A 57,373-nucleotide genomic window follows, 5' to 3' on the forward strand; every position below is an offset into this window, starting at 1 on the left:
CCCTCGATCCCGGCACCCAAGCCCTGCTCACGCTCGCCTACCTGCGCAAGGGCGAGACACTGCGCGATCTCGCGGCCGGCTTCGGCATCTGGGCCGCCACCGCGTGGCGACGTACCCGCGAGACCATCGGACTGCTCGCCGCCCTGGCCCCGGGCATCCGCGACGCCCTGCGCCACGCCAATCGGTCGGGCGCAGCCTTCGTGATGCTCGACGGCACCCTGGTCCGGATCGACCGCAACCGAATCGACCGGCCCTGCTACTCCGGCAAGCACCAGCGACATGGAATGAACCTCAGGCCATCGCCGATGCGCGCGGGAACCTGCTGTGGATCTCCGGTGCGATCCGCGGCTCGATCCACGACACCAAAGCCGCCTGGATCTGGCGAATCCCCTGGCTGCTGGCCGAGCACGATTTGTTCGCCCTGGGCGACAGAGGCTATGACGGTCTCGACCACGATTTGGTGGTCACGCCGATCAAAGGCAAGAACAAGCCCGCGTGGCAAACGGAGTACCACCGGCTCCACGCCCGGCTCCGCGGCCCCGGCGAGCGCATGTTCGCCCAGCTCAAGACCTGGTCGATTCTCGACCAGATCCGCTGCGACCCGCACCAGGTTACCCAGATCGCCAAAGCCGTCCAGGTCCTCAACAGCTACGAACACCACTCAGCTTGAAACAGACTCACGGACTATGCTCACCGCAGTGTCCGCTGCGTCTTGATTTTGTTGGTACACACCAGGAATCATCGACCGTTGGCCGCGTCGTTTTCTGGCCGAAGCCCTTGCGTCCCATAGAGTCGGATCCGAGCCTCAACCATCACCGACTGTCACACAACAAACTTCCGCCGCAGTATTGGTTGCCGAACAATTCAGCAATCCGACAAACCTACTTACGGTAGTCAAGCTAAGTGACATCCTGATATCATGGTACCGAATACACCATGAAAGGATGTTCGGCAATGAATCCGCTGGAATTTTTAATTCTGGTATCGTCTCTGATACTTGCAACTATTATCACTCTGGCGCTTGTCGTATTCATGATCTGGCGGTTCCCGACCAAGAGACGACTAGATAATGATCTTAATGAAGCACGGAATCTGCTCGTTATGAACTTTGATGTTGGGCGCTGGATCCAGAAGAATCTCAACCGACGTGAACGCAAGTTCGGTAGACATAGTGGGGAAACCTTGGCTGCCCGCGGTCTCTTGGCTGACGCATGGCTTCGCCGCGGGTCCCCAACGAATGCAATAGCGCTTTACGAGCTCAATTACGAGATAGTTATTGCCAACAAGAATCATGATGGTAAGAGCTTCTTCTCTTTGCTCAATGCCTGGCCGTTGGCTAGGTTGTATACGAGGGTCCACGACTTGGATAAGGCCGTTAAACTGTACATGGAGTGCCTCAAACGGTCACCACTAGCTCCTTCCAACAGACGAATCATGTTGGACGAGCTTGCCGAAGTATACGAACGATTGGGGACTCCGGAGAATGCGATTCCCTTGCGCGAGGAACAGCACGAGCTATCGAAAAATGATCGGTACCAGCTCCTGAAATCGATCGGAGATAGTACTAGGACATTCGTGGCCTGCGGCGTTCCTCACCGTGCCATTGACTTGTGTTACAAATATCTCCAAGCAGGTGGACTTGATCGAGAGTCGACAGAAATAGTAATGCGAAATTGCGCTTTTGCCTACATGAAATCCGGACTTCCCGAGCGTGCTATTCCACTATATGAGCTCCGTGGACATATTGTCGCCGAACACGAGGAAACCGGCCCCAACACCTGGTCGAAAATTGGATTGAAAGGCGTGCGACCTCTTGTTGAAGCTTACCTAGAAGCTGGATATGGAACCGTGGCAGAACATCTCATCGATTGGATCCGTATGAGAGAAGAATTTGAGAGGAAGCAAGAGGAAAAAGAAAGAAGGGAGAGAGAACGGTCCATGTCTATGTGGGATCACGGTTACGCGGGCGGAGGCTAGTTGGCTTAATAATAGGCCCCCGGAGCCGCCCTGCGGGGAGGCTTCAAACCGCCGCACAGTACGGGAGCGGTGACGTGACCGTGGTGAGCGATGTGGAAAAGGCAGCGTTCGAGCTATTATATATGGGTAATTCATTGTTGTCTGCTTCGTTCTTCAGGGCGTGGCGATTGGGCTCAGCCCGATGAAGGTGCTTTCGCGTGAGGCGAGGGAGGAGCTGCTGATCAGCGGAGTCGCGGCGAATCTGGATCACGGCCTGCCCCAGGCGTTGGCGGCCGAGTCGTTCTGAACGACCGAGCGCAGCGCCTCCCGTTGGGTGGCAACGTTTCGCTGGCACGGACGCCGGGGCCTGAAATCCGGTGTCCTTGGGCAGCGCCCGGAGGTACCAAAGCGCCTGGACAAACGCCGACAGTGAACCTCTTGCATCCTGAGCGAGTGTTGTTGCGCTGCAGCTACTTTTGGGGTAACCGCCTGATGGGAACGGAAGAAGCACCTGGTAGAACGGCAGGTGCTACCTCTACCGCGACCTCCACCAGGAGCTCCGGTTGCTGGTGCGACACGAGGTCGCACTCTTCCAGTGGCTGAGTTCTGAATGAGAGGAGTAATGCCTGGACGAGGCCCTGACCAGTGTTCAAGGTCGGTCCCCGTGTTCACGTGCGTTGCTGGTAACGGCGGGGTGCGGAGCTGAACGTGAAGCCCAAGGCCCTCTGAGCCATCCAGGGGACACAGGCGAGGGGAAGACGACGATGGGCGAACGCGATTGAACTTCTGATGACGTCTCGTTAGAAGCACGGTCAGCCGGTGGTTTTGTGTCTGGCCGATAGCCCCTCCGGCGTTGGAAGGCGTCGAGCGGCCCCGGGTAGCAGCATGCCCGGGGTGGGAACACCGCTGGGTCCGGGATTAAGGAAGCGCCCTGCGTCGTCGCAGCTGGCGAGTGTGGAACGTGGCAACCCCGATGCGGTCTGCCGCGGGCAGTAGGTGACCTGTAAGGGCAGCCGATGCCGCAGCGGGAACAGGAAGACCCAAGAAGCGGACGCCGGCAGCCGAAAGGCGAGAGGAAACCCCAGATCTGGTGCTCTCTGCCAGGTGGGCATAACTCGCCGGATAGGGCCTTTGGCCTGGCCTGCAAGGGCGCTGACGTGGGTCTGGTGGAATCTTGAAGTGATGATGGGAAGGACCCCTCACTGATGGGCAAGTTGGACGCCGCTCCGATGCGAGCGGTGAACGGACCTGAGGGCAGTCCCTCGCTCGACTGGCAACGTATTGACTGGTCGGTCGAGGAAGGGAATGTTCGGCGACTTCGCCAACGGATCTTCAAGGCGTCGCAGGAGGGGGACCTCAAGCGGGTCCGCAGCCTGCAAAAGCTCATGCTGCGCTCGCGGAGCAACGCTCTGGTGAGCGCGCGACGGGTGACGCAGCAGAGCACCGGTCGCAAGACCGCCGGGATCGACGGCAAGGTGGCCCTGACTCCTGCCGGGCGGGCGCGCCTGGCAGCACAGGTCCTCAACGAGCCGACGGCCAAGCCCCGGCCGGTCAAGCGGGTGTATATCCCCAAACGCAATGGGAAACAGCGTCCGCTTGGGATTCGGGTGATCCTCGACCGCGTCTGCCAGGCGCGGGCGAAGAACGCGCTGGAGCCGGAGTGGGAAGCGAGGTTCGAGCCCAAGTCCTACGGGTTTCGGCCCGGACGCGGCTACCATGACGCGATCGAGGCGATCCGCTGACCGTGCGAGGCAAGACCGCTCGACGACTGTGGGTCCTCGATGCCGACCTGTCGGCAGCGTTCGACCGGATCGGTCACGATCGGCTCATGGCCGCGGTCGGTCAATTCCCGGGTCGGGACATGATCCGAGGATGGCTGAAAGCCGGAGTGATGGAAGAGGGCCGATGGTCGCCGACCGAGGAGGGAACTCCCCAGGGCGGGGTCATCAGTCCGCTGCTGTTGAACATCGCGCTGCATGGGATGGAACAGGCCGCCGGAGTGACCTACCAGCCAGGACCGGGCGACCGGCCCAAGCTGGCACGGGACACTCCAGCGCTGGTTCGGTACGCCGACGACTTCGCCGTCTTCGCTCACACGAAGCACGAGGCCGAAGCGGTGAAACAGCGGTTGGCTGCGTGGCTGGAGCCGCGCGGGCTTCGGTTCAACGAGGACAAGACCCGGATCGTGCATCTGGATGAGGAATTCGACTTTCTCGGGTTCAACATCCGCCGATACGAACGGGGCCGCTGCTTCATCAAACCGAGCCGCGAAGCGGTCGGGGAGGCTCGGGCGAGACTGCGGGAGGAGTTCCGGCTCCTTCGCGGCACCAACGCCGAGGCGGTGTTGATCCGGATCGCGCCGATCGTGCGCGGCTGGGCGACCTACTACCGGCACGCGGTCGCCAAGAAGGTGTTCGCCGATCTCGACCAGCACCTGTGGAAACTGGCCTGCACATGGGCCAAACGTACTCACCCGAGAAAATCGAAGACCTGGGTCTACCGCAGGTACTTCGGACAGTTCAACAAGACCAGGCAGGACAAGTGGGTGTTCGGCGACCCAAACACCGGCGCCTACCTGCCCAAATTCGCCTGGACCCCGATCATCCGACACACCATCGTGCGAGGCCCGTTCTCTCCGGACGACCCCGCACTGCGGGACTACTGGGACCGGCGGCGACGCACCACGCCGCTGCCGGTCATGAACAACGCCAACGCGAGACTGGCGTTCCAGCAGAAGGGACTGTGTCCCCTGTGCGGGCAGACGCTGATCGTCGGAGCCGAGTTCCAACCCCAGTTCGCTCGTGAATGGATCGAATGGTTCAAGACCGCCTCCCGCATGGTCAACCGGCACCACCTGACCTACCAGCGTGACAGCGGCGGGGACGAACTGACCAACCTCCAACTCGTTCACGGTGACTGTCACCGGCAGCACCACGCAGCCGAGGACAAAGCGACCGGACGAAAACGCAAGACGCCCAAGGATTCTGCTTGAGCCGTGTGCGCGGAAACACGCACGCACGGTTCTGAGGGGGCGATGGCGTGGCAACACGCCACCGCTACCCGACTTCTACCCTGCGGCGCTGCCGTTGTCGACAGCCACCCTGAGGCGCGTGTCGACCCTCATCCGCGCCCACCGCAAGACCATCCGTTCCCGATGGCGCCGCCTCGCACCAGGTGACCAGGCACTGCTCACCTTGGCCTACCTGCATAAAGGCGAGCGACTGCGGCACTTGGCGGCTGGCTTCGGGATCTCGGAGGCGACCGCCTGGCGCCGGGTCCGCGAGACCATCGGCCTGCTCGCGGCCAAGGCGACCGGGCTGCGCCAGGCACTGCGGTGGGCGAAGCGCGCCGGCTGGGCGTTTGTGATCCTCGACGGCACGCTCATCCGCACGCAGCGCCACCGGATCGACCGGCCCTTCTTCTCCGGCAAGCACCGCCACCACGGTATGAATCTCCAGGCCGTCGCCTCGCCGACCGGGGAACTGCTATGGGTTTCGGGGGCCATACGCGGATCGATCCACGACACCGCCGCCGCCCGGATCTGGCTGTTGCCCCGATTCATCAAGGAGGCAGGCCTGTTCGCCCTGGGCGACAAGGGCTACCGCGGCCTTGATGAGAAACTGGTGGTCACGCCGTTCTGGGGCCGGGGCAGACCAGCCTGGCAGAAAGAGCACAACCGGCTCCACGCACGACTGCGCGGACCAGGCGAGCGCGCGTTCGCGCAGCTCAAACAGTGGGGTGTGTTCGACCGAGTCCGCTGCGACCCACACCAGATCACTCAGATCACCAAGGCCGTCGGCGTACTCATCGAATACGACCGCCGATCACGATGAAAGAAGTTCAGTATCTCATCCGCCGCGCGGTGCGTACCGGCCGACTTATCGGCCTCAGCCACTATATTCGCTATGCGAGGCTCACCGAGGTGAGATTGAGGGGAGTCGGGGTGGAGCGTGTGGTGCTGCTGAGGTACGCCGGGGCCAGCATGACCACCATGGCCCACCATCTGGCCGCGGTCCTGGATCCGCCCGTGGCGCACCTCGATGAACTGCGCTACGACCCCGGCTGGAACGAAACCGAACCGGCCGTCTTCGCCGCTGCCGAGCGGAACCTGCTCGGGCAGCGGCGATTGGTCTGCGACGGCAACTACCTCTCGACCCTGTCCGAACACCTGTCATGGGCCGACACTGTGATCTGGCACGACTACGGACTGATCCGGTACCTGTGGCGAGTCCTGGCCCGTTACCGCTGGCACGGGCCCGGCCAGCACGGAAGCGGAGTGTTCGTCCGTATCACCTGGCCGTTCTAGCGGTACGTCGCCATCTACCGCCGCCGACACGCACCGCGCGTCCGGGAAGTGCTTATCGACCATGGCCAGGACTGCGAGGTGATCATTGTGCACCGCCCTCGCGAAACCACCGCACTGTTGGACCGCTTCCGCCGGCCCGCTACCGGCCCAGCGGACCAGTGACCAGCGCTGCGGTGGGCGCGCCGGTTACCAGGCCGCGAGCATCGAGTAGTCACCGCCGCCGGAAGCGAGGGTAGCCGGTTATCCTCCCGCGGCTGGGGCCGGCTCAACTCCGTCAACTTCGTGTACCGCGAAGCTGACCTCCGGCAGCTCGCTACCGGCACCGACCAGACCATCAAGGACGTCTTCGCCGACGCCATCGCCGAGATGCGGCGCGAACGCGACAACATCGCGACCGAGAAGCTCCGGACTCTGACGGCCTTCTACGGCCGCAGTCGGCACCCGCGCTTCTGGCAGACGGTCGTGATCGAACGGTCCGCCTCCCAGTACCGCTGGGCCTCGCCCAACGGTATCGAGGAAGCCGTCGCCAAATCACCCGACGGCATGGACGCCCTGGGTTTCTTGTCACTAGCGCTGCCTGAGCTGCTCGCCGACCTCCTCCAAGACTCCGCGAACGGAGGCACGTGAGCGGCCAGCACCGCCTCGCGAGCGCCGATGCGGACTGCGCATCGGCGCTCGCCACTGCCCAGCAACGAGATCGAAAAGGAGACGATCGCATGAACTTCGAAGGCACGCCCATTCCGAGCATGGTCTGCGGAACCTGCTCGCGGCCGTTGTGGCGAACCCTGCCCAAGGACGACTCCGGTGCGCTCACCGGCGAGATCATCTACCACCATCCGCTGCACATCGAGGCAGATCACGAACCGGTCCCGCAGCCCCGAGCCGAGCACTACGAGGACCAGATCAACCAGGTCTGCGACTTCTGCACCTCGAGGTCGGTCAAGTGGCGTTACCGGGCCCCGGGCATCCAGATCCACGCGCTCGACCACGACGACCAGCCCATCCAGGAACAGCAGCCCACCGACGAGTGGAACGCATGCGAGGTGTGCGCGAAGTACATCCAGCACCGCAACTCCGAGGGTCTGCTCCGCCGCGCCTTGCCAGCATTTGGGCCCGACCCGGACGAATTCCTCATCGCGATGGTCCGCGGCCTGCACCAGGCGTTCTTCCATGCACTGCAGCCCGGACGCACCCGCGTGACCGGGGACCGAACCTGACTCAGAGATGCCTGGGGGCTCGCGCGGCCACGCGGGCCCCCAGGCCGGCAACACGAATCCACCTACGACACAGCAATCGAGAAGGAGCGCTGCCGTGAACAGCACACCACACCCTCCCGACAAGGAGCACACCCAGCCCGCCGACCAGACCAGCGACTACTGGCTCACCGAGTACCCGGAGTCGGGACTCGAACGCAACTGGGCAGAACTGCGCCGCCCGTATACGGCCGAGATGGTCGACCGCAAACGCATCGCTGCGGCGATCGACAATGTCCGCTGGCACCGCCTGAACGCGGCCGTCGCAATCAGCCCGGGCCTGATCCTGCGGGCCATCATCCCCGAAGCCCAGCGTGCAGGGTTCCAGCCCCTGGCGATGGGCATCGGAGCCGACCCGATCGACTACCCCGAACCGCACCTGCTCGACCAGCCGCGGCGGGAGGTCCATCCAGACTACTTCGAGACCGGCTACCTCCTCGGTCTACGGCGACTCGTCCGACGCACCGTCTTCAGCGCCTATTTTCTCGTCCTCACCGATGAGGCAGGACTGGTCGTCTTCGACAGAGACGACCGCCCCATTCCCGAAGGGCTCCTGACCAACGCGTGCGCCGCCCGCCTGCACGAGTTGTGCAAGGGAACGGTCGACGGATCCCCGTGCGAATGCCCCTGCAGGCAACCCGAACCGAAAGCCAGTTAGCAGTCGGCCCGGACTGCCCAACCCGCCACAAGAGGATAGCGATGAAGGACAACGCTCACACCGACCACCAGGGCCACACCTGGCAGACGATGCTCACCGAACTGCCATACGCGGCCGAAGCGATCCGCTCCCGGATACCGATCCTCGACACACGCCGACGCACTGAAGCGCTCACTGACGGCGACCGCGTCGGTTTCATCGTCCGCGACGAGATCGACTACCACATCGAGATCGACACGGCCGAACTCGACCAAGCGGCACCCGGCTGGAGAGACGCACTCACCGATCCGGCGAATACCGAAGCCGAAGGCCACTGGGAACTCATCGGCGCCGTGCAAGAGTACATGACCGAATGCAACGAGAGCGCCACCGCGCAATGGATCGCGCTCATCCCCATCGCCGAGGCTCCGGACGACTGAGCAGCAACGAGTTGATCAGATGGGCCGGATCGAGGTCTGGCCCACCGCGCTCCGCATGACGGGTGCCTCTTTTTATACACTGTAAGTCCACAATAGATAACATCTGCGATGTCCTCAGGAGATCACCGCTAGAACCACGGCGGCCCAGCACCCGACCAGCAACCACGGCCCCAGTGGTACATACTCCACCGGCACACGAGCCCGCCAGCGCGCCACACCGGCCGCCGAGGCGGCCAAGACAAACCCCAGGGTGACCCCGCCCCACGCCGCCGCCCACGACCACCAGCCGGTGAAAGCCGCGATTACCGCCAGCAAGGCCACGTCGCCGAGCCCTACGCCGCCATCGAAGATTCGCCACCAAATCAGCGCCAAGGCTCCGACGGCCAACGCGGACCACATCGCCCGCTCCAACGGCCCCGATCCGCCAGACCATGCAGTATCCCAGCCGAAGCAAGCAATCACTGCGGCTCCAAGGAGGCCGCTAAGGACGAACGGCAGCCGGTGCGTGACCGCGTCGATCACGGCAAGACCAGGAGAGAGGGCCGCGAACAGCGCAAACGCGACCGCAGCGGGACGCTCTGGCAGAACGCCCACCACCACAGTCGCACCTGCGGACCCGCCGACCACTGTGGTGACCATCGCGCCACGATGCCACCCGAGAGATAGTTCCGCAGCCCCCCGTCCACGCGCGTCGGGGACGAGCGCGAGTGTGAACCGCCAGATCAGCACCGCGACAGCCAGTCCACCGAACCCGGCCGCCAACATCCACATGAAGTGAGTCTAGAGAGCGAGCTCGGCGGGCCTCAGCCGAATCGGGACAAGGCCAATTCATACGACCACCCTTTGACGCTCCCGCGCATGCGCCCTGAAGGCGTAGACGACTCACGACTCAGTCCGTGTGCGGCAGAGTGCTGAGAAGAGTCCGGGGAGGCGCGGGTCGGCGCCTCGGCGGGTATGTCGAGCGAGCCCGCGACGTTGCCGGAGCGCTCGTCGACACCGGTTCATGGCAGGATCCAGAGGTTGGTGGCGATCGCCCAGCAGATGGCGAAGACGACCAAGTATATCAGGGTCAGGGTCTTGCGTCGTCGGCTCCACTGCCGCCAAGGAATGCGTCGCCAACGCCAGTACCGTTCGACGACCCCGATGATCGGCCCTGGCCGGTGCGGTCGGCGGCTCATCGCGGCACCGGCGCGGTGCCGGTCGGGTGCCAGCCGTCGTCGACATCGGTGTACTTGCTGTGGTTAAGCGCCTGCATCAGATCCGATGCCCTAGTCATCAGCTCCCCATCGAGTTGCACGATCTTCCAGAGAAAGGTCAGGAAGAACGAAATGATGGCGCCGATCGCGGCTCCGGCTATAGCGCCGGGCGGTCCACCAGCAAAGGATCCGGCCGCCGCACCGCCTGCCAAGCCGACCGCTGCGGCGACGCCGGCCTCGGCGACCGCGGTGCCGACTGCGGTCCAGGCGTTGTACTTGTCGGCGAATCCGACGATGTGTTCGATGCAGAACTCGTAGAGCTCGTCGCATGCGTTGTCGAGGAGGTCGGCCAGGTCGGTGAAGGCCGAGGTGGTGTCGTCGCATTGTTTGCGGACCTGGGCGAGGTCGCTATCGAGGCCCTCGGGCCCTTCGATGTACTCGGCGAAGGCGTCGGCGTCGGACCCGGTCCAGTCCTCGTCGACCAGGCTCGCGTACCCGCGTTCGGCCGCGATCGCGGTGAAGGGGCCATCGGTCTCGCCGGCACCGGTGCCGAGCAGGTCGGCCTTTTCACGCAGGGTTTCGGTGTCGACCTGGGAGAACAGTTGAATGATCGTGCTGGGCTTGAGGTCGGATTTGAACTGCTCGTGCCGACCCCAGCCGCCATAGTCGGCCCAGGCGCGGTCGACCGCCTCGAGATCGTCGAGGTATTCGGGGGTGCACAGAAACTGTCCGAGTGGCCAATAGGTCACGTTGTGACCTCCTTCCAGTTCACGGCCTCGACTGGGGTTACCAGTCCTGGTAGAACTCACCGGCTGCGTGTTCGGCAAGGGAGGCGCCGGTGTCGTTGAAGTCGGCCTCGCTCTGACCGTCGGCTTCGAACCAGACCGCGGCCACGTGGAGCAGGTTGAGGTCGGTCTTGTCGACAGCCTCGCCGACCGCGTCGCAGTCGACGATGCGGTAGCCGACGATGCTGTTCCAGGTCTCGGCCAAGGGCCCCGCCCACGGGGCCTCGTCGCCCCCGAACGGCGTGGTACTCACCTCCGCATCGATCAGATCGTCGCGGTAGGCATCGATCTGGTCGTGGCGGGCGCGGACGCGTTGGGCGAATTGTTCGACCTGATCGGGGTCAACTGAAGGCATCTCAGACCTCCCTGTCGGCGAGCCGGGCCACCGGGTCGGAGGCGGTGAGCTGGCGGGACATGCGGCGGACTGCCGAGTTGTAGGTGAGTCGGATTCGTTCGGCCTATTCGTCGGCGTCGGACTCGCGGGGGCGCAGCCGAACCCGGCAATCGCCGTTGATGCGCGTCCGCACCCAAACCGTGCCGTCATGGGAGACGGCCGTGCCTTCGGTGCCGCGGGTGAACCTGCCGAGCTGTCGCTCCAGGGCGGTGATGGCGCTTTTGGCGGCTTCGCGGCGATCGGCGGTCGAGTCAGTCATCCTCGCCTCCCAGCACCGCGGCCATTTCGTCGGCCAAGTCCAGGACGGTGGCCGCGACCGCGCGATGGAGGGCCGAAGCCATGAGGGAAAAGACTGTTTCGACCGCCAGCGCGGCCGATTCGGTCTCGACCGGGCCCGGCAGATAGACCTCGGCAAGCGTGAAATCCAAGGCCATGGTCATCCGAACCCCGGAGTCGGGGTGGTACTTGGTCAGAGTCAGCCGGTGGAGGCGGCGGTTGAGCGCGGCCACGCGGTGCGGCAGGTCGCCGGTACGGTCGATGCTGGCGAACGCCTCCCTCGCTTGGCTGCGGACGGCCGCCACGTCGACCGTGGTGGACTCGACCGGGCCGGTCACCTCATGGGCCGGGCGCTGATCGACTGCGGGCGCTACTTTGATGGGTCGGGCCATAGCACATCCTCGATGGTGATCGAACGTAACGTGCGATACATCGAAAATGACACAATGTGATGATCATTGTGGGCACCGACTGGCCCATGTCCGGTTTCTTACATCAACCGTGTGATGCCGGATCGGATTCGGAAGCGGTGGACTCGACGCTGCAAGGCGCATGCAATGAGGGCGAAAGCACGATTCCCAAGCAGGGAACCAACACCCATTGGAACCACTGGCCGGGGCGCAGTGATAGGAGGTCGAAATCGGGGCCTCGGCCGTTGACGGCTCCCAAGGGCCGCGTGTGTGGCTTTCGAGCGAATAGTCCTAGTCAGGCTACCTGTCGGAGTTGCCGAAGGCGGCGTATGGGGTCCAGGGTGTGCTGGTGTCGCCGGTCATGACCGTGGCGAGGCGGAGCTTGAACTCTTCGGCTACTCCGGGTGTGCTGGCCATGAGGGGGACTCCGCCAACTACGAAGGTGAGTTCGCGGGCTTGGCGGAGGACCGGCCAGGCTGGGTCCGTGGTGATGTCGTGGCCGTAGGAGGCGGCGAGACGGGCGTGCTCTCCGGAGTCGGTGAACCAGATCGCGGCGGCGGCGACGGCGGCGAGATCGACACCCGAGGGGCCCAGGCAGGTCGAGTCGAAATCGCAGAGGACAACGCGGCCATCGGGGCGGCGGAGTAGGTTCCCGACATGAGCGTCGCCGTGGATGAGCGAGCCCTCCGACTCCGTGACGAGAGCGTCCACCTCGGGCTCTAGTCGATCGCACCAGTCCAGCAACGATGCGCGGTCGGTGTCTTCCAGCGCCTCGGCGTCGGCGATTCGCTTGCGGGCGGTGCCGACCGGGTCCCATCTCGGCAGGTCGAAGTCAGGGGCCGGGAGACTGTGGAACTCTTTGAGGACCTTCCCCAAGTCTTCGGGGCTGGGTGTCGGTGCGGGTGGGATGTAGTCCCAGACGGTGGCGAGAAGGTCTTCAATAGTCAGCGGCTGGGGAATGGCGCCCGTGAGACGAATGGTCGGGGCATCGACCTCGGCGAACCAGGATCCCAGCCGGGCGCCCTTTCGGATGCGCTCGTGGAGCTTGGTCGAACGGGTGATCCTGACAACGATGCTGGCTCCGGGGAGAGCGTAGACCGCGTTGTTGGCCATGTGCAGCACCTGGGCGTCGTCGTCGACGACTCCGAGTCGAGCTGCGATGTCGCTGAGCGCTGCGCGCATCCGATCGTCGGTGAACCGTCCGGTCGTCAATCCGTGCTCCTTATCGTGGGGTGATCATGGCGATGAAGTCGTCGACGTCCGAACGGCCTGCGCACAGGCCCGCGTCGCGGCTCACGTTCGCGACCCGCTCCCGTACCCGCTGCGAGAGGACCTGACCGTCGCCTGCGACGATCTCCGCGCCGACCTCCAAGGCTGTGTCCGGTTCGCCCGCGAGGAACCAGGCTGAGCATAGTCCGACCTGGTTGAGGACGCTACTGCGCTGCATCCCCTCGTCGAACCCGTCGATGGCCTTTCGGGTCCATTCGGCGGCCTCATCAGCGAATCGACGGTCCTGGCGGGCGAAGTCGCGGTAGACCCTGCCGAACTGGGCATCCAGTTCGGCACGATCGATCCATCTGATCCACGGAGGCTCCTGGCTGGCATCAATACGGCCGAAGTCGTCATCAGCGTGACGCAATGCCTGGACGGCAGCCTCCCGGTCGCCGAGAGCAGCGAACGACGTTGCGATAGTCGCGTTGAGCACCGCCTGCGTGCCAGCAGTCGCTCCCGTTCCTACCCGGTCCGATGCAAGTCGGAGGACTTCGACGGCATCACGGTTGTGCCGTAGGTGCTGGAACTGGCGGGCCTGGCAGTAATGGACGAAGACAGCGAGGCTCATGTTCTCTGTGGTCGCTGCGAGTCGTTCGGCCGCTGCGAAGTGCCGTTGGCCGGTCCAGTGGTCGCACATGTCGAATGCCGTCCAGCCGGCCAATAGACGGAGATTCGCGACCGTTGTGTACAGCTCGTTTCGAAGTTGGTCGGGATGGGTGCTGTCCAGCAGGACCGCGGCAGCATCGGCGACGCGGTTCATACTCTGATGGACTAGGCCGCCACCGTACTGGTAATCGAGCGACTGGTAGAGGTCGTGGACGGCGTTCAATCTCGTCAGGTCTGCCCGGCCGATCCGCCGCCTGCTTCCCATTCGGATGCAGGCGGTCGTGATCTGATCCATCTGCGCCATGAGATCGAGTTGGGGATCTTCGACGGTGCTAGTGCCATCAGCGAGGACGGCCCCGGCTGCGAACCCGACGCCTGCCGCGAGGAACCTTCGTCGATCCACGGACTCTCCTCGAGCGGTTGAGAAATGCGAGTCCAGCATGTCCCTGACGACCGGGTCTGCGTCAACATTCTGGCCGAGAATCCTGTCATTGTCCGCTTCGGAAAGCCGTTCGTCCGCTTGAGATTCGACCAAACGCCAGGCGCGAGTCAGCACGCCTCCGGTCTTCAGCTCTCGATCGAGGGTTTCTGCGAGTTCGACTGAGCACCCGCGCTGGGCCTTCTCGATCTTGCCAATCTTTGAACCGGATGTGTAAACCCGCTGGCCAAGCTCATCTTGGGACAGGCCGCTGAGTTTTCGGTGGTGGCGCAGCTCAGCACCGAACCACTCAAGCAGGCCCTTCTCGGGCTCGAGCTGCTTTTCCGGGTAAGGCATGACCGTCTCCTCGCCTGAAGCGGACAAAGCCCGTAACCGTTTGGTGTCTGCTTCAGATGCTTGTCCGGCGCGGTGTCGTAATTCAGGCTACATACATGGCAACCGATCATGCACCCACCGTGGCCCGATGGCGTCGGCGATGGACCCGAATCACGGTCCCAGATTCTAGCCTCATCCCTGATGGGGGCGATCCGGTCGGCGGGATGTCCGTCGACCAGGCCAGGGCCGAACTCATCCGGCACCTGCTCGACTGCGTGCACTGCCGGAAGGCGGCTGGGCGTGCATCCTCAAGAGGTTGCGCCGTTGGGCTTCGGCTCCGGGGCCGTGTCGACGGGTGCCTGGCGACGACGGCCGCGGAAGGCGGGACGTCATGAATGACTTCGCAAGCGCCGTCAGCTGGGGCGAATTTGAAGCGCTTCTGCCGTTCGTCGTTCCGTTCTCGTCCGTCGCGGTGGGAAGCGACGGAGCCGGGGAAGCCGGCCGCCTGCGTCGCTGCAGGGCCGAGGCTTCCCACGATCCAGCGGCTGCGGCGGTGACCACCGTCGTTCCTCCCGTTCCCGCCGCAGCCGCTGGTGTGTTCAACGATGATCGCGGCCAGCGAGCCGTGGACTGCCACGACCTCAAATCGGATGCCGAGCAGGCGTCGGAGCGGGTGGGCGCTCCGAGGGCCGTCTCGGTGTCCTGCTGCCTCGCCCGGCAAGGTTGGAGGTCTCCTTTATGGGCTACGGGGACCTGGTGCGCCGAGTAGAGGCGGCCGGTTGGAGCTATGTGCCGGGCCGTCGCTTCGACGACCGAGCGTGGTGCGTTCAGTGCCGACACGATGCCGGGAGTGCGGCCGGATGACCACTCGGCAGGGTTGCCTCCAACCGGCTGGGCCGACCGCGCGCTGGCCTGATTCTGCGCGGTCGGCCCGTTCTCAGACCTCAGATGACCCCGAACCGTGCCGCAACCAAGAAGTGGTCGCCGAGATGCAGCAGATTCTTCGCACGCAGATCGGTGCGCGCCGGTTCCCGGCGGTCGCCAGATCCGCCGGGAAGGTGGGGAAAGAGCTCGGGGATGCGATCTGCCGATTCGCTCGCGGCCCTCGGCGACTCCAGCAGGCTCCCGGCTCCGTTGTCGAGGTGAGACGGGGTCGGGCCGGGCTCCACCCGATCGGGGACCTAGGGATCGGTGCGGGTGGAGGGACGCCGGTTCATTCCTGCCGGCGGGCCCGGTCGGTTGGTCCCCGCCAGGCCGGCCGGGCTACCTCCCCTCCAGGACAACGACGGACAACCGAACGCGCATCAGGGTTGGGAGCAGGTTTTCGGTCCTGACACGGATTGGATCAGCCGATGAACATCGCGATTGAGGAGGCATACATGTCGAGCACCGAGACCGATTCGACAGCAGCGGGCGCGCACAGCGACGGCGCCGAGGCATCGGGGCTGCTGGAGGCGATGCTCGCCGAGCTTCGCGAGCTGGGCGCCTTGCGGTCGGCGCCGGTGGAGGCAGCGTTCAGGGCCGTGCCGCGCTATCGGTTCGCTCCCGGCGCGCCGCTGGAGGAGGTCTACGCGGCGCGGGAGGCGGTGGTCACCAAGCGCGATGCGCACGGCGTGGCGGTGTCGTCGGTGTCAGCGCCGGAGGTTCAGGCGTTCATGCTCGAGCAGGCCGTGATCGAGCCGGGGATGCGGGTGCTCGAGATCGGCTCGGGCGGGTTCAACGCGGCGCTGATCGCCGAGCTGGTCGGTCCCTCTGGGCAGGTGACGACCGTCGATATCGACCGCGATGTGACGTCTCGGGCGGCCGAGCTACTCGGGGCTACCGGCTATGCGCAGGTCGAGGTGGCCTGTGCCGACGCCTCGGAGTCGCTGCCCGGCGATGGTGATTGGGATCGGGTCATCGTGACCGTCGGCGCTTGGGACCTGCCACCGGTCTGGACCGATCGGCTCGCTCCAGGCGGCCGGTTGGTCGTGCCGCTGCGGATGCGGGGGATCACCCGCTCGCTCGCGCTCGAACTTGTCGGCGCACACCTGGAGGCCGTCTCGTCCGAGGTCTGCGGGTTCGTGCAGTTGCAAGGGGTCCTCGGCCATGAGGAGCGGCTGTTCCTGCTGCGCGGTAAGGACCTCGGCCTGCGATTCGACGATGCGAACGCGCCGGCCGATATGCGACCGCTGGACGGGGCCATTGCCGCCCAACGCCAGGTCGTGTGGACGGGAGTGACTACGGCTGCCGGGGAGTCGTTCGCCTCGCTGGAGTGGTACCTGGCCGCCGTATTGCCGCACTTCTGCCTGCTTGCGGCAGCGCCGGGGGCCGCCGCCGAGGCGGGCCTGGCCGGCGAGGGGGAGCGGCAATTCCGGCCCGCCCATGTCGACGGCGACGCTTTCGCCTATCTGCTGGCGCGAAAGTGCGAGGACGGCCGGTTCGAGTTCGGCGCCGCCGCCTACGGCGGTACTGCCGATCAGGCGGCCACCCGGATGGCCGACCAAATCCGAGCCTGGGACGACCTGCGTCCCGACCGTGAGATCCCGGCAGTCAGCATCTGGCCCCGCGAGACCGAAGAGCTTCCGGCGGGCTTCGTCGTGGACAAGCGCCACCGGAGGATCGTCCTCTCCTGGACGGAGCGGACCTGACCCGCGGCCGAGCCGGAAAGCTCGGCCGAATCCCTGAAGGAAGGAGCGCCAGCATGCTCACGCCTCTGGCCGAACCCGAAACATCGAACGCAGTGATCGAAGACGACGACTTCGCGCTGGACCTGCGCATCGTCGAGAGCCACGAGCCGATCGCGCAACTGCGCTGCGACACCGACGACGGGTGCGGCAACACCTGCCAGGGCAGCGCCTGCGCCTCGTTCACCAACAATCCGGTCTAACCCCCGGTAGGGCCCGCCCCAATCGCACGGGGCGGGCCCGGCGGCGGCCCCCGTCATCCAGTCCGTTTCGGCTCGCCTACCAGGAGACCCGTCATGTCCGGTAGCTACACCTTCAGCGGCTTCGCCTACGCTCGTACCTCCACGCTGGACCGGCCTTGGCCGCGCCCGGCCTTCGACTTCGCCGACCACGACGCCATCCTCGCTCGCGCCGGCCTCCGCTGGCTGCGGCAACTGTGGGACCGAGACGACATCCGCCAGGCCCTGGCCGTCGCCTCCCCGGACCTGGCCAGGCGCATCGAGGAAGTCCTCGACGGCACCCCGCAACGGCCCAAGCGCATTCGGAGCCTGTTGGGATCGGTCTATGCCTATCTGGCCCGCTGGGAGCGGCGACCCACACCTTTCGGGCTGTTCGCTGGAGTCGCGCCAGTCCGCATCGGGGACCAGACGAAGGCCCGCTTCGGCACCGACCACGCCCCCTACCGGCGCCCCGATGCCGCCGAACTCCACGCCCGTGCGGCCGAGCGCGAGGCCGACCTGGAGACACTTACGAGACTCACGCTGCGCGCGAACGACTTCGCTCAGATGCGGGGCAATCGCCTCGCGGTCCCCTCCCCGATGAGTGAGGCACAGGCCGCCAGCGGTCTGGTCGCTGAGGCGTCGGTGCGCGCCTCAGCGCCGGTGCGGGCGGCTATGGCGCTGGCGGCCGAGCCGATCGGCTTCGACGACCTGGCCGCTCTGCTCCATGACCGGTTCCCCGGCACGGCTCCGAGCCGGTGTCGGACGCTGCTGGCCCAGATGGTCCAGGCCGGGGCGTTGGTCAGTAGTGCCCGACCAGCCATGACCGCACTCGGCGCCACCGCATCGGCCACGACCGCCGACGGCGAAGTACCGACAGGGGACAGGGCGGTACATCTGGGCCTCGACGCCGAGTTCTGCCTGCCCACGTCCGTGGTCGCCGAGGCCGAGTCCGCCGCCGAGACACTGCTGCGGCTCTCGGCCCACCCGTACGGCACGCCGCCGTGGCGGGACTATCTCCAGCGATTCTTGGAACGCTACGGCCCGGGCGTGATGGTGCCGGTCCGCGACCTGGTCAGCGACGCTGGACTCGGTTACCCCACCGGCTACCTCGGTGCCGCTTGCCCCAAAGGGCCGCGCCCGTTGACCGACCGGGACGCGACGGCGATCGAACTGATCCAGGCCGCCCAGGCCGACGGCGCTGACGAGATCGCCCTCACCGAACCGGTCGTCCAGCGCCTCCAAGTCGGCGACGGCACCGACCGGGTGCCGCCGCCCCGGGTCGAGCTGATGTTCCGGCTCGACGCAGCGGCACCCGAGGCGCTCGATCGCGGGCGGTTCAGGCTGTGGCTGACCGGCATCCCGCGCCCGGAGTCGTCGCTGGCCGGCCGTTTCGCGCCGTTGCTGGGCCCGGCCGAGGCCGATCGTCTCGCCGCTTCGTTCACCGCGCCGGGTCGTGCCGTCGCACAGTTGTCCTTTCCGCCCCGCCGGGCCCGCAACGGCAACGTCGCCGCCGTCCCGCCCCTCCTGCCGCACCTGATCGTGCTCGGCGAGCACCCGCCCGCCGAAGAAACCGACCTGATCGGGCTCGACCAACTCGCCGTCACCGCCGACCCGACCCAGCTCCACCTCATCCGCACCACCAGCGGCGAAGTCGTGGAGGCACATGCGCTGCACGCGCTCGACGCGACCGTCCACACCCCGCCGTTGGCGCGTTTTCTCGCCGAAGTCTCCGGGGCCGGTCGGACCTGGTGGGGGCCGGTCGACCTGGGCATCGCCCGCACCCTGCCCTACCTGCCCCGGCTCCGCGCCGGCCGCACGGTCCTGGCACCGGCGCGCTGGCTCCTGGACGCCGCGAACCTCCCCGGCCCCAAGGCCCCGGCCTCCGAATGGGACGGCGCTTTCGATGAGTGGCGGGACCGATGGTGGATGCCCGACTCGGTCGAAATCGCCACCGGCGACTCCCGCCTCCCGCTGGACCTGCGCGACCGGCTCGACCGCCACCTGCTGCGCACCCGACTCGCCAGTGCCGGCAAGCTCGAAGTCGCCGAACACGAGTCCCGACCCGGCTGGGCCGGGCGGGCCTGCGAGGTCGCCGTAGCCTTGCGCGCGGTCGAGTCGCCGCCTGCACCGGTTCGCACTCCGGTCCCGGCCGCCGACCTCGAACTCCCGGCCGGGCGGCTGGTCGGCGCCACCCTGTGGGCCCATCCGCGTCGGTTCGACCAGATCCTGACCGGCCACCTGTCCGAACTGTTCCACGCCGCCGCGCCATGGACCGAGACCCGGTGGTACACCCGCTTCCACGACCAGGCCCGCCCGGACGGCGACCACCGCCTTCAATTGCGTCTGCGTGCAGTCGACGAGGCCGCCGCCCGCGACGTCACCGCCGCCCTGCGGGACTGGGCGTCGCGGCTGCACGGCCAGGCCCTGATCGCCGAATACCACCTGACCGGCTACCGGCACCACCCCGGCCGCTGGGGCGACGAGGCCGCCGCCGCAGAGCGGGTGTTCACCGCCGACAGCGCCGCCGCGCTGGCGGAACTGACCGCAGCCGACACCGCCTCGATCCAGGCACTCGCCGTCGCATCGGCGGTCGACTTGGCCGCCGCGCTCGCCCCTGACAAGGAGACCGGCTGGCGCTGGGTGACCACAGTGCTCCCGCATGAGGAGGTCCACACCGACCGGCAGATACGCGAGGCCGCCTTCGAAATCACCGACCGACATGGCAGCGGCCGCTCGATCGCCGAGGCATGGACCGCCCGCCGGGAGGCGCTCGCCGACTACCACCACTCACTCAGCCCGACCTGGGACGCCCAGCGGGTCCTGCGCTCCTTGATCCACGACCTGATCGTTCGCCGCCTCGGCGTCGACTCCGAGCGGGAGCGTGCCATGAACCGGATCATCCGCGCCGTCGCGGCCCGAAACCTCCACACCGGAGTACGGCCATGACCGCCGCCGTCCACGATCCGATCCTCAACGGCCTCGTCGAGTCCCTCGCCGATGATCAGGGATACCCGGACGGCGAGGTCACGGCGGGCAGGGCCCAATCGCTCGGCCAAGGTGCCGCCGGCATCGCCCTGCTGCATCTGGAGCGCGCCGCGACCGGCGCGGGCGACCCGGCCCGGGCGCACGCCTGGATCCGGGCCGCCGCGAGCGAACCGGTCAGCGCCAGCACTCGCGCCGGACTCTACGTCGGAGCTCCGGAATTGGCGTTCGTCCTCGATATCGCCGAGCGAACCCTTCCCGGCCGCTACGCCCACCACCGGGACCGCCTTCTCGATCTGGTCGTTCGAGCCGTCCACCAACGCCTCGACGCCACCCAGGACCGACTCCGGGCCGGCCGACCCGCGCACTTCGGCGAGTACGACCTCATCAGCGGCCTGACCGGCCTCGGACGCCTGCTCTTGCGCGCTCGCCCCGACGGGGCCGCGCTCGGCCGGATCCTGGAACACCTCGTGGCGCTGACCGACCCCATCGGGCACGGTTCCGATCGTCGCCCGGGCTGGTGGGTCGACCACGACCCCGACCCGCAGCTCCCCACACCCGGCGGCCACGCCAACTTCGGTCTCGCCCACGGCATCAGCGGCCCGCTCGCCCTCCTGTCCATCGCTCACAACGCTGGGCACACGGTCGAAGGCCAACTCGACGCCATCGCCACGATCACCGAGCACCTGCGGAGCATCGCCCAGGCCGGCCCGGCCGGGACCTGGTGGCCCCAATGGATCGCCGCCACCGGCCACCCCCACGGCCATCCGCCTCGACCCTCATGGTGCTACGGCACACCCGGCATCGCCAGAGCCATCCAATTGGCCGCCATTGCCACCGGCGACACCACGTTGCAGCACGTCGCCGAAGACGCCCTCGCCGTCAGCCTCATCCACCCGACCCACCGCGACCAGCTCGCCGAGCCCGGCTTGTGCCACGGCTGGGCCGGAACCTGCCTCACCGCCTGGCACGCCACCCGCGACACCGCCGACCCCGACCTGGCACGGCTCCTTCCCACGGCCACCGCCCCCTTCGCCGCCGCAGCGACGCAAGCCACCGCCGACCAGAGCCTCCTCGGCGGGGCCGCAGGCATCGCCCTGGTCGCGAACCTGCTCGCCACCGATGCCGCCTCGACCACTGGATGGGACCAATGCCTACTCCTGAACTGAGAACCGGACGCCACGCAGCCCCCGCGCAGTCGACCAAGCGCCTGGTCGAGGCCATCGCCCAGATCGACCACGGCGCCGACCCGGACCAGATCGCGGCCGACTACGGCCTTGCGACCACAACCCTGCTCGATGCGGCCCAGACCTACCACGAAGCCGGACGCGCCGCCGTCGACACCGCCGCCACAGAGACCTGGCTGCAAACCCACATCGCCTTCGCCGACTGGACCCAGGCCCACCAGAACGCCGCCGACGACCTGGCCCCGAAACTCGACGACCTGTGCGGGGCCGGGCTCGCCTTGCGCTGGTGGTTCATCCGCAAGCACCCCCGTTGGCGCCTCCGGATTCAGGCCACCACCCCACAGCACCGGTCCGAACTCGCCGCCCGGCTCGACCTGATCGGATCCGGCTTGACCGGCAACGGCGCGATCGCTTCATGGCAGCCCACCATCTACGAACCCGAGACGTTCGCCTTCGGCGGCCACAGCGGCATGCACATCGCCCACCGACTCTTCAGCGCCGACAGCCGATGCGCCCTCGACTATCTGGTCAGTACCGACCCCCCGCTGGGCGTCCGCGAAACCTCGCTCCTGCTGTGCACCAGGCTCGTCCACTCCGCAGGACTGGAGTGGCTCGAAATCGGCGACCTCTGGCACCGCATCGCGGACTTCCGCCCTCCGCCTGTCTCGCCTCCACCAGACCGGCTTGCAGCGATCGCGACGGACATCAAGTCGCTCCTGGGCATCGGCACCGGGCCGCACATCGAGCTCTTCGCCGACCACAGCCCGCTTCGTCGATACGAGGGCTGGGCCCAGGCTTTTGCCGAAGCCGGGAAGCAGCTTAGAACGCTCGCCGATACCGGCGCTCTCCAGCGCGGACTCCGGTCCGTCCTGGCCTACCACATCATCTTCCACTGGAACCGGATCGGGCTCAGCGCCGAACAGCAGGCACTCATTGCCCATGCGGCGAAAGCGGCGATCCTCACATGAGACCGCCTGCGACGAGCGCATCCGCAATCCCTGGGGCTGTGTGGTTGCCGGTGTCCGCCAGCGCCACGGTCCGCGGGCCCGCTGGAATCGATCCCCACGACTGAAGAAAGCGCTATGGAACTCAAACCTCCTGTCTCCGGTGGCCCTGCTCGGCTGGTCTATGACGCCGTATGGCTGGCCGGCTATGGCGATATTTGGAAACCGCCGGTGGCCGACTATGCGGCGGGGCTGGGCATCGGCGCCGCGCTACTGGCCGAGCTGATCCCCTCGGGACGCATCGCCGTGGTCGCATCCGGGGACGACCAGGGCCATCTGGTGATGGTGAATCTGGACCCGCGAGCGCGGCCGTCCGATGTACTCAGGCGCGGCCTGTGGGAGCAGATCCGTGCCGAACCGCAGCCGCTGCCGGTGCGGGCCTGGCTCGATTTCCTAACCGTCGACGGCGTCTTTGTGAAGGCCGCCGATCACATGGTCTCCGCCGGGCTGATGGAACGGCACGAACTGGCCACCCGCGGCCGGTGGCGCCGCCGCACCGAGACGGCGTACTGGCCGGTCGAGCCGCTCGTCGCAGCCGCACCGTTCCACCGGTTGCGGCGCTGGCTCGACGGCCGGGAGGCATCGCTGCCGGTCACCGACGTGTTCCTGCTGGGGTTGACCGAGGCGGTGGGGCTGCATCGACACCTGTTCTGCCACCGCACCGGCCAGGCCCGCAAGCGCGCGGTCGAGGCGCAGCGGCACCTGCCGCGCCAACTCCGGGCCCTGCTCGCCCATCTGGGCGATGCGGTCAGTTCGGCGGCCACGGCCCGGACGTTCTAACCGCCCACCAATCCACTTCCGGTCCCCATCACATCGCAACAGAGAGAAGGAGTTCCTGCATCATGTCCACCCCTGCTTCGCGTGAGTCGAGCACGGTCGGTGACCGGTTGGCCCAGGGCCGGCTCGGCACCCGCCGGGTACTGCACTTTTCGTTGACCGCGGCCACGCCGTTGACGGTCATCGCCGGGGGCGTCCCGGTCATGTACGCCCTGGCCGGGCAGATCGGCATCGCCGTCGCTTACCTGGCCATGGCCCTGGTCTTGGGACTGTTCGCAGTCGGCTATATCGCCATGGCCCGGCACATCACCAACGCCGGGGCGATGTACGCCTTTGTCGCCCGCGGGCTGGGCCGCCTGCCGGGGGTCGGGGCGGCCTGGATCGCCGCGACCGCCTACAGTGCCCTCCAGATCTCGCTGTACGGGCTGCTGGGCCTGCAGGCGGCGAGTCTGCTCGACCGGTTCTTCAGCCTCGCGGTGCCCTGGTGGGCCGCGGCCCTGGCCGCCTGGGCGCTGATCGCACTGCTGGGCACCCACGCAGTCGGCCTCAACGCCGGTGTCCTGGCGGTCCTGCTGGTCGTCGAGATCGCCATCGTGCTGGTCTTCACCGGCTCGAACTTCCTGCACCCGGTCGGCGGGTCGGTCTCGTTCGCCGCGCTCGATCCGACCCGGCTGATCGGCCCCGGCACCGCGGCCGGGGCCGTACTCGCGCTCGCCTACGTCGGCTACATCGGATTCGAATCGCCCACGGTCTACGCCGAAGAGGCCCGCAACCCCCGCCGCACCGTCCCGAGAGCGACCGGCCTGACCATCCTCATCCTGGCCCTGATCTACGTCCTGGCCTCCTGGTCGATGCCGGTCGCCGCCGGGGACGAGCGGATCATCGGCCTAGCGACCGCCGATCCGGACATCATGTTCACCCTCGCCGGGCAGCAGCTCGGCCAGACATGGGCCGCAGTCGGGCAGGTGCTGTTGTTCACCTCCATCACCGCCGCCGCGCTGTCATTCCACAACACCACCAGCCGGTACCTGTTCGCGCTCGGCCGCGAGCAAGTGCTGCCGGCCTGGCTGGGACGCACCTCCCCGCGCACGCTTGCCCCGGCCGCGGCCTCGCTGACCCAAAGCGTCCTCGCCCTGGCCGTGATCGCCCTGTGGGCCGTGACCGGCCTCGATCCGTTGGTCCACCTGTTCTATTACATGGGCACCTCGGCGGGCCTGGCGCTGATCACCCTGGTCACGGTCTGCGCGGTCGCGGTCGCGGTCTTTTTCTGGCGCGACCGCCGCGGCGAGTCGGCCTGGACCGCCCGCCTCGCCCCGGCCGGAGCCGTGGCCGCCCTGAGCGGCGTCTGGTATCTGAGCACGGTCCACTTCCACACCCTGCTCGGCGTCGCCGACGAGGCGCTCTTGCCGCGCCTGGTCCAAGCCGCGATCCTCGCGCTGGCCCTCCTCGGCCTGGCCTGGGGCCTGTACCTCAAGCACGCCCGGCCCGAGGTGTACAGCGGTATCGGGCACGGCGCCAAGGCCGCCCTGGCCCAGACCACCGCACCCGCCTCGGCTCCCGTGGGGGCGACCGATGCCCGATAAGGCACGGGCTGACCGCGCCGCGGCCGGGCTCCTGGCCGCCGCCTTCGATGAACTGCCGACCGCCCGATGGCTGGTGCCCGACCCGGCCGCCCGTGGCCGGGCCGTGGCCGGGCAGTTCGAGCTGCTGATCGAGCACGCCCGAGCCTGCGGCGGTCTGGCCACCGCCGGCGCGGGCGAGGCCCCGGACGGAGCGCTGGTGTGGTTCGACTACACCGGCCCGGTCCCCCCGATCAGCGACTACCGGGCCCGGCTGGCCGCGGCCTGCGGGGCCTACACCGACCGGTTCCTCGACCTCGATGCGGCCATGGACGCCCATCACCCGAGCGAGCCGCACCACTACATCGCCCTGATCGGTGTGCGGCCGGACCGACGCGGCCAGGGGATCGCCACCGCCCTGCTCGACCCGATCCACCGGCGACTCGACCGGGCCGCCGTGCCGGCCTACCTGGAGGCGGTCTCAGTAGCGACCATGCGGCTGTACCGGCGGCTCGGCTACCGACCGCACGGGCGCCCCTACCCCATCGGGCCCGGCGGCCCGCCCCTGTACCCGATGTGGCGCGAACCGAACCGGCACTGAGGGCACGCCCGACCCACGGCGGTCCCGGCCCACACGGGGCCGGGACCGCCCCCGATCCTGAAAGTTCTGTACCGAGAAAGCACGCTCGATGACCACACCCACCCCGACGACCGACCCCGACCCACCACGAGCCAAAACCGTAGCCCCCTCCGGCCCCAGCCATGCCGCACCGGAGCCGACTCGATGAGCACCAGAATCCGCACCAGATCCCAGCGGCATCGGGGGACGAAGGGCAAACTGCGCACCATCATCGCCGCACTGGTGGGCCTGTTCGTATTCGCCGCGCTCGTCGACAGCGCCGATACCGGCATCAGGGTCGACGCCAGCGCGATACTCACGTTGGCCGGCCATGGACTGCAAACGGTGCTGCTGTGGGCGGCCGTGATCGCTTGCGGCCCCTATCTGCTCTACCTGGCCGCCGTGAAGCTGTTCCCGCAGATGCGCAAGGACCACGACGAACGAGCCTCGAAACGAATCCGGAAATGGGGCCTGATCGGCGCGGCCGCCCTCACCGCACTCGCCTATGCGCTCTACTTCCTCCCCATCCTCATCGGCCGGGCCCTCGCCTGGGCCGGTGCGAGGACCAGCGAGGCCGCCTCGGGCCTGGACGGCGCGGCGCACGCGGTCGCCGCGCGGCTGCCGGTGATCCTGTTCACGGTGGCGGTAGCGGCCTACCTCCTGGCCGGATACTTGTGGGCCGTACGCGGCCGGTCCAAAGGCGAGCAACTCGCTCGCGGTGGCCTGGTCTACGGCCCGCTGGCCGTCCTCACCCTCGCCCTGGAACAGGCCGGGGTGATCGGATGACCAGCCGTATCACGACCGAGCTGTACCGCGTCCGCGGCCGACTCGAAGGCCGCCTCGGTCGGCCGTGGTGGCTCGAGATCATCCGCATCGCCACCGTCGCGGCGCTGATCGGGACCGCGCTGATGCTCCTGGCGGTAGGAGGCCCATGACCCCCCACCGGCAGGCACCGCACCGAACCGCACCCGGACCACCCGCACCTGGTCGCCAGCCCGGCCGACCGGCCGAACTCGTCGGCCCCGCAGCCCGAAGGCAGGAGCCTGACGTGAGCGAGGAACTCGACGACTACCTGGTCACCACCGACCCGAGCCTCCTGGCCGACCTCCACGCCCAGAGCAGCCGCCTGGACACCTTCGGGCTGGCCGACTACGCCATGCGCCTGGGGCTCTTTCCACCCGGATACCGGGAAGGCGACTGCCACAGCATCGCGCGGTACTGGCCCCAAGGCCACCACGGACCCCCGTACCTGGTCTGGGACGCCGGCCCGCCAGGCCGGCCCGGACCCGATGACCTCGCCGAAGACGACGAACACGACGACTTCGACACCTGGGGCGACCTCGTGGCCGACCCGCGCCCGCCCGAGGCAGCGCACGAACCATGACCGAACACCCCGGCACCGGCACCGCCCCCGGTCGGCCCGCAGGTCCGCAACCCCGAGCCGCCCCTGGAAAACCAGACAACAGCTACGGCCGGATGGCCTCGACCACCGCCGTCGAGAACCCGGCGGCCCCGGTCGAGCGCGGCGATACCTTCGAGCCGGGGCCCGGCCCACGACCGGTCATCGGTCGGGTTCGGTGCCGGGAACCCGCTGGTAATCGGCCAGCAACGGCGCCTCAGGGCCGAGCACCTCCCCAGGCCGTCGCACAGCCCGCAGAATGGTCACAGCCACCGTCTCGACCACCTCGGCCAAGTCCCGCCCGGCATCCTGGGCGTCCCGGTCGCTCCAGATGGGCCGGTCCTCGGCCGCGCGACTGGCCAGTTCCCCAAGGGCGGCTACCGGCAGGACCAGCAGGGCCGCACCGGGCGTGGCGACGTCGGCCAGCATCGGTCGTATGGCGGCGACGAGATCGCCGCTGACGGCCCGGCGCCAGTCCTGCTTGGTGCGGACCTCGCCGAGAGCGTCGCTGATGCGCGCGAGCCGCCAGGCCACGGTATCGGCCAGGTCGACCCACGCATCGCCAGTCGGGCCGGGCGGACTCGACCCGCAGGTGGTGGTGACATCGTCAGCAGGTTGAAGCGACATGCGCTCATAATCATACAGGTGTTCGATAGCCGCAAGGCCGACTCGTAGACCTAATCGGCTGAATGGTGTTGCGGCGCTCTGTGCGCGTGGCTGCTACCGTCAGCCGGTGACTGATTCTCCCCAGTTCGAGCAGGGCAAGTCGATCGGCTCGGCTGAGCACACCAGGACCATCCCGACCAAGCGAACCGCCGCGACAGTCGTCTTCACCGATGACCAAGACCGTGTGCTGTTGTGCCAGCCGGTCTACAAGGAGGTCGCTGAGGCACCGGGCGGTGCCGGTGATTGCGACGAGTCGCCATGGGACACCGCTGTGCGCGAGATCAAAGAGGAGCTTGGGCTTGTGGTCAAGCCCAGTCGCCTGGTCGCTGTTGATTACGTTCTCCCGAGCGGCTCGGGTAGAGAAAGACGCACCGAGGGCCTCATCTTCGTTTTCGATGGCGGCCGCCTGACCACCGAGCAGACCGACAGGATCGCCCTCGATCAGGCAGAACTTGCCTCCTGGTCTTGGTGCACGGTCACCGAAGTCCACGAGCGGATGCGGCCGCTCGTCGCCCGACGGATCGAAGCCGCGCTCGGCGCGATCGTCTCCGGTACAACCCTGTACATGGAGAACGGCTACCCGGTCGGGACCAAGCCCGCCGAGTAGCCGTCTTTGGTGTCTCTCAGTCTGCGCGTCCCCATGCACGCTTTTACCCTTGGCCTCGACCAGGACCAGTCAGCCGTCACCACCGTGGCGATCCCTCCCGTTCCACAGCGCCCGAACCGAGGGTGTCAACACCAAGACCAAGCAGCTCATGAGACAGATGTGGGCCAGGTCGGGTTCGAGCTACTGCGCCAGCGAATATTGCTCGGAGCCGCTCACTGACCGCTACCCCCGAAAGTGCGACAGAGCAAGGAACCAGATACCCCCTCCCTGGTTTGAGCTGTAGCAAGGATTTTGGACACGGATCTGGTCACGGTTGGGTTTCAAGCGGCCTGAGTGTAGAACTCGGCCAGGGTCTCGGCGGGGGTCTTGTAGCCGAGGGTCGAGTGTAGACGCTTGCGGTTGTAGAACACTTCGATGTAGTCGGCGACCGCAAGCCTGGCCTCGGCCCGGGTTGCGAAACTGCGTTGGTGGTAGCACTCGTTCTTCAAGCTCGCGAAGAACGACTCGGCGGCGGCGTTGTCCCAGCACACGCCGGTGCGTCCCATCGAGCGGGCGACGCCGTTGACTTGGCACCAGGCGGCGAAGGCCGCCGAGGTGTACTGGGTGCCGCGATCGGAGTGGAACACGGCACCGTCGTCGAGGTAGCCGGCCTCCTTCGCGGCGGCCAGGGCATCGACAACCAGGCTGGTCCGCATGTGGTCGGCCAGCTGCCAGCCGATGACCATGCGCGTCTGCAGGTCGATGACGGTCGCGAGGTAGAGCCAGCCTTCACCGGTCTTGAGGTAGGTGATGTCCCCGACCGTCACCCGTCCGGGCGCTTCAGCGGTGAACGCCCGCTCGAGGTGGTCGGCGACCTCTTCGGCGACCTCGCCGGGGACCGTGGTCTTCTTCCAGGCCCGCGGCTGCACCGCTTCCAGTCCCAGCTCGCGCATCAGGTCAGCGACCAGCCCGACTGAGCAGGCGATGCCCTCCCGGTTCAGCTGCGCGGTGACCCGGCGGCACCCGTAGGTCTTCCGGGAGTCCTCGAAAACCCGGTTGACCTCGACAGCCAGGTAGCGGCGCCGCGCTTCGGTCGCGGTCTCGGCCCGGCCCCGCCAGTAGTAGAAGGTCGAGCGCGGCACGCCCAGCAGCGCGCACATCCAGTTGATCGCGTAGTTGGCCTTCTCCGCTTCGATCAGGGCGCAGCGCTCGGCTACCCCTGCTCCCTCGCGAAGAAGGCCGCGGCTTTTTCAGGAACTCGTTCTCCATGCGCAGCCGTGCGACTTCGGCCTCCAGCTCACAGATGCGGGATCGGTCCACCGGTGATTCCTCTGGTGATGTCTCGGGGTGTTCGGTCTTCCAGTTGTTCACCCAGTTGCCCAGGGTCGTCGAGTTGATCCCCAGGTCACGGGCGACCTCGGCGACCGTACGGCCACTCTGGACGACCATCTGCACAGCCTCGGCCTTGTACTGCGGGCTGAACTTCCGGCGCTTCGCGGGCATGGACAGAATCCTCTCAGATCAGGATCCCTGTCCAACATCATTGGTACACCTCAGACAGACCTAATCCATCGTCTTCAACGAGGGAACCGTTGCTCCAGTTTGCGGCGCTGGCCAGCACAAACATCAACTCGAGCTGACTTTCGTTACGCCCTGAAGTCTTCATGGTGCTGCATAGGCAATCCCCGCCGCGGGCGCACCTCCACTCCATTAGACTCCTTCAGAGGTCGAAGTCCGCGCCCCGGCCTCTGCCCGGCAATCCCTCTGAGCGTTATGGGGTAGGCTGATGTCGATTGTAGGAAAAGTCGTCGCCTGGATATTGGGCCTGGCCGGGGTGCCCGCCACCTGGCTGCTGATCCAGCAGAACCTCGCCCAACCTTGGCTCGCAGCAATCCTCTTCTTCCTCTTCGAAGCCGTCATTGGCCTCGGCGCCATGGTCGTTTCCGTCGCCCATCAAACGATCCGGCGGCGCCTCGAACAGATCGCTAACGTCACCGACCTCGCTCTCGGCCGCAGCGTTTCCCGCTACGCCCGCCACTACCGCCGGTACATCTTGGAGCAGAACGCCCGCTTCAACGCGAGGGACCTCGCCCATACCCCGAGCCACATCCCCGAACTCGACGCCATCTACGTTGATGTCGGCCTCGCCCCAGACTCCCCATCCGGCGAATCCAGCGGCATCATCCCCCTCCTCCGAGAGAAACACCTCGAGCGCTTCTCAATCCAGGAGCTTCTCGACACGAAGAAAGGGGCGGTCTACGCCGTGATCGGAGCCCCTGGCAGCGGCAAGACCACGCTCCTTCGCTACACGGCGCGCCGGGCTGCTAGTGCAAAGCGCCGCGAGCGAAAACGGCGCGTTCCAGTTCTTCTCGCCCTTCGTGACCACGCGAAACCCATCTCGGACGATCCCGGCAGCACCCTCGCCGACGTGGTCCGCGAAGACGTGGGCCGTCTCATGGTTGCGGAGCCATCCGGTTGGTGGGAGGCTCAACTCCGCGACGGCAACTGTCTGATTCTCCTCGACGGACTGGACGAAGTCGCCGGGAAGGAGGACCGTTTCGCCGTCTCCGAATGGATCGAGCAGCAGATCGCCAAGCACCCGGGAAACGACTTCGTCATTACTTCCCGCCCCCACGGGTACCAGACGGCGGTGATTCCGCAAGCGGTTGTGCTTCAGGTACGACCCTTTACCACCCACCAGATCCATGGCTTCGTGAGGGCATGGTGCCTCGAAACCGAACGCCTCGCCATACGCTCGGCAGGACCCGAAACCGAGCGCCGGGCCGAGGAGGAGGCCACGGGCCTTCTCGGACAGCTCGCCACCGCGCCCGTACTCCAGGAGCTGGCGGTCAATCCGCTCCTCCTCACGATGATGGTCCTGGTCCACCGCGAGCGTCGTGCGCTCCCGGAGGGACGCGCCGACCTGTACCACCAACTCTGCGACGTGATGCTCTGGCGCCGTGCGGAATCCAAGAAGCTCACGATGAAACCTAGCGGTGCCGTCCGCCAGGGCATCCTGGCCGCTCTCGCCTACGAGATGATGATCGCCGAGACACGCGACTTCCCTCGCGAGCAGGTTCTCGAAGTCCTTCAAAGGCAATTGGACTCGATCGACACCGACATCACACCGGACCTGCTCCTCGAGAGCATCGTCGAGTCAAGCGGACTCCTCGTCGAGCGTGAGCGGGATCTATACGCCTTCACCCATCAGACCATCGGCGAGTACCTCGCCTCCACCCACATCCGCACGCATCATCTCACCGCAACGCTCATCCGCGAGGTCGACAACGCTTGGTGGCGTGAGACCACGCTCCTGTTCATCGCCGATTCGGATGCCAATGCAATCGTCGAAGCCTGCCTCGAACGCGACACCGGCGTCTCATTGTCACTGGCCTTCGACTGTCTTCGCAACCACGGACAGATCCACCGAAGTCTGCGCGACCTCCTCGACCACATCCGCCAGGACGCTTTTCGAGAGAACGCCGAGCTCGAACACCGCCGCAGAATCGCGCGAGCGTTGGCCGCCGGACATCTCAGCAAACTCGTGGCGCTCGACAACACCACGCTCATCTGCCCCGATCCGATCTCCGAAGACCTGTACTGGCTCTTCTGCAAGGACACCGGCACGGTACTGCCCGAAGGGTTCCACAGTCCCGACCCTCAACAGGACGCATTGGCAAGCGGGATGTGGCGCACTGAAGCCAATCGATTCATCGAGTGGGTGAATGTCGCTGCCGCACAGGAGAACGCGGCGACATTCCGACTCCCCAGCCGGGATGAGCTCGCAGCCCTCAAGAACCGAAGCTTCGACCGCGACGGGCACCAGGGAGTATTGAATTTCGCATGGACTCGGGACTCTTCAAGCAGATCCGAATCGGCGGCCGAGCGGTCACAAACCATATGGACACCGCATCTCCCCGACGGTAGGCGGTGGCTGGAGCTCGACGTCACCGATCTATCGGCCAAGCGTCTCGGCGCGGAACTGATGCTCACGGACGCGCTCACCGTAGCGCGTATCTTGCCGGATTCCTCGCAGGACTTCATGGGCCGCGAAGGGCTGATCGAGCGGTTGAAGGCGGACATTCTCATCGCGTCGGCGTGCATGGATCATTTCGTGGACAACCCCGGTCACGCTCATCTGTTCGACGAACTCAGGCCCAGGATCGGCGACGTGTTTCGTATGACCGACGCGCTCGGCAATGGCGGTGCTTATCTCCATAAGGCGCAGCTGCTGGATCTGCTAACCGAGGCCAATGAGACCGTGAAGATCATCGGAATCGCCAATAAGCTCGGGGACTCCCTCGGCCCAAACGCGGCCACTCAGCTCATCGAAGGTCGACACCTGGGATCATTCCTGTCGAACCTGATTGAGAAGCTTCATTCCGACTATATGCAGTGGGATGCCGTCAGGCTTCACGAAACTTCGAGAAAGAGCCCCGCTTCCGGGGAGCTTTTTGCGGCGGCCCTGTATGGTGCGGCTGGCCTGGATAACCTCTACTCCAGTTCGGTGGAGATCGACGACCTCTCCCAACTTCTCGCTATGGCTTGTGAATCTCTCGACCCCGATTCGTTTGACGCGAGCTGGTTGGCGCTTGTCGCGGCTCATCTGCGCGACCGAGCCGCACCGATTCTGGATCGCACCGAAACACCGACCTTGGAGGAGGTGCAGGCAATACGGCTCTCAGGCGTCCTCCTGACCGCCGTATGCCTGGACCGAGGGCATCCCGACACAGCGGACCTCTTTCGTAAGGCCGCGTTTGGATTTACGAAGGTGGAAGACCGGATCAGGGCCGATACACCTCTGGAAGTCCTCGTCCTCGCTCGCGAGTAGCGGGATACGGATTGATACTCACCCGCGCAGTGGAACAGGTGACGAAATTGTGCAGGGCAACTCAACTAGTAGGTGCTGTAGGCGCTATTGGTCACTACTATTGCCGCCCGGTTCGGGCGGTTCTGGTGATTCTGTCGGTTCCTCGAGTGTGGTCAGTTGGGAGTGGACTAGTGAGCGAAGGCCTTGTCTCCAGGTGGGGTCATCTGCCACGATGGCGTCGATGCGTTCGAGCGCTTCGCGGAGATGGTGGCGCGCCTCGTCAATCCTTCCCAGATTGGACAGGCCGCCACAGAGTTTCCTGATGGCCTGGACCAGTGGTACAAGATACAGGGGGTGGTTCGTAAACTCGGCCCAGTAGAGCCTCACGGCTTCCTTGAGATATGGCACGGCCGCGGCGTACCCAGCGGTCGTCTCGACTGTGACTCCAAGGTTCGCGAGGGTGTTGGCGAGGTCGGGTCTATATGCGGATTGCTCGGCGACCAATGGCTGATACAGCTCTGCGGCACGCTGTAGATGTTCCTGCGCGACGGCGTGATTTCTTTGAATGGCATGTGCAGTACCAAGGTCGGAGAGCGCCTTGGCATGGTGTGGCAGGTGGGCTGCGTCGGACTCCGCCAGTCGTTTATAGAGATCAGCAGTTCGTTGAAGGTATGGGAGTGCTGTGGCCGGATCGCCGAGCTGGATGAACGTGGCGCTGATGTTTCCCACCGCATGTGCGAGACTCGCCTGGTGTGGTTGGTCGTGTTCGGCAAGGATCTCATAGAGGTCAGCGGCTTCCTGAAAGCACGGACCTGCGTCGGCCGGACGGCCCAGCCCTGCCAGAGTGATCCCCAGGCTGTTCAGAGCCTGAGCGAGCTGCGGCTGGTGCGTGGGATTGGCCTCTGCCAGCTCGCGGTACAGGTCGACCGCTTCCCTTCGATACTCCTGCGCCTCGGCACGCTGGTTGATGCCTTCGAGTCCCGCGCTGAGATTGTCGAGAGCACGGGCGAACCTGAGTCGAATTCGGGGGTTGTTCTCTGCCAGCTCGCGATACATGTCAACGGATTCTCGGCTAGGGGCCAGAGCGTCGTTTGGCCGGTCGAGACCGATGAATACGGCTCCGAGAAGGTTCAGCGCATTCGCGAGTTCTGGCTTGTGCGCCTCATTGCTCTCGACTACCAGTCGATACGCCTCAACGGCCTCTTGGATGTGTGGCAGGGCCTCCGAGTGTCGGCCAAAACGTGCGAGCAATGCCGAAAGATTACAAAGGGCGCTGGCGAGGTCGGGCCGGTGAGCTGGATCGTCCAGGGCTAGCTGACGACACAGCCCGACGGCCTCCCAGCGGAGTTCCAACGCGTCTTCTTCATCCCCGACTTCACCGAGGCATATGCTGAGGTTGCCGAGAGCGCGTGCGAGTCCGGGCCGGTGGGCAGGGTTGTCTTCGACAAGGCGGCGATAAAGTTTAACGGAATCCTGTAGGTAAGGTCGTGCCTCGGCATGTCGACCTTGTTCGTCGAGGCCGGTGCCGGCCATGTTGAGGGCATGGGCGAGTCCTGGCCGCTGGGCCGGGTCGTCCTCGGCCATCGCCTGAAAGTTGTCGACCGCCTGACGCGAGTGCAGTGTCGCCTCCGCGTAGCGTCCAAGCCGGACGAGAGCGGCTCCTCGATTGGCGAGGCAGTAGGCGAGTTTGGGCCGGTCGGTAAGTTCATCGTCGGCGGATCCCTGGAAGCGTTCGGTGGCTTCCTCGAGGTACGGGAGCGCTTCGGTATGGCGGCCGAGACCGAATAGCGCCGCACCGATATTGTTCACGGCGGCTGCCAGGCGCGGCAAGTGGTCAGCGTCGCCCTCGCCCAACGAACGAAAATACTCGACGGCTTGCTGTGTATACGGCAGCGCCTCGGCGTGGCGATCCAGTCGCAGCAGGACTGACCCCAATTCGAAGTAGCCATCAGCGAGCTCGGCCGGGCTGCCAGTGCTTTCGAGTTGGCGGCTCGCGAGCAACGCGATCTGAAAGCGCAATTCGTTGACCTGGTGATTGGGTGCGGGATCGGGGAAATCGAATTCGAGGTTTGCAGCAGCCCGAGCGAGTTCAGCGGAGTCTTCGTATCGTCGCAGCACGGTGATAAGTAGGTTCGGCATCGCCGGCTCACCCGTGTTCACCGCCCGCATCACGACAGTCTCGACCAAGTAGGGAAGCCTGGTGGCTAGGATCTGTTCGGTCGCGTCATGGGTAATTTCGTCGAGACCGGTGGTCTGTCTTAGGAAATGGTCGACTGTGTCGTCGAACAAGTGACGGGTGTTCGGGTAGTAGCCGCTCATGAGGTTGGCCACATGCAGCATCCGGTCGAGGTGACCACTGCGCAAGTCGAGGGTTAGCAGCTGTCTGATGATTGCGGTGAGGTCACTTGAGTCGATCGAGGCGATGAGGTGTTCTGAGATAAGGTCGGGCTCTATGGGCGCGATGGTGGGGGTGGACCGTTGATCGCTCAAGGTCCGATCTGGACCGGGGTAGAGCACGTAGATCGCCTGACAGGCTGCACGTCGCTGTGCGGCGGTGGTATCTCCCGGTGCCCATAGCGGTGAGCCGGTCAAGAGATGCTCAAGCTCGTGGCGGTCGGGCTGCGTGAGGTTGGCGATTCCGATCGCATGCAGGGCCTCATCGCTGGTGGCCGGTGAGGCACCCGCGTGACTGAGAGCGTCGTGCTCGCTCCAACGGCGCTGGCGCTCACGGCGCAGGAGCTGGTCGAGCAACCAGGCTTGCACCTTCCGATCGGTGGCTTTGCCGTTGTTGGCGCTATTTGGCAGGGGCTTGCCGCGGGCCGCCAACAGCGCGGAGATGTGCACCAGCAGTGGCGAATCGACCTGGTCCGCGGCGACAAATTCAAGCAGGTCGGGGAGGCGTTGTTCGTCGGGTTCGTCATCCCCTATGAACTGCTGGTAAGCGGCCTCGGCATGTCGGCGGCGCTGATCGGTGCCAAAGCATTCATTCGATGCTCCGGCTACCCCGAGATCGGCATCATTTTCGGGCTGATGTAGCGCAGCGATCAATCCCTGGCTTCTGCTGTCGACCTCCTCGAGCCAGCCGTGCTGGGTGCGGCTGATCAGAAGGATTCGGACTGGTGGAAGGACATCGAGTTCGGCGTCGAGCTGTCGAAGCCAGTTGGTCAGGTTCTGTCGAGGTTGGCGGCGTTCGATGTAGTCGAAAACCGCCAACGTCGGTGTCTGCGGAATCTTGGTCAGCCATCGCTCATCGGACTCGGTCTTGGCGAAGCCAGCGTTCCAGTTATCGGAGCGTCCCAGGAGGGTGGTGCACAACTGGGCGGCAAGCCGGGTCTTTCCGGACCCAGCCGGGCCAGTCAGCACGCTGATCGAGAGGTGGCTGGATTCGTCCTCGCACCAGGCGAGTAGTCGATCTAGGTAGCCCTGATGAGAATCCTCGACGAAGTCGACGAGGCCATAGCGTGGATTCAACAGCTTCAAGTCAGTGATTTGACCGGATTGGAGATGGTAAGCAGGTTGTAGGAGCGGATCAGGTTCATCGATGGTACGGCGCGGCAGCGAGCGAAGTTGCTCAGGCAGATCGTACGCTTCGCTAATGGCTGAGGCTGGGACCAGTTCCCACCGCGTATGCCAGCCGGTGAGACGCGAAGCCACTACTCCGAGCAGCCGACCCTGCTCGTTGAGAACTGCCATGCCCGAAACTCCGCCCCAGGTTTCATCATCAGGTACCTGGCCGGGGGCGATCTGATAGACCAGGCGGCGTCGTTCGATTCCCTCACCGGGCACGATCTCACCGTCAATACGAGCGACGTGGAACCCGCTAGCGGGGCCGTCGCCAGTGCCGTCCCGGTTGGCACCCGGAAAACCGTAACCGTACGCCGCGACCGCACGGTTCATTCCCGACATGTATCCCCAGGCCATGTTCGCGAAGATCGGCGCTGCGAGGTCGGATGCAGTAAGTACTGCCACATCAAGCTCGTCCGACCGCCAAGCCACCTCTGCCGACACCATTTGGGGCTCGGTAGATGGAGCGTGCACCTCGATCGTTTCGGCGTCGACGATGTCGTGAGCACAGGTGAGTACCAGGCTCTCCGCAATGACAAAACCGGTCAGACTGAATCGGTCCCCGTGACGCGCAGCGACTATGTGTACGGATCGGTGTTGGAACGGGGAGAGCTCGGCCTCCATAGCGCACCATCACATCTTCTTTGACATGTTCGCGGGCCTTGGGGCGCCATCGGCATCGGTAACGAGTGGGCTAAGGACGATTCGGAGGCGGTGCATACGACTGTCCGTGTCCTTGGCCGAGACCTTCCCGGTTACCACACTCCACAGGTTTACCCCGGCTTCAGCTCCAGCCTCGCTCGCGGCCTGGAGCGTCAATTCGAGCTCGAGTTCCTTGACCTCGAGACGCAGATCATCGTCGGCGGCGGCCATCGCGGTCTTCAGCTCGCGGCGCAGCGACGCGACCGCATCGCTGAGGGAAAGGGTCGTCATCGCCACATCCTAAACCCAGAATGACCAGGACGTGGCGTCCCTGTCCTGGAACCCCGCAAGTCATTGACCGCGTCGCTGCCGGGCAGCTCGTTCCTTCCAGTGATCGAGGCTGGTCCGGATAGCATCAATATTGGGGTGTTTGCGACCCCACACCTGCACCGCATCGGCCAGCAGCGTTTCGAACGCCGCCGCAGCACCGATTGCATCTCCAGCCTCGCCTTGCCAATGGGCGAGATTGTTCCTGGTGGTGAGAGTGTCAGGGTGTCGGAGGCCGAATATCGGCTCCATCTTGTCCAGCAGGGACTTGAACGCGGCAGCGGCCCCAACCGCATCCCCCACCTCACCTCTCCAGGTTGCGAGATGACCCCAGGTTACGAAGGTGTGAGGATGATCTGGGCCGAGAATGCGAACGCATTCCTCCAGCAGGATCTCATATTCGTCAGCCGCGCCCACTTCATCCCCTGCCTTGCCCTTCCAGTGGGCGAGGTTATGTCGTGAGGTGAGGATGTCGGGGTGGTCAGGGCCTAGGATCAGCGACCGGTCGGCGAGGAGTTCCTCATGGCGGACGGCCGCTTCCGCAGCGTTGCCAGATTGCCCCAGCCAGGAGGCGAGGTGACCTCGGGTAGCAAGGGTGTCGGGGTGGTCGGGGCCTAGGATCTCCAATCGGTCGGCGAGAAGTCTCTTGTAGGCCTGGGCTGCTCCGGCCGCGTCTCCGGCCTGACCCTGCAAGGAGGCGAGATTGTCGCGAGTAACCAGGGTGCGGGGATCATCGGGACCCAGAGTCCGCTGGCACACGGCCAGAACCTTGCAGAAGACTGATGCAGCGCCTGCTGTATCGCCGGTCTTGGCTCGCCAGTGTGCAAGATCGTGTGCAGTGACAAGAATATCGGGGTGGTGAGGACCGAGCACCTGCAACCGATCGCTCAAAAGGCTCCCAAGCGCAGCCGCTGCACCTGCTGCATCTCCAGACTGACCGCGCCAGACTGCGAGGTTATGTCGGGTGATGAAGGTGCTGATGTGATCGGGACCGAGGTCTCGTATCTGGTCCGTGAGGAGGTTCTCCAGGATGGTGATGGCGCCGGGTATGTCGCCGGACCGACCACGCCAGATCGCGAGAAAGCTGCGGGCGCTGTGAGTGTCGCGATGATCTGGACCAAACGTACGCTCGCATGCGTTGTGTAGTTGTTCGAAGTATCTGGCGGCTTCGCCGACCTGGCCGAGCTCACCAAGGCTGTTCCCCGTACGAAACAACACATCATGGGCGTTGCACTCAAATAGTCCCTGCTCGGCACTGTGACGCAGGTGATCGACGTTAGAGCGCAAAGTAGCGCTAAAGGCAGGATCATTCTCCGGATGGGGCCAGGTTTCCGCTAGAGCATCGGCCGCGGCCCGCGCCAGGGCGTGGCGTTCGTCGACGCGGAGTTGGTCGCGGACAGCACGCTGGACGAGGGCGTGGATGCGCACCTGCCGCCTGCTGTGGTTGAGCAGGCTGAATCGGTGGAGCACGCGTAGCGTCTGTCGCAGTTGCTCGGGGCTGACTGCCGACTCAAGGTCATCGGTGTTCTCCGTGTAGCTACGATACGACGCAAGGTGCGCACCGATCGTCGGATGGGTGAGCAGCGTTTCCGGGATGGCGTTGGGGTCCAGCAGACTAGCGACCTGGATCAGTGACCCGGCGAGCCCCTTCGGACGCTGTTCATTGGCTGCCTCGATCGAGACCGCCCAGATTGCCGCAATGGTCGCCGTGTGCTCATCGGGCAGGTTGCCAAGCTCGGGAACGACCTGGTCGAGGCGGATGCGCTGGTCGGCCATCAGCCTACGGTACGCGCTACACGGCAGGTCTTGTTCAGCCATGAACGCTGCCGCCTGGGCAAGCGCCAACGGCAGGTGACCAGTATCTTCGGCGACACCGTCGAGGTCGTCCGCCAACTCGGGGTGACGGGCGAGGCGAGTCTGGAGGAAGGACCGCGATTCGGATGGAGTGAAGACATCGACTTCGATACAAATGCGACCGGGAACATCCAGGGCCGGCTCACGACGTCGGGTGGTGATCAGCGTGTATCCCCGTTCCGACTTGGGCGGCCACAGGCCATTCAGATTGCTGGGGTCAGCCAGATCATCGAGCACGATCAGCCATCGGGGAGCATCGGGCCGTGCCAGCCAGGCAAGAAAGCGATGCGCAGCCTGTTCAGGGTCTGGATCTTCGATGCGGGTGACATCAATAGCGGCCTGGGCGAACGCGGCGATGATCCCTGACCTGGTTGATGCGGTGACCCAAACTAGGAGACCGAGCTGCTCAGCGGCCCATAGCTGTTCCGCGATCGCAGTGGCCGACTGCGACTTACCCACACCCCCCATCCCGGTCAATACGTACACTGGGGCAGGCCGAGTCGGATCGCTGAATGCCTCGACGGCACCGGCTTCGAAGAGGCGAGCGACTCTCCCTTCGGGAAGGTGAGCGGCAACACCCACTCGGTGTGGGAACTTGATCGCCTGACGGGGCGCGGCCTGGAGGTTCACCGTGCCGAAGTCACCGACGTTGAACCCCTGACTGTCCGCAATCCATGCAGTCAATTGTGGATCGGGCATGAGGGTGTCACTCCGAGGCGGGAAAGCCGTTCAAGCCTGCGGAGGTTGTTCGAAGGTGATGTCTTGCTCGGCATGGTCGCCCACGACAAATCCTTGCGAGGAGGTGATGGTGACGTTGTACTTGCCCGTTGCCTTGAGTTCCGCGAGTAGCTGTTCGGCGGTGGTCGCGATGAGCCGATTCGATGCTGCGCCGGATGCTTCGAGGTCGCACGCGATCGCTGATCGGAGCACGTCAACCTCAGTTTCACCGCCTTCGATGGCTTCGATGGCGTTATTCCTGCCAGCGAGCTTGCTGGTTACGAGCGCCTTCAGGCCCTGATAGGTATCGGAGATTGCTTGACCGCCGACCCTCTTTGCGGTGGCAGCAGCACCGGTCGCCAGGGCCTGCACGATAATGTCCAGCTGCTCCACGGCAACGCCTCCCTACAAGTCCTGGTTGTTCCCCGCGCTTCCCACAACCGACGAGCATAGACCCCCGGAACGATGAGAGCAGATCACTGTCGAGGGTACTGGACGAGGTCGAAGATCGTCGTCTACCAGATGGCGATCTCACCGCCCGACTCCACCTGCGGCGAAATCGGCCGCATCAACGATGCCGCAGATCGAGGACTATAGGAACAAGTTGCCGACCGGCTCCTGCTTCCTCCAGCGCGGGCCGCGATGAGAAAGCTCTTCAAATACTCGATGCGATCTAGGAGGAAGAAAGTAGCTGTGAGTAACCAAGGTCACTATATGACAGGCGTGATAGGTTGTGAACAGGGAAAACGTAGGCCGTAAATTCGTAACCTTAGACCAATGGACCAGATGGTGGGCCTCGCACCAGGAGACCGGCCGGCTGCTCGGCCTCCAGCTTGCGCCGCAACGCGACGTTCGGCAGACGGAGTTCGCGCGACTGCTCGATGACCTCGCCGGTGGTGTAGTCGAAGACCATCGGCACCACCCCGGCCTCGCAAGCGAGGAGCCGCGCCTTCTCTACGCTGATCGGCTCGCTCTCCAGGCGGGGGAGGCGGCCGGTGGCCTCGCCGCGCAGGGTCTCGACGTCGGCGGTCAACGACAGCGTCGCGGTGTGCCCGTGCCGGGTCGCCACCCTCGGGTCGGTCCCGGCCGTGGCGAGGAGCTGGTGGAGGGCCTCGGCGTGATCATTGGCCTGCGCCGGGAGCACGCCGTCGGCGTCGGCCCGGCCCTGGCGCGGCGGCGGGGTCGCGGTCTTGAGGTAGTTGTCCAGCAGCCGCCCGGTCTGATCGGTCAGGGTCGCGCCGAGGGCCCACATGCCGTCGTCCTGGCGCCACAGGTCGACCCGCTGCAGCGTCTCCTGCGCGAGCTCGTCCAGCATTGCGTCCTGCCGACTCTCCCGCTCGGCGAGCATCTGCGCGATGGCGTCCTTGAGTTCGGTGAACGAGGAGTGGACGCAGTGCTCGGTCACCAGCTCCTCAGGGGTGCGGCAGAGCACGGACGGGTCATAAGGCGACGGCACCGGCTCGGGGTAATGCGAGCGGGCCCAGACCCGCAGTCCGGTGACGTCGAGTTGCCGGACCGCGTAGGCGACCGCGTCGACTCGGGCCCGGCCGGCGAGGGCGGCGTCGGTCAGGTGGCGGAACTTCGGGGCGAGGCGGGCGATGCGAGCGTACTGGCCGGCCTGGGCGTAGTTGAAATCAAAGCAGGAGACGATCCAGTCCCGCAGCCCCGAGTAGCCGTCGAATTCCCGGTGGAGACCGGCCCGGGTGTACTCGATGACCTCGACGAGGATGCATGCCTCCAGCGCGCGGGCCTGGGAGGCCAGGCCCTCCAGCCGGGAGCGGGCGGCCGCGGCTTCGGCCGCCCGGTCGTTTCGAGCCCGCTGCCGCATCCCGCACCCCCTTCGAATGGAACTTGCTACCGAATTCCGTCCGTTTGTGCTATGTATCAATATTCCCTCGTGGAGGCCGGATTGCCATCACTCATCCGGGTGTAATAACAAGAGCGCCTTTCGCTTCCTGCGCATCTACTGTCCAGACGGGACTTAATGACCTCCACCGAACCCGCACCCGAAAACCGACCCCACCCGCCCCGCCACCTCATCGTCGCCGCCTCCGAACCCGCGCCCGCCACAGTCCGGCGAGACGATCACGGACACCTCCCCGACGGCACCCTCGCGCTCCAGGTCAAGAACGCCGGCAAGGTCGTGACACGCCCGTGCCACCATCATGGGCATGCCAGCTTGCGTCATCGCCCTCGCCGACGCCGAGGGTCCGTTCTTCTCCGAGCGCGGCGACGCGTTCCCCACGGCCACCCCGGAGCAGTGGCGCGCGGCCGACACCTTCGATCCCGGCGCGGTCACCGACCGGGGTCGCTGGTGGCTCCAGTTCCGGGCCTTCGCCATCCGCACCGGCGAGCGGGTGATCCTCGTCGACGCCGGGATCGGCCCGGCCGACAGTCCGGCCGCCGCCTGGGCCCCGGTCCCCGGGCGCCTCCCCGAGCGGCTCGCCGCCGCCGGGATCGACCGCGGCGAGGTCGACACGGTGGTGCTGACCCATCTGCACACCGACCACGTCGGCTGGGCGGTGGTCTCGGACGAGGACAGCCTCCGGCCGTATTTCCCCGACGCCCGCTACGTCCTCCAGCGGACGGAACTGGAGGCGATCGAGGAGCTGAACCCGTCGCTGCGGGAGTCCCTGATCGAGCCGCTCCAGGCCGAGGACCGGCTCGAACTGACCGACGGCGGCCGGGACCTGGCCGCCGGAGTGCGGGCGATCCACACTCCCGGCCACACCCCCGGGCACCAGAGCGTCCTGGCAGAGACCGACTCGGGAACGACGGCGGTCACCGGCGATGTGCTGGTCCACGCGATCCAACTGCTGCATCCCGAACTGCCCTACACGCAGGAGTCCGACCCCGAGGCGGCGCGGCGGACCCGCATCGAACTGCTCGACTCGCTCGCGCGGGCCGACGGGACGCTGGCGACGCCGCACCTGACCGGGCCGTTCGTTCCGGCCCGGATTTGACGGCGGCCACGTAGGGTAGACAGTCCGGATGTGCCCCCTTTCAAGCCGATTGCGAAGGAGTCACTCATGCCGGTACACAAGATCATCGCGGTGGTAGGCGCGACCGGCGCCCAGGGGGGCGGGTTGGCGCGGGCGATCCTGGCCGACCCGGACAAGGAGTTCGGAGTGCGGGCGCTGACCCGCGACACCGGTTCGGACGAGGCCTACGAGCTGGCCCGGCTCGGCGCGGAGGTGGTCCGGGCCGACCTCGACGACGAGGCGAGCGTCGCGAGGGCCTTCGACGGTGCCCACGGGGCGTTCGTGGTGACGAACTTCTGGGAGCACGGCGATCCCGCGCGGGAGCAGGCGCAGGCCGGGGCGACGGCCCGGGCGGCGAAAAGCGCGGGCGTGGACCACGTCATCTGGTCCACACTGGATGACACCCGGGAGCTGGTGCCGCTCGACGACCCGCGGATGCCGACCCTCCAGGGCCGCTACAAGGTTCCGCACTTCGACGCCAAGGCCGAGGCCAATGCGCTGTTCGGTGAGGCCGGGGTGCCGACGACGTTCCTGGAGACGACGTTCTACTGGGAGAACTTCCTCGGCGCGCTCAAGCCGCGCCGCGAGGACGGGCGCCTGGTGGTGTCGTTTCCGATGGCCGACAGCCCGATCGCCGGAATCGCCTCGGTCGACATCGGGCGCACGGCTCTGGGGATCTTCAAGCGCGGCGACGAGCTGGTGGGCCGGACGGTGAGCATCGCCGGGGACTTCCTGACCGGCGACGAGGTCGCGGCGGCCTTCTCGCGCGTGCTGGGCGAGGAGGTCGTGTACGAGCCGATGCCCTTCGACGCGATGCGGCGGGCGGGATTCCCGGGCGCCGAGGACATGGGCAACATGTTCCAGTTCTACGCCGAGTTCTCCGACGAGTTCTCCGCCAAGCGCGATCTCGACTTCGTCCGCGAACTCGACCCGTGGCTGCAGACCTTCGAAGACTGGCTGGTGGCCCACCGGGACGCCTTCGCCGGGTTGTGAGGCCGTGATCCGCCGCCGCGTGCTCGTCCGGGGTGCCGTCCAGGGGGTGTTCTTCCGCCGCACCTGCGTGCGCGAGGCCGAGTCGTGCGGGGCGGTCGGCTGGGTCCGCAACCGGCTCGACGGCACGGTCGAGGCGGTGTTCGAGGGCCCGGAGGGAGCGGTCGAGCCGATGGTGGCCTGGTGCCGGCGGGGACCGCCGGGGGCGCTGGTGGAGCGCGTCGACGTCAGGGACGAGCCGCCCGAGGGCCTGTCGGGTTTCGTGGTCCGCCGGGACGTCTGAGGCCCGCCCGGCCGGGCCGTCCTCCTTTTCGGTCCGGCCGGGCGGGTGTCCGGCGCACCGGTCCCCCGCTGGGGCTCGCGGTGTCGGGCTACGGCCGTATCTGGAGTTTGCGGCCGGTGCCTTGGCGGAATGTCTCGACGGCGGTCGCGTACCGGTCGAGCCCGAAGTGGTGGCTGATCATCACCTCCGGCTCCACCACGCCTTTGGCCAGCAGTTCCACGGCGCGTCCGAAGCTGTGCAGGACTGCCATGCTGCCGACGATGTGGATCTCGTCCTTGTAGACGCGGAACGGCGAGAACGAAGCGGTCGCCGCTTCGGGTGCGACGCCGAAGACTTGGAAGGTCCCGCCCTTGCGCACGCGTGTCAGGCCGTCTTCGATGGCCGGAACCGCGCCGGTGCAGTCGATGACGACCTCCCAGCCTTGGGGGCGCTCGAATTCGGCGGCGGCGGTGGCGGCCCGGTCGGCGGCGAGACGCTGTGCGTACTGGAGCCGTTCGGTGTTGATGTCGACGACGGACACGCTCGCGGCGCCGGCGAAGCGCGCGAGTTGGGCCATCATCAGGCCCATGGTGCCGGCCCCGTAGATGAGGTAGTGCTCGCCGACGCGTCCGGGCAGCAGGTCGAAGCCGTGGACGGCGCACGAGAGCGGTTCGATCAGCGGGGCGTGTTCGAGCGTGACGGTCTCGGGCAGCCGATAGCAGTTCGCGACCGGTACTGCGCAGTACTCGGCGGACGCGCCGGGGCTGTTGATCACCCCGATGGCGTTGTACCGCTCGCACAGGTTGCCGTGGCCGATGGAGCAGTAGTGGCATTCGCCGCAGAACACGTTCGGGTCGACGGCCACGCGGTCGCCCTCGGCCAGTTCGGTGACGTCGGCGCCGACGGCGGCGACGGTGCCGGCGAACTCGTGGCCGGGCACTATCGGGTAGACCGAGCCCTCGAGGTCGCCGTCGAGGACGTGGAGGTCGGTGCCGCAGATTCCGGCGCCCGACACCGACAGGACGACCTCGCGCGGTCCGGGCGCCGGATCGTCGACGGTGGTGACGTTGATCTGCCCGGGCTGTTCTATGACAACGGCTCGCATTATTTGACGGCTCCCAAGGTCAGGCCGCGGACCAGCCACTTCTGCGCGAACCATCCGGCGAGGATGACCGGAAGCGCGGCCATGGTGGCGGCTGCGGACAGGCGGGCGAGGAACAGGCCCTCGCTGGTGATGAAGCCGGTGAGGAACACCGGCACGGTCGCCGCCCTGGTCGAGGTCAGGCTGACGGCGAAGAAGAATTCGTTCCAGGCGAAGATGAAGCAGATCAGCGCCGTCGCGGCGAGCCCCGGAGCGATCATCGGCAGGATGATGCGGCGGATCTCGACCCCGAACGTGGCGCCGTCGACCCGGGCCGCTTCGAGGGTCTCGCGGGGCACTTCCAGCAGGAACGAACGGATCATCCACACCGCGATCGGCAGGTTCATCGCGGTGTAGACCAGCGACAGCAGTGTGACGTTGTCCAACAACCCGACGTTGTTGGCGATGATGTACAGCGGCAGGATGATCGCCACCGGCGGCATCATGCGGGTGGAGATGAAGAAGAACAGCGAGTCCTTCCATCGCCGGATCGGCGCCAGCGACAATGCGTAGGCCGCGGGCGTGGCCAGCACGATCACCAGGAGCGTCGAGCCGACCGACGCCATCAGCGAGTTGAGCAGGAACGGCGCGAAGTCGCGGCCGAGGATCGCCTCGAACTGGTCCAGTGTCGGCCGGAACAGGAACGTCGGCGGGTCGGTCGAGGCCTGCGCCTCCTGTTTGAACCCGGAGACGAACATCCAGAGCACCGGGAAGAAGAACACGATGGCGGCCGCCCAGGCGAGGGCGGCGACGCCGGCCTTGCCCAGTCGGGCGCGCAGCGGTGCCCGCCGGACGCGCCGGCGGCCGACGGCGTGCGCCGGTTCGGGTGCGTGCGCCTCGGGTGGCGGCGGCAGCACTTTCGTCATCGCTGGTCCCCCTCTCGGAACAGGCTGGAGATCAGGCGCAGCGCGAAGACGGCGATGACGATGGTGCCGATGACGACGATGACGCCGGCCGCGGCGGCCTCGCCGACTTCGAAGGCGCGGAAGGTCCGCTGGTAGATGAAGTACGGCAGGTTGGTGGTGGCCTGTCCGGGTCCGCCTTGCGTGATCAGGTAGATCGGGTCGAAGGTGTTCACGATGAAGATCGATCCCAGCAGCGTCGCGAGTTCGATGAACGGGCGCAGTTGCGGGAGCGTGATGCGGCCGAAGACGGCGATCGGGCCGGCGCCGTCCATCTTGGCGGCCTCGATGATCTCGGTGTTCTGGCTCTGGAGTCCGGCCAGGACGATGAGCATCATGAACGGCGTCCACTGCCAGGTCAGCATGAGCACCAGGGAGAACATGGGGTGCTCGGAGACCCAGTCGACCCGTTCGACTCCGAACGGGGACAGTGCCCAGTTCAGGATCCCGAACAGCGGATTGAACATGGCGTGCTTCCACATCAGGGCGGCGGCGGCCGGCATCACCAGGAACGGCGTGATGAGCAGGGTTCTGACTATGCTGCGGCCCAGGAATCTCTGGTCCAGCAGCACGGCGAACGCGATGCCGAGCACCATCGACAGGATGACGACGGCGGCGGTGAGGAACACGGTGTTGAGCACCGCGCCGCGGAACTGGCCGTCGCCGAAGACGGCGGCGTAGTTGCCGAATCCGGCGAACGCGCGCTCCTCCGGACGCAGGAGGTTCCGGGACTGGAAGCTGTAGTAGAGCGTCGCCGCCATCGGGAGCTGCGTGAGCACGATGACGAGCAGCAGCCCCGGCAGGAGCGGTCCGCGTCGTCGCCACCGCTCACCGGCGGGGAGTTTGGCGGGCCCCGGCCCGCGGCGCCGGTGCGCCGCGGGCGGGGAAACGGTTTCGGTCATCGGTCTCACTGGTCCTGGTAACCGCCGTCCTCGGCGGTCTCCTCGGCGTATTCCTGGGCTTTCTCCAGGGCTTCGTCGACGGTCTGGTTGCCGGCGATCGCCGCCGAGATCTCTTGGGCCACTCGGGTTCCGAGGTCCTGGAACTCGGGGATGGTGATGTACTGGACGCCGGTCCACTGCTGTTCGTAGAGACCGGGCCGCTGGACGTCGACGTTCTCGATCGCTTCGAGCGTGGGCTCGGCGAAGGCCTCGGCCGCTTCCAGGTACTCCGGGATCTCGTAGGTGGACTGGCGGCTGCCGGGCGGGACGCGGGTCCAGCCGAGCTCCTCGCCGACGAGCCGCATGTACTCCTTGGAGGTGGCCCAGGACATGAACTCCCAGGCGGCGTCCTTGTTCTCGGAGGTCTCGGGCATCGCCAGCGACCATGCCCACAGCCAGCCGGAGTGGTCGGTCTCGGCCACCGGCGCGGGCACGTAGTCCATCAGGCCGGCGGCGTCGCTCGATTCGGGGTCTTCCAGAATGCTGGCGCCGACGGTGGCGTCGACCCACATGGCGGCGTTGCCCTGGCTGGTGGCGGTGAGGCATTCGCTGAACCCGGCGTTGGCCGCGCCCGGTTCACCGTGTTCGCTGACCAGGTCCACGTAGAACTGGACGGCTTCGCGGGTCTCCGGGCTGGTGAGCTGGGCGTTCCAGTCCTCGTCGTACCAGCGGCCGCCGAAGGTGTTGATGACGGTGTTGAGCGGGGCGAGGACCTCGCCCCAGCCGGCCAGGCCGCGCAGGCAGATCCCGGCCACGTCGTTCTCCGGGTCGTGGAGCTGCTCGGCGAGGTCGGCTACCTCCTCCCAGGTCGGGTTGTCGGGCATGGTGAGCCCGGCGGCCTCGAACAGGTCGGTGCGGTACATCAGGAAGGACGACTCGCCGTAGAAGGGAACGGCGTGCAGGCCGCCCTCGTAGGTGAGCGCTTCGCGCACCGGCGGCAGCAGGTCGTCGACGTCGTACTCGGGGTCGGCGGCGTAGTCGTCGAGCCGGGTGATCCAGCCGTTCTCGGCCCAGATCGGCGCCTCGTAGGTACCGATGGTGACGATGTCGTACTGGCCGGAGCCGGTGGCGATGTCCTGGGTCACCTGGTCGCGAAGTTCGTTCTCGGGCAGGATCACGAACTCGACTTCGATGCCGGTCTCCTCCTCGAAGTGGGAGGAGAGCTGCTCGATGTCCTGCATCTGCGGGTTGGCGACGGTCGCGATGGTGATCGATGCTCCGTCGTCGGCGCCCCCGCCGGCGCCGGAGCATCCGCCGGCGATCATCAGTACGGCCAGGGATCCCGCGACCGCGATGCGGGTTTTCGAAGGGGTTCTCATCAGGACCTCCTAGTCCTCAATGCGCACTTCCGATGCGCATGATCCATGGAAGAGGGAATAGATCGCATCTTGCGTGATTCGTGTTGTTTCTCGGTTTACCTTCTCTGGTGATCGGAGGCGGGGATCTTTCCCGATTCCCTCTCGATCAGGCGGACCGGGACGGTGATCCGCCGGTACGGCGCGCTCTGGTCTTCGAGGCGTCCGAACAGCAGGTGGGCAGCGCCGGTGCCGATGGCCTCGCTGTCCTGGGCGACCACGGTCAGCGCGGGCCGAAGCAGGTCGGCCAGTTCGAGGTCGTCGAAGGCGATGCAGGCGATCCGGTCGCGCAGGCCCAGGTGCTGCAGCGCGTGGACCGCGCCGATGGTGATGATGTTGTTGCCGCAGATGAGTGCGGTGGGCGCCGGTTCGAGCGCGAAGACCTCCAGGGCCGCCTGGTAGGCCTGCGGGCTGTCGCGGAGCCCGGTGCGGATGTATCGCCGGTCGGCGCCGCCGTCGAGCCCGGCGATGGCGGCCCGGTAGCCGGAGAGCCGCTGCGCGGCGGTGTAGACCGCCTGCCGGTCGCCGAGGTAGGCGATCCGGCGGTGACCGGCCTCGACCAGGTGGTGAACGGCGTCGGAGATGCCGCCGGCGTTCTCGGAGACGACCGTGTCGGCCTTGATGTGCTTGCCGGGGCGGTCGACGAACACCACCGGGATGCCTCGGTCGCGCTCGGCCTCCAGGTAGGACTGGTCGGCGCCGGCGGGCACGACGATGAGGCCGTCGACCCTGCGGGAGCAGAACTCGCCGACCAGTTCGCGCTCCCGTTCGGGCTCGCCGTCGCTGGAGCCGACCAGTACCAGGTGCGAGCGTTCGAGCGCGTAGTCCTGGATGATCCGGGTCAGCGTCGAGGCGAACGGGTTGGCGAGGTCCTCGACGACGAGTCCGATCGAAGCGGTGCGCTGGTTGCGGCGGCGGATGCTGCTGGCGATCGAGTTGCGGCGGTAGCCGAGCTCCTCGACCGCGGCGAGCACCTTCTCGCGGGTGCCGGAGCGGACGTTGGGTTCGTCGTTGAGGACGCGTGAGACGGTCTTGAAGCCGACGCCAGCGCGTTCGGCCACGTCTTTGATCGTGGGAGCCCGCGTGACGCGGTCTTCCGTCCCGTCCTGAACCAACGTCTGCCACCTCTTGGGTCGCTGATCTGCAACTTCGCATGACCACGTTGTCGACAACGTTGTCATAAGCAAAGAGTATGGCACGACTCACCGCGGCGGGTCAATGGCCGCCGGAAACCGGCAACCGCTATCTTTCCCTGCCCGGAGATTTTTCCGGTCGAGGTGTCGAAACCGGGCCCGCCCGATCGACCCGAGGTTGTAAGCACGAATTCGAGAGATCGGAGAATCCCATGCGCACGCTCATCGTCACCGCTTTCGTCTCGCTCGACGGGGTCATGGAGGCCCCCGGCGGCGAGGCCGGGTACCGGAACACCGGCTGGACCTTCAAAACCGTCGAGTTCGACGAGGCCGCCTACGAGATCAAGGGCCGCGAGCAGCAGGAGACCGAGGCACTGCTGCTCGGCCGCCGCTCCTACGAGGAGTTCGCCCCCGTCTGGCCGCAGATGGAGGAGTTCGCCGAGTACAACGCCATGCCCCGCTACGTCGTCTCCACCACGCTGGAGCAGGACGACTCCCGGTGGCCGGCGACGATCCTGCGCTCGGTCGACGACGTCGCCGAGCTCAAGAAGACCGAAGGCGGCCCGATCGCGGTCCACGGCAGCGCCGGACTGGGCAAGAGCCTCGCGGACGCGGGCCTGGTCGACCGCTACCACCTGCTGGTGTTCCCGGTCCTCCTCGGCGCCGGGAAGCGGCTGTGGAGCGAGGCCGACAAGGACTGGACCAAGCTCAGCCTGGTCGAGCACGAGGCGTACGGCAACGGCGTCCAGAAGCAGGTCTTCGACGTCGTCCGTTGAACGCGAGGAACCCGGGCGCCCCGGACCGCCGGCCGAGCGGTCTCAGGGCGTCCGGTGCGCGGCGTAGCGGGCCGGGGTCGTGCCGACCACGCGCTTGAAATGGCGGGTCAGGTGCGCCTGGTCGTAGAACCCGGTCGCGGCGGCGACCGCGTGCGGCCTCGTCCCCGCGAGCAGCAGGCGCCTGGCCCGGTCGACGCGTCGCGTCACCAGGTACTGGTGCGGCGAGATGCCGAACTCGGCGCTGAAGGCGCGCACCAGGTGGACCGGATGGGCGTACAGCGTCGCGGCCGCCTCGCGCAGGCTCACTCCGGGGACGATGCTCGCGTCCAGCAGTCCGCGCAGGTCGTGCGCGAGCCGGCGGTCGCGGGCGGGCACGATGAGCGGGGATTGACGGCGCAGGTGCCGGCGCAGTCGCTCGGCGATCAGCTCGATCCCGCTCTCGGCCTCGAGTCCGTCCCCCGGGGACTCCAAGATCCCGTGGAGCCGGTGAATCCGCCGGCGCAGCACCGGGTCGCGGATCTCCGGGCCGTCGACGGCGCGGCCGATCAGGTCCTCGTCGAGCAGGGTCGTGTCGAGGTACAGGACGCGCTTGCGGAACCCGTGCGGCGTCGCCGACTCGCCGTCGTGGGGCACCTGCGGCGGCAGCAGCGTGACGAAGCTGTCGAGCGCCCCGTGCTCGTGCCGGTCGAGGTCGTAGCGGACGACGCCTTCGTCGATGATGAGCAGCGTCCAGGTGTCGTGGACGTGCATCGGATAGGCGTGGTCGGTGAAATGGGCGTGGAAGGCTTCGACGACCCCGCCGACGGCGGGGCGCCAGGCCCTGATCCGGGGACCGACCTCCACGCTAAGAATGTACAAGACCGCCGGCTCGGGCCCGCATAGGTTCGATGCCATGGAACGAGAGCAGACACCCGAGCGGTTCGACACCAAGATCGCGGTCGTGATCCGCGACGACCTCGCGACCTGGCAGCGCCTGAACGTGACCGCGTTCCTGGTCAGCGGGCTCGGCACTTCGAGCCCGGAGGTCGTCGGGGAACCGTACGAGGACGCCGACGGCGTCGAGTACTCGGCGATGTTCCGGCAGCCGGTGATGGTGCTGGAGGCGTCGAAGGAGCACCTGACCGGGGCGCACGCCAAGGCCCTCAAACGCGGCCTGGCCCACTCGGTGTTCACCTCGGAGCTGTTCGCCACGCGCAACGACGGCGAGAACCGCGCGGCCGTGCGCGCCGTGCCGACTGACAAGCTCGACCTGGTCGGCATCGGCGTCTACGGCCCGCGCAACGCGGTCGACCGCGTCGTCAAGGGCGCCCGCATGCACCCGTGAACCCGACCGCGGCGCGACCGGATGCATCGGGGGCCGAAGGTAGGGTGTGCGGCATGCGATTGGTTGTGGCGCGGTGCCAGGTCGATTACACGGGTCGGTTGACCGCCCACCTCCCGATGGCCCCGAGGCTCCTGCTGCTCAAGGCCGACGGCAGCGTGCTGGTGCACGCCGACGGGGGGTCGTACAAGCCGCTCAACTGGATGACGCCGCCTTGCACGGTCGACGAGGGCGAGGGGGTCTGGACCGTCACCTCCAAGAAATCCGGGGACCAGTTGAAGATCACGATCGACCAGATCCTCCACGACTCGAGCCACGAGCTCGGCGTCGACCCCGGGCTCCGGAAGGACGGGGTCGAGGCCCACCTGCAGGAGCTGCTGGCGGCCGACACCGGCCCGCTCGGCAAGGGCTGGTCGCTGGTGAGGCGGGAGTTCCCCACCGCGATCGGACCGGTCGACCTCATGTGCCGCGACGCCGACGGCAAGCACGTGGCCATCGAGGTCAAGCGGCGCGGCGAGATCGACGGCGTCGAGCAGCTCACGCGGTATCTGGAGCTGCTGAACCGCGACCCGCTCCTGTCACCGGTCGACGGCGTGTTCGCGGCCCAGGCCATCAAGCCGCAGGCCCGGGTCCTGGCCGAGGACCGCGGGATCCGCTGCGTGGTGCTCGACTACGACGAGATGCGCGGGGCCGTGGACGAGTCGCAGCCGCGGCTGTTCTGAGACGGCGAAGGGCCGCAGCCGAAGGCTGCGGCCCCGGTGATCGGACGCCTGGATCTACATGGTCTCCAGGTCGTCGACGTCCTCGCTGATCTCGTCCAGGCACTCGCCGGCGTTGCCCGAGAAGCCGGAGTCCTCGCAGGCCTCGCCGAGGGCACTGTAGATCGCCACGTACATGAAGATCGTGACCGCCAGGCCGAGCAGGCCGGTGACGAGTCCGGCGATCGAGGTGCCCTTGCCGGAGCCGCGCTTGCTGCTCACGACCAGGCCGACGATGCCGAAGATGATCGCCAGCGGGGCCAGCGCGAAGGAGACCACGTTGATGATCGGGATGAATCCCAGCACCAGGGCTATGATGCCGAGAACGAGGGATGTCACGCCGAAACCGTTGCCGCTCTTCTGAACGGGCTGAGCGGGCGGCTGGGGGGCGGGGGGATAGGACACTGGGGCTCCTTGATCTCGAGTCGAATGTTCGGGCGGAACGCGCGTCAGCTTAATACACACGGGCAAGTCCCGTTCACACTAGTCGACGCGGCGTAGCCGCACGATCGCCGAGTCCCAGTCGGATCCGGTCAGGCGCAACGGCAGGCCGTTCGCGTTCAGGTTTGCGCCCCAATGGGTCCGGCCGGTGTCCTCGTCTCTCCAGCGCGAATCGGCCGCGACCGCGGCCGGCCGCAGGGGCGGCTCGGGCCGGTTGAACCGGGCGGGGGTCTTGAAGGCCAGCGCGACCAGCCGGTCGTCGAGGAGGTACTGGACGCCGGTGAGGGGTTCGTTCTCGGGGTCGCCGAGGCGGTGCTGGGCGCCGTGCAGGACGACCGGTCGGATGTCCTTGTAGACGGCGATGTGCTCGGCGGCCTCGTCGAGTTCGGCGTCGCTCCACCGGGTGAGGTCGCCGCCGACGGCGAGCGCACCGGCGGAGGCGACGTGGAAGCGGAACCGCAGGCCGGTGGTGCGGTGATTGAATCCGGTGGGTTCGTCGGTCACCCATGCGCCCATGGCGCGGGCCGGGTAGGCCTGGCCGAAGCCGTGCTGGATGGCGATCCGGTCGCCGGCGTCGGTGTTGTCGGAGGTCCAGACCTGGTCGACGTGGCGGAGGAGGCCCGGGTCGACGCGGGCGCCGCCGCCGGCGCAGCCTTCGATGCGGACGCCGGGGTGGGCGGCCCGGAGTCGGCGTTTGAGGTCGTACACGGCGCGCACGTGGTCGAAGTAGACGCGGTCGGGGTCGGGTGAGGCGGGGTCGCCGACCTCGGTGAAGGGCCGGTTGTGGTCCCATTTGAGGAAGTCGATCGCGTTCTCGTGCAGGAGGTGGTCGAGCGTCCGGAAGGCCCATTCGGCGACTTCGGGGCGGGCGTAGTCGAGCACGAGTTGGTTGCGCAGTTCGGTGCGGTCGCGGCCGGTCTGGTGGATGACCCAGTCGGGGTGGGCCCGGTACAGGTCGGAGTCGGGGTTGACCATCTCGGGTTCGACCCAGATCCCGAACTTCATGCCTCGTCCGTGCACGGCTTCGATGAGCGGTCCGAGGCCGTCGGGGAACCGGTCGGGATTGGGCCACCAGTCGCCGAGGCCGGCCGCGTCGGAGGTTCGGGCGCCGAACCAGGCGTCGTCGACGACGAACTGCTCGCAGCCGATGCGGGCGGCCAGGTCGACCAGCGGCAGTTGCCGTGATTCGGAGACGTCGAAGGCGACCGCCTCCCAGGAGTTGTAGAGGATGGCGGGGTCCTCTTCGGCGGTCGGCATGACGTGGCGCCGCAGGTGTTCGTGCCAGGCGCGGGAGGCGGCGCCGAAGCCGCCGTCGGTGCAGAGGCCGGAGTAGACCGGCGTCTCCCAGCGTTCGCCGGCGGCGAGGTTCAGGCGCAGGCCTTCTTGTCCGGCGCCGCCGGTGACGGTGAGGCGGCCTTGGGTGGAGCGGCGCAGTTGCATCCGCCAGGAGCCGGACCAGGCGAGCATCGTCGAGTAGACGCGGCCGGAGTCTTCGGTGGCGGTGCCGTCGTCGACGGCGCACCAGGGGTTGGCCTGGTGGCTGGTGTTGCCGCGCCGGGAGCCGAGGAGGGTCTCGCCGACCGGTGCTTCGGTGCGGCGGAGCTGCCATTCGGCGGCCCATTCCCCCGTGAGGTGGGACAGGCGGTAGGTGGCCCAGTGAGGGAGGGTCCAGGCGGCGGAGTCGAAGCGTCCGACCTCGACCGGTGCGTCGGCTTCGAGTTCGGCCCATCGGTCGAGCACGCCGGTGTCCCGGACTCGGTAGTGGAGGGTGAGGGTGAGGTCCCGGTCGGTGAAGGCGATGGCGAGGTGGTCGTCGTCGATGCGGTGGTCGCGGTAGTGCCAGTCGAAGCCCTTGGCGCCGTCGGGGTGGCGCAGTTGGAGCGAGGGGGTGGCGAACTGGGGGCCGAGTTCGCCGAGCAGCTCGACGCCGTGGTGGATCCGGTCGTCGAAGGAGTATTCCTCGGCGTTCTCGGCGGTCAGTTCGGCGGTGGCCGCGTCGGGGACGGGCGGGCCCCAGTAGAACTGGCGGGGCATGCCCCGGCCGCAGAGTCCGACGACGTAGGAGAAGCCGGGGCCGGTGAGGTGCCAGGTGCGGGCCTGCTCGGAGAAGCTGATGGTCATTGACGCTCCTTGGACGGTCTGAACCGGTTCAGTGTGCCATCCGGGGCGGACCGCTGAGCCGCCCGTTCCCACCGGGTGAACCGAGGTGGCGGTAGGGCATGCAAGACTATTGGCATGCTTCACGCGGTGGTCCCCGCAGGCGGCTCAGGAACCCGGCTCTGGCCCCTGTCGCGCGCACAGCGGCCCAAGTTCCTGCTGCCCCTGACCGGTTCCGACTCCTCCCTGCTCCAGGCCACGGTCGAGCGGGTGCGCACGCTGTCGGCTCCCGACCACGTGTACGTGGTCACCGGCACCGCGCACGCGGTGGACGTGGCCCGGCAGTTGCCGGACGTGCCCGGGGACAACATCCTGGTCGAGCCGTCGCCGCGCGACTCGGCGGCCGCGATCAGCCTCGCCGCCGCCGTGATCGCCGAGCGCGACCCGGAGGCGATCATGGGCGCGTTCGCCGCCGACCACCTGGTCCCCGACGGCAAGGCCTTCGCCCAGACCGTCGAGCGCGCGATGGAGCTGGCCGAGAGCGGCCTGCTCATGACCATCGGCATCACCCCCACCGGGCCCGACACCGGCTACGGCTACCTGCGGCTCGGCTCCGAGGTCGGCCCCGGCTACCACCTCGACGCGTTCGTGGAGAAGCCCGACCAGGTCTCGGCGGTGGAGTACGTCTCGGCCGGGAACTACCTGTGGAACGCCGGCATGTTCGTCTGGCGCGTCGACGTCTTCCTGGAGGAGCTCGCCCGTCACCGACCGGCCCTCCACGAGACGGTCCGGACCCTCGCCGCGGCGTGGGACACCAACGGCCGGGACGCCCTGTTCGCGAAGCTGTGGCCGACCCTGGAGAAGATCTCGGTCGACTACGCGGTGATGGAGCCGGCCGCGGCCTCCGGCAAGGTCGGCGTCGTCCCCGGCGACTTCGACTGGCACGACGTGGGCGACTACAACACCCTCGGCCATGTCCTCAAGGCCGCCGACCGGGTCGGCAACGTCGTGGTCCGGGCCTCGGGCGCCGGCGAGGCGCACCTGACCGAGTCGAAGCGGAACGTGGTGGTGCCGGCCGCCGGGCGGCTGGTGGCCGCCGTAGGGGTCGACGATCTCATCATCGTCGACACCCCCGACGCGGTGCTGGTGTGCCCGCGCGACCGGGCCCAAGAGGTCAAGGGCGTGGTGGAGGAACTCAAGGAGGGCGCCAGAGGCGATCTGGTGTAATACCGGCCATGCCGTCACCGCAACGCCTCCGCACGACTGTCGCCGGTCTCCTGCTGTGCGGCGCGGCGGTCTTCATCGCCGTGGCCGCCTCCGAGTGGCTCGTCGGCGCCGGAGCCGATCCCCGTGACGACGTCTTCAGCCGGGCCGCCGGGATCGAGTTCACCGACACCGCGAGGCGGACGCTGTTCTCCGTGGTGCCGGTCGCGGCTCCGGCGCTCGCGGCGTGGCTGGTCCCCGGAAGAGTGATTCGGCGTCTCGCCCGGGTCCTCTACGCGGTCTATCTCGTTATCGGAGTGCTGCTGGCGTTGTCGGCGGCGAAATACGGATTCGACCAGCAGGCGCAACTGGAGAGCCTGGGGCGGGCCTGGGTCGAGCCCCGGTCGGCGGTCGAGCGGCTCCTGCTCGACGCGGCGTGGCTGACCCTGGCGGTCGCCGGGTGGCTCTCCCTGCGATGGAACGGAAAACGTGAAGGCAACTCCACAAGGCCGGAAGGCGCCCCGCGGCCCCCGGAGGACTGAGTCCGAGGGGTCCTTCCATCGCCGACATCACCGTGCGCTATCGTCTGATAGCGAAACGTTACCGAATAGCGACGGACGCTCATCGTCCATTAGAGATGAGTCTTGGCGGTGCGGCCCCGATTTCGGGCCGCCCGCGGGCACAGGTACCGGGCGGATGCGCGCCGCCGGCGGCGACGCGGGAACGGGGCCGCACGCGCGACAGGGGAAGGAAGCGCGTCCGGACTACGGATCCGACTTCCGGTGCCGTGCCGATGATTGCAAGGGGGGAGCACCGGTACCGCCGGTGCGCACACGAGGAGGCGGACGTATATGGACGGCCGTGACTACCTGGCCGACCTGTTGGGGAACGTTCCGGAATGGCAGGCACGCGCGCTCTGCGCGCAGACCGACCCGGAGGCGTTCTTCCCCGAAAAAGGAGGATCGACGCGCGATGCGAAGCGCATCTGCGCCAGATGCGAAGTCAAAGAGAACTGTCTGCAGTACGCGCTCGAGCACGATGAGCGGTTCGGTATCTGGGGCGGGCTCTCGGAGCGAGAACGCCGCAAGATCAAGCGGCAGGCCCGAGAAGCGGCCCGGCGCCGCGCCGAACGCGCGGCGCCCGTGGTGGTGTGCTTCCCGACCCCGATGATCAACCCCGATCTGGAGCCGCAGACCGCGCTCCCCGA

Annotated in this window: 53 protein-coding genes and 1 pseudogene; 32 read left to right on the forward strand and 22 right to left on the reverse strand. The window is 66.8% G+C overall.

Translation table 11 applies throughout. The features are described from left to right. The first annotated feature begins 103 nt into the window (after positions 1–103). The 10 genes from CUT39_RS21235 (at position 104) to CUT39_RS12920 (ending at position 8,592) form a co-directional block, all read left to right on the forward strand. Positions 104–670 carry a transposase family protein gene (locus tag CUT39_RS21235; RefSeq protein WP_157930551.1) on the forward strand — a complete coding sequence of 189 codons (567 nt, stop codon included), beginning with the start codon at positions 104–106 and terminating at the stop codon, positions 668–670. Between the two features lie 284 nt (positions 671–954). Then, complete coding sequence (locus CUT39_RS20375; protein ID WP_157930671.1) at positions 955–1,977, forward strand: tetratricopeptide repeat protein; 1,023 nt, start codon at positions 955–957, stop codon at positions 1,975–1,977. A gap of 1,184 nt (positions 1,978–3,161) precedes the next feature. Next, positions 3,162–3,698 (forward strand): reverse transcriptase N-terminal domain-containing protein, encoded by a 537-nt coding sequence (locus tag CUT39_RS21500; protein WP_100447207.1) that lies wholly within the window; start codon positions 3,162–3,164, stop codon positions 3,696–3,698. 2 nt (positions 3,699–3,700) lie between these two features. Beyond that, a complete protein-coding gene (locus tag CUT39_RS21505) occupies positions 3,701–4,948 on the forward strand; it encodes a reverse transcriptase domain-containing protein (protein WP_198587107.1) in 1,248 nt (415 codons plus the stop codon). A gap of 31 nt (positions 4,949–4,979) precedes the next feature. Beyond that, positions 4,980–5,789, forward strand: coding sequence for a transposase family protein (locus tag CUT39_RS12895; protein ID WP_100447458.1), 810 nt, complete (start codon positions 4,980–4,982; stop codon positions 5,787–5,789). A 110-nt stretch (positions 5,790–5,899) separates the two neighbouring features. Further along, entirely contained in the window at positions 5,900–6,262 is a 363-nt protein-coding gene (locus CUT39_RS12900) for a P-loop NTPase family protein (protein ID WP_157930672.1), read from the forward strand. Between the two features lie 282 nt (positions 6,263–6,544). After that, positions 6,545–6,889 (forward strand): hypothetical protein, encoded by a 345-nt coding sequence (locus tag CUT39_RS12905; protein ID WP_100447212.1) that lies wholly within the window; start codon positions 6,545–6,547, stop codon positions 6,887–6,889. A gap of 89 nt (positions 6,890–6,978) precedes the next feature. Beyond that, positions 6,979–7,479 carry a hypothetical protein gene (locus tag CUT39_RS12910; RefSeq protein ID WP_100447214.1) on the forward strand — a complete coding sequence of 167 codons (501 nt, stop codon included), beginning with the start codon at positions 6,979–6,981 and terminating at the stop codon, positions 7,477–7,479. 94 nt (positions 7,480–7,573) lie between these two features. Next, a complete protein-coding gene (locus CUT39_RS12915) occupies positions 7,574–8,173 on the forward strand; it encodes a hypothetical protein (RefSeq protein WP_100447217.1) in 600 nt (199 codons plus the stop codon). Positions 8,174–8,214: 41 nt separating this feature from the next. Next, positions 8,215–8,592, forward strand: coding sequence for a hypothetical protein (locus tag CUT39_RS12920; RefSeq protein ID WP_100447220.1), 378 nt, complete (start codon positions 8,215–8,217; stop codon positions 8,590–8,592). A 114-nt stretch (positions 8,593–8,706) separates the two neighbouring features. Here CUT39_RS12920 and CUT39_RS12925 read toward each other — a convergent pair whose 3' ends face one another. From CUT39_RS12925 to CUT39_RS12955, 7 genes are all read right to left on the reverse strand, one after another. Then, on the reverse strand, positions 8,707–9,363 hold the full coding sequence (locus tag CUT39_RS12925) for a prepilin peptidase (protein ID WP_100447223.1): 657 nt from the start codon (positions 9,361–9,363) through the stop codon (positions 8,707–8,709). A 403-nt stretch (positions 9,364–9,766) separates the two neighbouring features. Then, a complete protein-coding gene (locus CUT39_RS12930; protein ID WP_100447225.1) occupies positions 9,767–10,537 on the reverse strand; it encodes a hypothetical protein in 771 nt (256 codons plus the stop codon). Positions 10,538–10,574: 37 nt separating this feature from the next. Then, the gene (locus CUT39_RS12935; protein ID WP_100447227.1) at positions 10,575–10,928 is read right to left on the reverse strand and encodes a hypothetical protein; all 354 of its coding nucleotides are present in this window, start codon (positions 10,926–10,928) and stop codon (positions 10,575–10,577) included. 103 nt (positions 10,929–11,031) lie between these two features. After that, positions 11,032–11,226, reverse strand: coding sequence for a hypothetical protein (locus tag CUT39_RS12940; protein ID WP_100447230.1), 195 nt, complete (start codon positions 11,224–11,226; stop codon positions 11,032–11,034). Further along, positions 11,219–11,635 (reverse strand): hypothetical protein, encoded by a 417-nt coding sequence (locus CUT39_RS12945; RefSeq protein WP_100447233.1) that lies wholly within the window; start codon positions 11,633–11,635, stop codon positions 11,219–11,221. The genes CUT39_RS12940 and CUT39_RS12945 overlap by 8 nt, the downstream gene beginning before the upstream one ends. A gap of 318 nt (positions 11,636–11,953) precedes the next feature. Continuing rightward, positions 11,954–12,835 carry an aminoglycoside phosphotransferase family protein gene (locus CUT39_RS12950; RefSeq protein ID WP_100447460.1) on the reverse strand — a complete coding sequence of 294 codons (882 nt, stop codon included), beginning with the start codon at positions 12,833–12,835 and terminating at the stop codon, positions 11,954–11,956. A 40-nt stretch (positions 12,836–12,875) separates the two neighbouring features. Beyond that, positions 12,876–14,306 (reverse strand): helix-turn-helix domain-containing protein, encoded by a 1,431-nt coding sequence (locus tag CUT39_RS12955; protein WP_100447236.1) that lies wholly within the window; start codon positions 14,304–14,306, stop codon positions 12,876–12,878. A gap of 1,331 nt (positions 14,307–15,637) precedes the next feature. Between CUT39_RS12955 and fxlM the strand changes: the two genes are divergently transcribed. From fxlM to CUT39_RS13005, 11 genes are all read left to right on the forward strand, one after another. Then, on the forward strand, positions 15,638–16,915 hold the full coding sequence (gene fxlM / locus CUT39_RS12960; protein WP_198587109.1) for a methyltransferase, FxLD system: 1,278 nt from the start codon (positions 15,638–15,640) through the stop codon (positions 16,913–16,915). 53 nt (positions 16,916–16,968) lie between these two features. Continuing rightward, positions 16,969–17,154 (forward strand): FxLD family lanthipeptide, encoded by a 186-nt coding sequence (locus tag CUT39_RS12965; RefSeq protein ID WP_100447238.1) that lies wholly within the window; start codon positions 16,969–16,971, stop codon positions 17,152–17,154. A gap of 93 nt (positions 17,155–17,247) precedes the next feature. Then, positions 17,248–20,118, forward strand: a complete 2,871-nt coding sequence (locus CUT39_RS12970; protein WP_100447240.1) for a lantibiotic dehydratase — start codon at positions 17,248–17,250, stop codon at positions 20,116–20,118. After that, complete coding sequence (locus CUT39_RS12975; RefSeq protein WP_100447242.1) at positions 20,115–21,323, forward strand: lanthionine synthetase C family protein; 1,209 nt, start codon at positions 20,115–20,117, stop codon at positions 21,321–21,323. Before CUT39_RS12970 ends, CUT39_RS12975 begins: the two co-directional genes overlap by 4 nt. Beyond that, positions 21,305–22,309, forward strand: a complete 1,005-nt coding sequence (locus tag CUT39_RS12980; protein ID WP_157930673.1) for a thiopeptide-type bacteriocin biosynthesis protein — start codon at positions 21,305–21,307, stop codon at positions 22,307–22,309. The genes CUT39_RS12975 and CUT39_RS12980 overlap by 19 nt, the downstream gene beginning before the upstream one ends. A 114-nt stretch (positions 22,310–22,423) precedes the next feature. Then, positions 22,424–23,125: a GOLPH3/VPS74 family protein gene (locus CUT39_RS12985; RefSeq protein ID WP_100447248.1), complete on the forward strand. Its 702-nt coding sequence runs from the start codon at positions 22,424–22,426 to the stop codon at positions 23,123–23,125. A 62-nt stretch (positions 23,126–23,187) separates the two neighbouring features. Next, the gene (locus CUT39_RS12990) at positions 23,188–24,705 is read left to right on the forward strand and encodes an APC family permease (protein ID WP_100447250.1); all 1,518 of its coding nucleotides are present in this window, start codon (positions 23,188–23,190) and stop codon (positions 24,703–24,705) included. After that, positions 24,695–25,282: a GNAT family N-acetyltransferase gene (locus tag CUT39_RS12995; RefSeq protein ID WP_100447253.1), complete on the forward strand. Its 588-nt coding sequence runs from the start codon at positions 24,695–24,697 to the stop codon at positions 25,280–25,282. The genes CUT39_RS12990 and CUT39_RS12995 overlap by 11 nt, the downstream gene beginning before the upstream one ends. Before the next feature lie 183 nt (positions 25,283–25,465). Beyond that, complete coding sequence (locus CUT39_RS13000; RefSeq protein WP_100447256.1) at positions 25,466–26,086, forward strand: DUF4153 domain-containing protein; 621 nt, start codon at positions 25,466–25,468, stop codon at positions 26,084–26,086. Continuing rightward, positions 26,083–26,235 carry a hypothetical protein gene (locus CUT39_RS20380; RefSeq protein WP_157930674.1) on the forward strand — a complete coding sequence of 51 codons (153 nt, stop codon included), beginning with the start codon at positions 26,083–26,085 and terminating at the stop codon, positions 26,233–26,235. The genes CUT39_RS13000 and CUT39_RS20380 overlap by 4 nt, the downstream gene beginning before the upstream one ends. Positions 26,236–26,348: 113 nt before the next feature. Beyond that, complete coding sequence (locus CUT39_RS13005) at positions 26,349–26,684, forward strand: hypothetical protein (protein ID WP_100447258.1); 336 nt, start codon at positions 26,349–26,351, stop codon at positions 26,682–26,684. 177 nt (positions 26,685–26,861) lie between these two features. On the opposite strand, the gene CUT39_RS13010 is transcribed toward CUT39_RS13005, so the two are convergent. Further along, positions 26,862–27,326, reverse strand: a complete 465-nt coding sequence (locus CUT39_RS13010) for a hypothetical protein (RefSeq protein ID WP_100447261.1) — start codon at positions 27,324–27,326, stop codon at positions 26,862–26,864. 106 nt (positions 27,327–27,432) lie between these two features. Here CUT39_RS13010 and CUT39_RS13015 point away from each other — a divergent pair, with 106 nt between their 5' ends. Then, on the forward strand, positions 27,433–27,972 hold the full coding sequence (locus CUT39_RS13015) for an NUDIX domain-containing protein (RefSeq protein ID WP_100447263.1): 540 nt from the start codon (positions 27,433–27,435) through the stop codon (positions 27,970–27,972). A gap of 320 nt (positions 27,973–28,292) precedes the next feature. Here CUT39_RS13015 and CUT39_RS13020 read toward each other — a convergent pair. Beyond that, positions 28,293–29,454, reverse strand: a protein-coding gene (locus CUT39_RS13020; protein WP_100447265.1) for an IS3 family transposase whose coding sequence is annotated in 2 segments (ribosomal slippage) — positions 28,293–29,196 and positions 29,195–29,454 — 1,164 coding nt in all. Because the reading frame shifts where the segments join, the coding sequence is not laid out codon by codon here. 283 nt (positions 29,455–29,737) lie between these two features. On the opposite strand from CUT39_RS13020, the gene CUT39_RS13025 reads away from it, so the two are divergent. Beyond that, positions 29,738–32,782, forward strand: coding sequence for an NACHT domain-containing protein (locus CUT39_RS13025; RefSeq protein ID WP_100447268.1), 3,045 nt, complete (start codon positions 29,738–29,740; stop codon positions 32,780–32,782). Between the two features lie 84 nt (positions 32,783–32,866). On the opposite strand, the gene CUT39_RS13030 is transcribed toward CUT39_RS13025, so the two are convergent. The 5 genes from CUT39_RS13030 to CUT39_RS13050 form a co-directional block, all read right to left on the reverse strand. After that, positions 32,867–36,949 carry a tetratricopeptide repeat protein gene (locus CUT39_RS13030; RefSeq protein WP_100447270.1) on the reverse strand — a complete coding sequence of 1,361 codons (4,083 nt, stop codon included), beginning with the start codon at positions 36,947–36,949 and terminating at the stop codon, positions 32,867–32,869. A 9-nt stretch (positions 36,950–36,958) separates the two neighbouring features. Further along, positions 36,959–37,258 carry a trypco2 family protein gene (locus CUT39_RS13035; protein ID WP_100447272.1) on the reverse strand — a complete coding sequence of 100 codons (300 nt, stop codon included), beginning with the start codon at positions 37,256–37,258 and terminating at the stop codon, positions 36,959–36,961. 60 nt (positions 37,259–37,318) lie between these two features. Further along, positions 37,319–39,847: a tetratricopeptide repeat protein gene (locus CUT39_RS13040; RefSeq protein WP_100447274.1), complete on the reverse strand. Its 2,529-nt coding sequence runs from the start codon at positions 39,845–39,847 to the stop codon at positions 37,319–37,321. Between the two features lie 30 nt (positions 39,848–39,877). Beyond that, positions 39,878–40,258: a hypothetical protein gene (locus tag CUT39_RS13045; protein WP_100447276.1), complete on the reverse strand. Its 381-nt coding sequence runs from the start codon at positions 40,256–40,258 to the stop codon at positions 39,878–39,880. 376 nt (positions 40,259–40,634) lie between these two features. Then, positions 40,635–41,693: a 13E12 repeat family protein gene (locus CUT39_RS13050; RefSeq protein ID WP_100447278.1), complete on the reverse strand. Its 1,059-nt coding sequence runs from the start codon at positions 41,691–41,693 to the stop codon at positions 40,635–40,637. Between the two features lie 343 nt (positions 41,694–42,036). Between CUT39_RS13050 and CUT39_RS13060 the strand changes: the two genes are divergently transcribed. The 3 genes from CUT39_RS13060 to CUT39_RS13070 all read left to right on the forward strand — a co-directional run bounded on the left by CUT39_RS13060 (position 42,037) and on the right by CUT39_RS13070 (position 44,119). Then, positions 42,037–42,828, forward strand: a complete 792-nt coding sequence (locus CUT39_RS13060) for an MBL fold metallo-hydrolase (protein ID WP_232805742.1) — start codon at positions 42,037–42,039, stop codon at positions 42,826–42,828. A gap of 66 nt (positions 42,829–42,894) precedes the next feature. Continuing rightward, the gene (locus CUT39_RS13065) at positions 42,895–43,839 is read left to right on the forward strand and encodes an NmrA/HSCARG family protein (protein WP_100447284.1); all 945 of its coding nucleotides are present in this window, start codon (positions 42,895–42,897) and stop codon (positions 43,837–43,839) included. A gap of 4 nt (positions 43,840–43,843) precedes the next feature. Continuing rightward, the gene (locus CUT39_RS13070; protein WP_100447286.1) at positions 43,844–44,119 is read left to right on the forward strand and encodes an acylphosphatase; all 276 of its coding nucleotides are present in this window, start codon (positions 43,844–43,846) and stop codon (positions 44,117–44,119) included. Positions 44,120–44,207: 88 nt separating this feature from the next. On the opposite strand, the gene CUT39_RS13075 is transcribed toward CUT39_RS13070, so the two are convergent. The 5 genes from CUT39_RS13075 to CUT39_RS13095 all read right to left on the reverse strand — a co-directional run bounded on the left by CUT39_RS13075 (position 44,208) and on the right by CUT39_RS13095 (position 49,498). After that, positions 44,208–45,203, reverse strand: coding sequence for a zinc-dependent alcohol dehydrogenase family protein (locus CUT39_RS13075; protein ID WP_100447288.1), 996 nt, complete (start codon positions 45,201–45,203; stop codon positions 44,208–44,210). Further along, positions 45,203–46,105: a carbohydrate ABC transporter permease gene (locus CUT39_RS13080; protein WP_100447290.1), complete on the reverse strand. Its 903-nt coding sequence runs from the start codon at positions 46,103–46,105 to the stop codon at positions 45,203–45,205. The genes CUT39_RS13075 and CUT39_RS13080 overlap by 1 nt, the downstream gene beginning before the upstream one ends. Further along, the gene (locus CUT39_RS13085; RefSeq protein WP_100447292.1) at positions 46,102–47,043 is read right to left on the reverse strand and encodes a carbohydrate ABC transporter permease; all 942 of its coding nucleotides are present in this window, start codon (positions 47,041–47,043) and stop codon (positions 46,102–46,104) included. Before CUT39_RS13085 ends, CUT39_RS13080 begins: the two co-directional genes overlap by 4 nt. Before the next feature lie 5 nt (positions 47,044–47,048). After that, complete coding sequence (locus CUT39_RS13090) at positions 47,049–48,401, reverse strand: ABC transporter substrate-binding protein (protein WP_100447294.1); 1,353 nt, start codon at positions 48,399–48,401, stop codon at positions 47,049–47,051. A gap of 95 nt (positions 48,402–48,496) precedes the next feature. Beyond that, on the reverse strand, positions 48,497–49,498 hold the full coding sequence (locus CUT39_RS13095; RefSeq protein ID WP_198587110.1) for a LacI family DNA-binding transcriptional regulator: 1,002 nt from the start codon (positions 49,496–49,498) through the stop codon (positions 48,497–48,499). A 284-nt stretch (positions 49,499–49,782) separates the two neighbouring features. On the opposite strand from CUT39_RS13095, the gene CUT39_RS13100 reads away from it, so the two are divergent. After that, positions 49,783–50,346: a dihydrofolate reductase family protein gene (locus tag CUT39_RS13100; protein WP_100447298.1), complete on the forward strand. Its 564-nt coding sequence runs from the start codon at positions 49,783–49,785 to the stop codon at positions 50,344–50,346. Between the two features lie 42 nt (positions 50,347–50,388). Here CUT39_RS13100 and CUT39_RS13105 read toward each other — a convergent pair whose 3' ends face one another. Continuing rightward, on the reverse strand, positions 50,389–51,189 hold the full coding sequence (locus tag CUT39_RS13105; RefSeq protein WP_198587111.1) for a helix-turn-helix transcriptional regulator: 801 nt from the start codon (positions 51,187–51,189) through the stop codon (positions 50,389–50,391). Between the two features lie 49 nt (positions 51,190–51,238). Here CUT39_RS13105 and CUT39_RS13110 point away from each other — a divergent pair, with 49 nt between their 5' ends. Both CUT39_RS13110 and nucS read left to right on the forward strand, forming a co-directional pair. Then, complete coding sequence (locus CUT39_RS13110) at positions 51,239–51,670, forward strand: DUF2000 domain-containing protein (RefSeq protein WP_100447302.1); 432 nt, start codon at positions 51,239–51,241, stop codon at positions 51,668–51,670. Between the two features lie 53 nt (positions 51,671–51,723). Beyond that, positions 51,724–52,389: an endonuclease NucS gene (gene nucS, locus CUT39_RS13115; RefSeq protein ID WP_100447304.1), complete on the forward strand. Its 666-nt coding sequence runs from the start codon at positions 51,724–51,726 to the stop codon at positions 52,387–52,389. A 54-nt stretch (positions 52,390–52,443) separates the two neighbouring features. Here the strand turns inward: nucS and CUT39_RS13120 are convergent, their stop codons facing one another. Both CUT39_RS13120 and CUT39_RS13125 read right to left on the reverse strand, forming a co-directional pair. Next, the gene (locus CUT39_RS13120) at positions 52,444–52,764 is read right to left on the reverse strand and encodes a hypothetical protein (RefSeq protein WP_157930675.1); all 321 of its coding nucleotides are present in this window, start codon (positions 52,762–52,764) and stop codon (positions 52,444–52,446) included. A 144-nt stretch (positions 52,765–52,908) separates the two neighbouring features. Then, entirely contained in the window at positions 52,909–54,987 is a 2,079-nt protein-coding gene (locus CUT39_RS13125) for an alpha-galactosidase (RefSeq protein WP_100447308.1), read from the reverse strand. 114 nt (positions 54,988–55,101) lie between these two features. Between CUT39_RS13125 and CUT39_RS13130 the strand changes: the two genes are divergently transcribed. The 3 genes and pseudogenes from CUT39_RS13130 to CUT39_RS21575 form a co-directional block, all read left to right on the forward strand. Continuing rightward, positions 55,102–56,190 carry a mannose-1-phosphate guanylyltransferase gene (locus tag CUT39_RS13130; protein ID WP_100447310.1) on the forward strand — a complete coding sequence of 363 codons (1,089 nt, stop codon included), beginning with the start codon at positions 55,102–55,104 and terminating at the stop codon, positions 56,188–56,190. A gap of 8 nt (positions 56,191–56,198) precedes the next feature. After that, the gene (locus CUT39_RS13135; protein ID WP_100447312.1) at positions 56,199–56,708 is read left to right on the forward strand and encodes a hypothetical protein; all 510 of its coding nucleotides are present in this window, start codon (positions 56,199–56,201) and stop codon (positions 56,706–56,708) included. A 309-nt stretch (positions 56,709–57,017) separates the two neighbouring features. Next, positions 57,018–57,269 (forward strand): annotated as a pseudogene (locus tag CUT39_RS21575) (WhiB family transcriptional regulator); the annotation flags it as partial. Positions 57,270–57,373: the final 104 nt, after the last annotated feature.

Origin of the sequence: Glycomyces xiaoerkulensis (genome assembly GCF_002798405.1) — a bacterium.
In the GTDB taxonomy this organism is placed as follows: domain Bacteria; phylum Actinomycetota; class Actinomycetes; order Mycobacteriales; family Micromonosporaceae; genus Glycomyces; species Glycomyces xiaoerkulensis.

Bases quoted from the DNA above. Each gene is read 5' to 3' on its own strand.
- CUT39_RS20375 (WP_157930671.1), top strand. From the start codon at position 955: ATGAATCCGCTGGAATTTTTAATTCTGGTATCGTCTCTGATACTTGCA.
- CUT39_RS21500 (WP_100447207.1), top strand. From the start codon at position 3,162: ATGGGCAAGTTGGACGCCGCTCCGATGCGAGCGGTGAACGGACCTGAG.
- CUT39_RS12910 (WP_100447214.1), top strand. From the start codon at position 6,979: ATGAACTTCGAAGGCACGCCCATTCCGAGCATGGTCTGCGGAACCTGC.
- CUT39_RS12920 (WP_100447220.1), top strand. From the start codon at position 8,215: ATGAAGGACAACGCTCACACCGACCACCAGGGCCACACCTGGCAGACG.
- CUT39_RS12925 (WP_100447223.1), bottom strand. From the start codon at position 9,363: ATGTGGATGTTGGCGGCCGGGTTCGGTGGACTGGCTGTCGCGGTGCTG.
- CUT39_RS12935 (WP_100447227.1), bottom strand. From the start codon at position 10,928: ATGCCTTCAGTTGACCCCGATCAGGTCGAACAATTCGCCCAACGCGTC.
- CUT39_RS12940 (WP_100447230.1), bottom strand. From the start codon at position 11,226: ATGACTGACTCGACCGCCGATCGCCGCGAAGCCGCCAAAAGCGCCATC.
- CUT39_RS12945 (WP_100447233.1), bottom strand. From the start codon at position 11,635: ATGGCCCGACCCATCAAAGTAGCGCCCGCAGTCGATCAGCGCCCGGCC.
- CUT39_RS12950 (WP_100447460.1), bottom strand. From the start codon at position 12,835: ATGCGCGCAGCGCTCAGCGACATCGCAGCTCGACTCGGAGTCGTCGAC.
- CUT39_RS12955 (WP_100447236.1), bottom strand. From the start codon at position 14,306: ATGCCTTACCCGGAAAAGCAGCTCGAGCCCGAGAAGGGCCTGCTTGAG.
- fxlM (WP_198587109.1), top strand. From the start codon at position 15,638: ATGAACATCGCGATTGAGGAGGCATACATGTCGAGCACCGAGACCGAT.
- CUT39_RS12965 (WP_100447238.1), top strand. From the start codon at position 16,969: ATGCTCACGCCTCTGGCCGAACCCGAAACATCGAACGCAGTGATCGAA.
- CUT39_RS12970 (WP_100447240.1), top strand. From the start codon at position 17,248: ATGTCCGGTAGCTACACCTTCAGCGGCTTCGCCTACGCTCGTACCTCC.
- CUT39_RS12975 (WP_100447242.1), top strand. From the start codon at position 20,115: ATGACCGCCGCCGTCCACGATCCGATCCTCAACGGCCTCGTCGAGTCC.
- CUT39_RS12980 (WP_157930673.1), top strand. From the start codon at position 21,305: ATGCCTACTCCTGAACTGAGAACCGGACGCCACGCAGCCCCCGCGCAG.
- CUT39_RS12985 (WP_100447248.1), top strand. From the start codon at position 22,424: ATGGAACTCAAACCTCCTGTCTCCGGTGGCCCTGCTCGGCTGGTCTAT.
- CUT39_RS12990 (WP_100447250.1), top strand. From the start codon at position 23,188: ATGTCCACCCCTGCTTCGCGTGAGTCGAGCACGGTCGGTGACCGGTTG.
- CUT39_RS12995 (WP_100447253.1), top strand. From the start codon at position 24,695: ATGCCCGATAAGGCACGGGCTGACCGCGCCGCGGCCGGGCTCCTGGCC.
- CUT39_RS13000 (WP_100447256.1), top strand. From the start codon at position 25,466: ATGAGCACCAGAATCCGCACCAGATCCCAGCGGCATCGGGGGACGAAG.
- CUT39_RS20380 (WP_157930674.1), top strand. From the start codon at position 26,083: ATGACCAGCCGTATCACGACCGAGCTGTACCGCGTCCGCGGCCGACTC.
- CUT39_RS13010 (WP_100447261.1), bottom strand. From the start codon at position 27,326: ATGTCGCTTCAACCTGCTGACGATGTCACCACCACCTGCGGGTCGAGT.
- CUT39_RS13025 (WP_100447268.1), top strand. From the start codon at position 29,738: ATGTCGATTGTAGGAAAAGTCGTCGCCTGGATATTGGGCCTGGCCGGG.
- CUT39_RS13030 (WP_100447270.1), bottom strand. From the start codon at position 36,949: ATGGAGGCCGAGCTCTCCCCGTTCCAACACCGATCCGTACACATAGTC.
- CUT39_RS13035 (WP_100447272.1), bottom strand. From the start codon at position 37,258: ATGACGACCCTTTCCCTCAGCGATGCGGTCGCGTCGCTGCGCCGCGAG.
- CUT39_RS13040 (WP_100447274.1), bottom strand. From the start codon at position 39,847: ATGCCCGATCCACAATTGACTGCATGGATTGCGGACAGTCAGGGGTTC.
- CUT39_RS13050 (WP_100447278.1), bottom strand. From the start codon at position 41,693: ATGCGGCAGCGGGCTCGAAACGACCGGGCGGCCGAAGCCGCGGCCGCC.
- CUT39_RS13060 (WP_232805742.1), top strand. From the start codon at position 42,037: ATGCCAGCTTGCGTCATCGCCCTCGCCGACGCCGAGGGTCCGTTCTTC.
- CUT39_RS13065 (WP_100447284.1), top strand. From the start codon at position 42,895: ATGCCGGTACACAAGATCATCGCGGTGGTAGGCGCGACCGGCGCCCAG.
- CUT39_RS13075 (WP_100447288.1), bottom strand. From the start codon at position 45,203: ATGCGAGCCGTTGTCATAGAACAGCCCGGGCAGATCAACGTCACCACC.
- CUT39_RS13080 (WP_100447290.1), bottom strand. From the start codon at position 46,105: ATGACGAAAGTGCTGCCGCCGCCACCCGAGGCGCACGCACCCGAACCG.
- CUT39_RS13085 (WP_100447292.1), bottom strand. From the start codon at position 47,043: ATGACCGAAACCGTTTCCCCGCCCGCGGCGCACCGGCGCCGCGGGCCG.
- CUT39_RS13090 (WP_100447294.1), bottom strand. From the start codon at position 48,401: ATGAGAACCCCTTCGAAAACCCGCATCGCGGTCGCGGGATCCCTGGCC.
- CUT39_RS13100 (WP_100447298.1), top strand. From the start codon at position 49,783: ATGCGCACGCTCATCGTCACCGCTTTCGTCTCGCTCGACGGGGTCATG.
- CUT39_RS13110 (WP_100447302.1), top strand. From the start codon at position 51,239: ATGGAACGAGAGCAGACACCCGAGCGGTTCGACACCAAGATCGCGGTC.
- nucS (WP_100447304.1), top strand. From the start codon at position 51,724: ATGCGATTGGTTGTGGCGCGGTGCCAGGTCGATTACACGGGTCGGTTG.
- CUT39_RS13125 (WP_100447308.1), bottom strand. From the start codon at position 54,987: ATGACCATCAGCTTCTCCGAGCAGGCCCGCACCTGGCACCTCACCGGC.
- CUT39_RS13130 (WP_100447310.1), top strand. From the start codon at position 55,102: ATGCTTCACGCGGTGGTCCCCGCAGGCGGCTCAGGAACCCGGCTCTGG.
- CUT39_RS13135 (WP_100447312.1), top strand. From the start codon at position 56,199: ATGCCGTCACCGCAACGCCTCCGCACGACTGTCGCCGGTCTCCTGCTG.